Annotated in this window: 56 protein-coding genes, 2 tRNA genes and 1 other RNA gene (1 of these 59 only partly in view); 33 read left to right on the forward strand and 26 right to left on the reverse strand. The window is 39.7% G+C overall.

Going from position 1 to position 57,671, the window contains the following annotated elements; all coding sequences use genetic code 11:
• From rsmH to pheA, 17 genes are all read left to right on the forward strand, one after another.
• Nucleotides 1–910, forward strand: the 3' portion of a protein-coding gene (gene rsmH / locus INP95_RS05680; protein ID WP_197560280.1) for a 16S rRNA (cytosine(1402)-N(4))-methyltransferase RsmH. It extends 59 nt beyond the left edge of the window; 910 of the gene's 969 nt are visible here — the last part of the coding sequence; its start codon lies beyond the left edge, outside the window; it ends in the stop codon at nt 908–910.
• A gap of 1 nt (nt 911) precedes the next feature.
• Entirely contained in the window at nt 912–1,232 is a 321-nt protein-coding gene (gene ftsL / locus INP95_RS05685; protein ID WP_005696538.1) for a cell division protein FtsL, read from the forward strand.
• A gap of 14 nt (nt 1,233–1,246) precedes the next feature.
• The gene (locus tag INP95_RS05690) at nt 1,247–3,067 is read left to right on the forward strand and encodes a penicillin-binding transpeptidase domain-containing protein (protein ID WP_197560281.1); all 1,821 of its coding nucleotides are present in this window, start codon (nt 1,247–1,249) and stop codon (nt 3,065–3,067) included.
• Nucleotides 3,068–3,081: 14 nt separating this feature from the next.
• The gene (gene murE / locus INP95_RS05695) at nt 3,082–4,551 is read left to right on the forward strand and encodes a UDP-N-acetylmuramoyl-L-alanyl-D-glutamate--2,6-diaminopimelate ligase (protein WP_197560282.1); all 1,470 of its coding nucleotides are present in this window, start codon (nt 3,082–3,084) and stop codon (nt 4,549–4,551) included.
• Between the two features lie 5 nt (nt 4,552–4,556).
• Nucleotides 4,557–5,927, forward strand: a complete 1,371-nt coding sequence (gene murF / locus INP95_RS05700) for a UDP-N-acetylmuramoyl-tripeptide--D-alanyl-D-alanine ligase (RefSeq protein WP_197560283.1) — start codon at nt 4,557–4,559, stop codon at nt 5,925–5,927.
• Nucleotides 5,921–7,003 carry a phospho-N-acetylmuramoyl-pentapeptide-transferase gene (gene mraY, locus INP95_RS05705; RefSeq protein WP_005696533.1) on the forward strand — a complete coding sequence of 361 codons (1,083 nt, stop codon included), beginning with the start codon at nt 5,921–5,923 and terminating at the stop codon, nt 7,001–7,003. Before murF ends, mraY begins: the two co-directional genes overlap by 7 nt.
• Before the next feature lie 62 nt (nt 7,004–7,065).
• Nucleotides 7,066–8,379, forward strand: a complete 1,314-nt coding sequence (gene murD / locus INP95_RS05710) for a UDP-N-acetylmuramoyl-L-alanine--D-glutamate ligase (protein WP_197560284.1) — start codon at nt 7,066–7,068, stop codon at nt 8,377–8,379.
• A gap of 15 nt (nt 8,380–8,394) precedes the next feature.
• Complete coding sequence (ftsW, locus tag INP95_RS05715) at nt 8,395–9,579, forward strand: putative lipid II flippase FtsW (protein ID WP_049366214.1); 1,185 nt, start codon at nt 8,395–8,397, stop codon at nt 9,577–9,579.
• 8 nt (nt 9,580–9,587) lie between these two features.
• The gene (gene murG, locus INP95_RS05720; RefSeq protein WP_197560285.1) at nt 9,588–10,640 is read left to right on the forward strand and encodes an undecaprenyldiphospho-muramoylpentapeptide beta-N-acetylglucosaminyltransferase; all 1,053 of its coding nucleotides are present in this window, start codon (nt 9,588–9,590) and stop codon (nt 10,638–10,640) included.
• A gap of 72 nt (nt 10,641–10,712) precedes the next feature.
• Nucleotides 10,713–12,140, forward strand: a complete 1,428-nt coding sequence (murC, locus tag INP95_RS05725; protein ID WP_197560286.1) for a UDP-N-acetylmuramate--L-alanine ligase — start codon at nt 10,713–10,715, stop codon at nt 12,138–12,140.
• Between the two features lie 60 nt (nt 12,141–12,200).
• Nucleotides 12,201–13,121 carry a D-alanine--D-alanine ligase gene (locus INP95_RS05730; protein WP_032822683.1) on the forward strand — a complete coding sequence of 307 codons (921 nt, stop codon included), beginning with the start codon at nt 12,201–12,203 and terminating at the stop codon, nt 13,119–13,121.
• Entirely contained in the window at nt 13,121–13,906 is a 786-nt protein-coding gene (locus INP95_RS05735) for a cell division protein FtsQ/DivIB (protein ID WP_049384411.1), read from the forward strand. Before INP95_RS05730 ends, INP95_RS05735 begins: the two co-directional genes overlap by 1 nt.
• Before the next feature lie 28 nt (nt 13,907–13,934).
• Nucleotides 13,935–15,209, forward strand: a complete 1,275-nt coding sequence (gene ftsA, locus INP95_RS05740) for a cell division protein FtsA (protein ID WP_197560287.1) — start codon at nt 13,935–13,937, stop codon at nt 15,207–15,209.
• An 86-nt stretch (nt 15,210–15,295) separates the two neighbouring features.
• A complete protein-coding gene (gene ftsZ / locus INP95_RS05745) occupies nt 15,296–16,603 on the forward strand; it encodes a cell division protein FtsZ (protein WP_049384410.1) in 1,308 nt (435 codons plus the stop codon).
• 41 nt (nt 16,604–16,644) lie between these two features.
• Nucleotides 16,645–17,562: a UDP-3-O-acyl-N-acetylglucosamine deacetylase gene (gene lpxC, locus INP95_RS05750; RefSeq protein ID WP_049384409.1), complete on the forward strand. Its 918-nt coding sequence runs from the start codon at nt 16,645–16,647 to the stop codon at nt 17,560–17,562.
• A 121-nt stretch (nt 17,563–17,683) separates the two neighbouring features.
• Nucleotides 17,684–19,324: a bifunctional UDP-sugar hydrolase/5'-nucleotidase UshA gene (gene ushA, locus INP95_RS05755; RefSeq protein ID WP_197559247.1), complete on the forward strand. Its 1,641-nt coding sequence runs from the start codon at nt 17,684–17,686 to the stop codon at nt 19,322–19,324.
• 8 nt (nt 19,325–19,332) lie between these two features.
• Nucleotides 19,333–20,490: a prephenate dehydratase gene (gene pheA / locus INP95_RS05760; protein ID WP_197560288.1), complete on the forward strand. Its 1,158-nt coding sequence runs from the start codon at nt 19,333–19,335 to the stop codon at nt 20,488–20,490.
• Nucleotides 20,491–20,558: 68 nt separating this feature from the next.
• Here the strand turns inward: pheA and INP95_RS05765 are convergent, their stop codons facing one another.
• Nucleotides 20,559–20,885 (reverse strand): zinc ribbon domain-containing protein YjdM, encoded by a 327-nt coding sequence (locus tag INP95_RS05765; RefSeq protein WP_049371882.1) that lies wholly within the window; start codon nt 20,883–20,885, stop codon nt 20,559–20,561.
• 110 nt (nt 20,886–20,995) lie between these two features.
• Here INP95_RS05765 and INP95_RS05770 point away from each other — a divergent pair, with 110 nt between their 5' ends.
• The gene (locus INP95_RS05770) at nt 20,996–21,556 is read left to right on the forward strand and encodes a YtfJ family protein (protein WP_049366223.1); all 561 of its coding nucleotides are present in this window, start codon (nt 20,996–20,998) and stop codon (nt 21,554–21,556) included.
• A 33-nt stretch (nt 21,557–21,589) separates the two neighbouring features.
• Here INP95_RS05770 and INP95_RS05775 read toward each other — a convergent pair whose 3' ends face one another.
• Both INP95_RS05775 and INP95_RS05780 read right to left on the reverse strand, forming a co-directional pair.
• Complete coding sequence (locus INP95_RS05775) at nt 21,590–21,757, reverse strand: zf-HC2 domain-containing protein (protein ID WP_049366225.1); 168 nt, start codon at nt 21,755–21,757, stop codon at nt 21,590–21,592.
• An 11-nt stretch (nt 21,758–21,768) separates the two neighbouring features.
• The gene (locus INP95_RS05780; protein ID WP_197560289.1) at nt 21,769–22,317 is read right to left on the reverse strand and encodes a sigma-70 family RNA polymerase sigma factor; all 549 of its coding nucleotides are present in this window, start codon (nt 22,315–22,317) and stop codon (nt 21,769–21,771) included.
• A 114-nt stretch (nt 22,318–22,431) separates the two neighbouring features.
• Between INP95_RS05780 and INP95_RS05785 the strand changes: the two genes are divergently transcribed.
• Nucleotides 22,432–22,752, forward strand: coding sequence for a hypothetical protein (locus INP95_RS05785; RefSeq protein ID WP_197560290.1), 321 nt, complete (start codon nt 22,432–22,434; stop codon nt 22,750–22,752).
• 62 nt (nt 22,753–22,814) lie between these two features.
• Here the strand turns inward: INP95_RS05785 and cysS are convergent, their stop codons facing one another.
• Complete coding sequence (cysS, locus tag INP95_RS05790; RefSeq protein WP_197560291.1) at nt 22,815–24,194, reverse strand: cysteine--tRNA ligase; 1,380 nt, start codon at nt 24,192–24,194, stop codon at nt 22,815–22,817.
• Nucleotides 24,195–24,305: 111 nt separating this feature from the next.
• On the opposite strand from cysS, the gene INP95_RS05795 reads away from it, so the two are divergent.
• Both INP95_RS05795 and INP95_RS05800 read left to right on the forward strand, forming a co-directional pair.
• Nucleotides 24,306–24,815: a peptidylprolyl isomerase gene (locus INP95_RS05795; RefSeq protein ID WP_197560292.1), complete on the forward strand. Its 510-nt coding sequence runs from the start codon at nt 24,306–24,308 to the stop codon at nt 24,813–24,815.
• Nucleotides 24,816–24,872: 57 nt separating this feature from the next.
• The gene (locus INP95_RS05800) at nt 24,873–25,661 is read left to right on the forward strand and encodes a TatD family hydrolase (protein ID WP_197560293.1); all 789 of its coding nucleotides are present in this window, start codon (nt 24,873–24,875) and stop codon (nt 25,659–25,661) included.
• On the opposite strand, the gene nrdG is transcribed toward INP95_RS05800, so the two are convergent.
• Nucleotides 25,658–26,125 carry an anaerobic ribonucleoside-triphosphate reductase-activating protein gene (nrdG, locus tag INP95_RS05805; RefSeq protein ID WP_197560294.1) on the reverse strand — a complete coding sequence of 156 codons (468 nt, stop codon included), beginning with the start codon at nt 26,123–26,125 and terminating at the stop codon, nt 25,658–25,660. The two genes, INP95_RS05800 and nrdG, sit on opposite strands and share 4 nt — an antisense overlap.
• 128 nt (nt 26,126–26,253) lie before the next feature.
• Between nrdG and ffs the strand changes: the two genes are divergently transcribed.
• Nucleotides 26,254–26,352, forward strand: an RNA gene (gene ffs / locus INP95_RS05810) — signal recognition particle sRNA small type.
• 26 nt (nt 26,353–26,378) lie between these two features.
• Here the strand turns inward: ffs and cydC are convergent.
• The 9 genes from cydC to grpE form a co-directional block, all read right to left on the reverse strand.
• Nucleotides 26,379–28,109: a heme ABC transporter ATP-binding protein/permease CydC gene (gene cydC, locus INP95_RS05815; RefSeq protein WP_197560295.1), complete on the reverse strand. Its 1,731-nt coding sequence runs from the start codon at nt 28,107–28,109 to the stop codon at nt 26,379–26,381.
• Entirely contained in the window at nt 28,109–29,869 is a 1,761-nt protein-coding gene (gene cydD, locus INP95_RS05820; protein WP_197560296.1) for a heme ABC transporter permease/ATP-binding protein CydD, read from the reverse strand. The genes cydC and cydD overlap by 1 nt, the downstream gene beginning before the upstream one ends.
• Before the next feature lie 117 nt (nt 29,870–29,986).
• Nucleotides 29,987–30,940: a thioredoxin-disulfide reductase gene (trxB, locus tag INP95_RS05825; protein ID WP_049367778.1), complete on the reverse strand. Its 954-nt coding sequence runs from the start codon at nt 30,938–30,940 to the stop codon at nt 29,987–29,989.
• Nucleotides 30,941–31,029: 89 nt separating this feature from the next.
• Complete coding sequence (locus tag INP95_RS05830; RefSeq protein ID WP_197560297.1) at nt 31,030–31,887, reverse strand: co-chaperone YbbN; 858 nt, start codon at nt 31,885–31,887, stop codon at nt 31,030–31,032.
• A 113-nt stretch (nt 31,888–32,000) separates the two neighbouring features.
• Nucleotides 32,001–33,317, reverse strand: a complete 1,317-nt coding sequence (locus INP95_RS05835) for a nucleobase:cation symporter-2 family protein (RefSeq protein WP_111328547.1) — start codon at nt 33,315–33,317, stop codon at nt 32,001–32,003.
• A 135-nt stretch (nt 33,318–33,452) separates the two neighbouring features.
• Nucleotides 33,453–34,850, reverse strand: a complete 1,398-nt coding sequence (locus INP95_RS05840) for a DASS family sodium-coupled anion symporter (RefSeq protein ID WP_197560298.1) — start codon at nt 34,848–34,850, stop codon at nt 33,453–33,455.
• 166 nt (nt 34,851–35,016) lie between these two features.
• Nucleotides 35,017–35,598 (reverse strand): uracil-DNA glycosylase family protein, encoded by a 582-nt coding sequence (locus tag INP95_RS05845; protein WP_197560299.1) that lies wholly within the window; start codon nt 35,596–35,598, stop codon nt 35,017–35,019.
• 74 nt (nt 35,599–35,672) lie between these two features.
• Entirely contained in the window at nt 35,673–37,799 is a 2,127-nt protein-coding gene (nrdD, locus tag INP95_RS05850; protein WP_197560300.1) for an anaerobic ribonucleoside-triphosphate reductase, read from the reverse strand.
• Between the two features lie 268 nt (nt 37,800–38,067).
• The gene (gene grpE, locus INP95_RS05855; RefSeq protein ID WP_143422665.1) at nt 38,068–38,643 is read right to left on the reverse strand and encodes a nucleotide exchange factor GrpE; all 576 of its coding nucleotides are present in this window, start codon (nt 38,641–38,643) and stop codon (nt 38,068–38,070) included.
• A 130-nt stretch (nt 38,644–38,773) separates the two neighbouring features.
• Here grpE and INP95_RS05860 point away from each other — a divergent pair, with 130 nt between their 5' ends.
• The 8 genes from INP95_RS05860 to INP95_RS05895 all read left to right on the forward strand — a co-directional run bounded on the left by INP95_RS05860 (nt 38,774) and on the right by INP95_RS05895 (nt 46,236).
• Entirely contained in the window at nt 38,774–39,664 is an 891-nt protein-coding gene (locus tag INP95_RS05860) for an NAD(+) kinase (protein ID WP_005696488.1), read from the forward strand.
• A gap of 78 nt (nt 39,665–39,742) precedes the next feature.
• Nucleotides 39,743–41,419 (forward strand): DNA repair protein RecN, encoded by a 1,677-nt coding sequence (recN, locus tag INP95_RS05865; RefSeq protein ID WP_197560301.1) that lies wholly within the window; start codon nt 39,743–39,745, stop codon nt 41,417–41,419.
• 179 nt (nt 41,420–41,598) lie between these two features.
• Complete coding sequence (gene metK / locus INP95_RS05870) at nt 41,599–42,753, forward strand: methionine adenosyltransferase (RefSeq protein WP_197560302.1); 1,155 nt, start codon at nt 41,599–41,601, stop codon at nt 42,751–42,753.
• Between the two features lie 56 nt (nt 42,754–42,809).
• Nucleotides 42,810–43,325, forward strand: a complete 516-nt coding sequence (locus INP95_RS05875; protein ID WP_197560303.1) for a SprT family zinc-dependent metalloprotease — start codon at nt 42,810–42,812, stop codon at nt 43,323–43,325.
• A 50-nt stretch (nt 43,326–43,375) separates the two neighbouring features.
• On the forward strand, nt 43,376–43,894 hold the full coding sequence (locus INP95_RS05880) for an opacity family porin (protein WP_197560304.1): 519 nt from the start codon (nt 43,376–43,378) through the stop codon (nt 43,892–43,894).
• 155 nt (nt 43,895–44,049) lie between these two features.
• Complete coding sequence (locus INP95_RS05885) at nt 44,050–44,394, forward strand: ArsC family reductase (RefSeq protein ID WP_197544397.1); 345 nt, start codon at nt 44,050–44,052, stop codon at nt 44,392–44,394.
• A 26-nt stretch (nt 44,395–44,420) separates the two neighbouring features.
• Complete coding sequence (gene dapE, locus INP95_RS05890; protein WP_197560305.1) at nt 44,421–45,554, forward strand: succinyl-diaminopimelate desuccinylase; 1,134 nt, start codon at nt 44,421–44,423, stop codon at nt 45,552–45,554.
• Nucleotide 45,555: 1 nt separating this feature from the next.
• Entirely contained in the window at nt 45,556–46,236 is a 681-nt protein-coding gene (locus INP95_RS05895; RefSeq protein ID WP_197560306.1) for a M15 family metallopeptidase, read from the forward strand.
• Nucleotides 46,237–46,276: 40 nt separating this feature from the next.
• Here the strand turns inward: INP95_RS05895 and rapZ are convergent, their stop codons facing one another.
• The 6 genes from rapZ to yjgA form a co-directional block, all read right to left on the reverse strand.
• Nucleotides 46,277–47,134 carry an RNase adapter RapZ gene (gene rapZ / locus INP95_RS05900; RefSeq protein ID WP_197560307.1) on the reverse strand — a complete coding sequence of 286 codons (858 nt, stop codon included), beginning with the start codon at nt 47,132–47,134 and terminating at the stop codon, nt 46,277–46,279.
• A 31-nt stretch (nt 47,135–47,165) separates the two neighbouring features.
• Entirely contained in the window at nt 47,166–47,684 is a 519-nt protein-coding gene (ptsN, locus tag INP95_RS05905) for a PTS IIA-like nitrogen regulatory protein PtsN (protein WP_197560308.1), read from the reverse strand.
• A 3-nt stretch (nt 47,685–47,687) separates the two neighbouring features.
• Complete coding sequence (gene lptB, locus INP95_RS05910; RefSeq protein ID WP_197560309.1) at nt 47,688–48,413, reverse strand: LPS export ABC transporter ATP-binding protein; 726 nt, start codon at nt 48,411–48,413, stop codon at nt 47,688–47,690.
• 3 nt (nt 48,414–48,416) lie between these two features.
• Complete coding sequence (gene lptA, locus INP95_RS05915) at nt 48,417–48,935, reverse strand: lipopolysaccharide transport periplasmic protein LptA (protein ID WP_049367753.1); 519 nt, start codon at nt 48,933–48,935, stop codon at nt 48,417–48,419.
• Nucleotides 48,916–49,524 carry an LPS export ABC transporter periplasmic protein LptC gene (gene lptC, locus INP95_RS05920; RefSeq protein ID WP_197560310.1) on the reverse strand — a complete coding sequence of 203 codons (609 nt, stop codon included), beginning with the start codon at nt 49,522–49,524 and terminating at the stop codon, nt 48,916–48,918. The genes lptA and lptC overlap by 20 nt, the downstream gene beginning before the upstream one ends.
• Before the next feature lie 81 nt (nt 49,525–49,605).
• Entirely contained in the window at nt 49,606–50,142 is a 537-nt protein-coding gene (gene yjgA / locus INP95_RS05925) for a ribosome biogenesis factor YjgA (RefSeq protein WP_197560311.1), read from the reverse strand.
• Nucleotides 50,143–50,230: 88 nt separating this feature from the next.
• On the opposite strand from yjgA, the gene pmbA reads away from it, so the two are divergent.
• Together pmbA and hpt are read left to right on the forward strand one after the other, a co-directional pair.
• Nucleotides 50,231–51,586, forward strand: a complete 1,356-nt coding sequence (pmbA, locus tag INP95_RS05930) for a metalloprotease PmbA (protein ID WP_197560312.1) — start codon at nt 50,231–50,233, stop codon at nt 51,584–51,586.
• Nucleotides 51,587–51,788: 202 nt separating this feature from the next.
• The gene (hpt, locus tag INP95_RS05935; protein WP_197560313.1) at nt 51,789–52,328 is read left to right on the forward strand and encodes a hypoxanthine phosphoribosyltransferase; all 540 of its coding nucleotides are present in this window, start codon (nt 51,789–51,791) and stop codon (nt 52,326–52,328) included.
• Nucleotides 52,329–52,395: 67 nt separating this feature from the next.
• On the opposite strand, the gene der is transcribed toward hpt, so the two are convergent.
• The 4 genes from der to dnaQ all read right to left on the reverse strand — a co-directional run bounded on the left by der (nt 52,396) and on the right by dnaQ (nt 55,058).
• Nucleotides 52,396–53,916, reverse strand: coding sequence for a ribosome biogenesis GTPase Der (gene der, locus INP95_RS05940; RefSeq protein ID WP_197560314.1), 1,521 nt, complete (start codon nt 53,914–53,916; stop codon nt 52,396–52,398).
• A gap of 112 nt (nt 53,917–54,028) precedes the next feature.
• Nucleotides 54,029–54,105 (reverse strand) — tRNA-Asp (locus INP95_RS05945).
• Between the two features lie 27 nt (nt 54,106–54,132).
• A tRNA-Asp gene (locus INP95_RS05950) sits at nt 54,133–54,209 on the reverse strand.
• 87 nt (nt 54,210–54,296) lie between these two features.
• Nucleotides 54,297–55,058: a DNA polymerase III subunit epsilon gene (gene dnaQ, locus INP95_RS05955; protein WP_054418076.1), complete on the reverse strand. Its 762-nt coding sequence runs from the start codon at nt 55,056–55,058 to the stop codon at nt 54,297–54,299.
• A gap of 59 nt (nt 55,059–55,117) precedes the next feature.
• On the opposite strand from dnaQ, the gene rnhA reads away from it, so the two are divergent.
• The gene (gene rnhA / locus INP95_RS05960) at nt 55,118–55,579 is read left to right on the forward strand and encodes a ribonuclease HI (protein ID WP_197560315.1); all 462 of its coding nucleotides are present in this window, start codon (nt 55,118–55,120) and stop codon (nt 55,577–55,579) included.
• Nucleotides 55,580–55,603: 24 nt separating this feature from the next.
• On the opposite strand, the gene tesB is transcribed toward rnhA, so the two are convergent.
• On the reverse strand, nt 55,604–56,464 hold the full coding sequence (gene tesB, locus INP95_RS05965; RefSeq protein WP_197546296.1) for an acyl-CoA thioesterase II: 861 nt from the start codon (nt 56,462–56,464) through the stop codon (nt 55,604–55,606).
• Between the two features lie 57 nt (nt 56,465–56,521).
• Nucleotides 56,522–57,613 carry a redox-regulated ATPase YchF gene (ychF, locus tag INP95_RS05970; protein WP_197546297.1) on the reverse strand — a complete coding sequence of 364 codons (1,092 nt, stop codon included), beginning with the start codon at nt 57,611–57,613 and terminating at the stop codon, nt 56,522–56,524.
• Between the last annotated feature and the right edge of the window lie 58 nt (nt 57,614–57,671).

Here is a 57,671-nt window from a genome sequence, read left to right on the forward strand (position 1 = left end):
GGTGAATGGTTTGGCGTTGAAAGAAAACGGAATTTATATTGATGGTACCTTTGGTCGTGGTGGTCATTCTCGTTTAATTCTTTCCCAACTTTCTGAACATGGTCGTTTAATTGCCGTTGATCGTGATCCACGCGCGATTGCTGAAGCTGAAAAAATTCAAGACCCTCGTTTTCATATTGAACATAATAGCTTTTCACACATTCCAGATATCTGTCAAAAACTCGATTTAGTTGGTAAAATTGACGGTATTTTGCTGGACTTAGGCGTATCATCTCCACAGCTTGATGAAGCCGAACGAGGTTTCAGTTTTATGAAAGATGGCCCATTAGATATGCGCATGGATACCACACAAGGTTTATCTGCGGCAGAGTGGCTAAAACAAGTATCTGTTGATGATTTAACTTGGGTGTTAAAAACCTTCGGTGAAGAGCGTTTTGCAAAACGAATTGCGACTGCCATCGTAGAGTTCAACAAAAGTGCGGTCAAAAATGGCACAGAATGTTTAAGTCGTACTTCTCAACTCGCTGAATTAATTGCTCAAGCCGTACCGTTTAAAGATAAACATAAGCATCCAGCGACGCGTAGTTTCCAAGCCATTCGAATTTATATTAATGCGGAATTAGATGAATTAGAAAGTGTATTAAATTCTGCATTAGATATGTTGGCACCAGAAGGGCGTTTATCGATTATCAGTTTCCATTCACTTGAAGACAGAATGGTAAAACATTTCATGCGTAAGCAAAGCAAAGGTGAGGATATTCCAAGAGGTTTACCATTACGTGAAGATCAAATCCAACGTAATCAAAAATTAAAAATCATTGGTAAGGCAATCCAGCCAAGTGAGGCAGAAATTTCAGCGAATCCACGTTCAAGAAGCGCGGTATTACGTATTGCGGAAAGGGTGAAATAAGATGTTAGAAAATAGCGAACGTTATCCTTTACAACATATTCTCGTTGAAGATATTTTTTCTTCTAATAAATTAATTGTCGTCTTACTTTTATTAATTTTAGCTTCTGCAATGGGCACAATTTGGATGACCCACCAAACAAGAGGCTTGATTTCTGAAAACGGGCAGTTGGTATTACAACACCAAGCCCTTGAAAACGAATATCGCAATTTGCAATTACAAGAAGCAACCGAAAGTGATAATACAAGAGTTGAATCCATTGCAATCGGTACATTAAAAATGCAACGTGTTCAAAGTGAACAAGAAGTGGTTATTTTTGAATAGGGATTTTGAATAAAATGGTTAGATTTAATTCCTCTAAGAAACCAGGAAAGCCAAAGAAAACAATTAGAAAATTGGCTCAACCTGCGTCAGTAAAACCAAACAAACCGAAGATGGTGTTTGAGAAATGCTTCCTTCGTGGTCGTTATCTTATTGCGACAAGTTTTATTTTCTTAGGATTAGGCGCATTAGTGGCTCGTGCTGCTTATGTGCAATCAGTTAATTCTGAAACCCTTTCTGGTGAAGCGGACAAACGTTCATTACGGAAAGATGACGTCCTTTCTGTTCGTGGTTCAATTTTAGATCGTAACGGCCAATTGTTATCGGTGAGTGTACCGATGAGTGCAATTGTGGCTGAACCTCGTTTAATGTTAAAAGAAAATGCATTAGATGATAAAGAACGTATTAAAGCTCTCGCAAATGAATTAAATATGACGCCAGCAGAGTTGGTGAAAAAAGTTGAGAAAAATGCAAAATCAGGTTTCTTGTATTTAGCGCGCCAAGTAGAAGCGAGCAAAGCGAATTATATTCGTGATCTCAAAATTAAAGGTATTTCATTAGAAACTGAACCACGTCGTTTTTATCCTCGTGTAGAAGAGGCGGCCCAATTAATCGGTTTTACTAACATCGATGGTAAAGGGATTGAAGGGGTTGAGGCAAGCTTTAACTCAATGTTAGTGGGCAAAGACGGTGCTCGTGTTGTTCGTAAAGACAAACGTGGTAACGTGGTTGAACATATTGCCGATGAGAAAAAATACGATGCACAAGATGTCACCTTAAGTATTGATGAAAAATTACAATCCATGGTGTATCGTGAAATCAAAAAAGCGGTAACTGAGAACAAAGCTGAATCTGGTACTGCGGTATTGGTAGATGTGCGTACGGGTGAAGTGTTAGCAATGGCAACCGCGCCTTCTTACAACCCAAACAACTTGGCTAATGTTAAAGATGAATTAAAACGTAACCGTGCGATTACGGATACTTTCGAACCAGGTTCAACAGTAAAACCTTTCGTTGTTTTGACCGCACTTCAACGTGGTGCAGCGAGACGTGATGAAGTGATTAATACAGGTTCATTTACCGTAAGTGGTAAAGAAATTGTGGACGTGGCACCTCGCCCACAACAAACCTTAGATGAAATTTTGATTAACTCCAGTAACCGTGGTGTAAGCCGTCTTGCGTTACGTATGCCACCTTCAGCATTAATGGAAACTTACCAAAATGCAGGTTTAGGTAAAGATACTGAGTTAGGCTTAATCGGTGAGCAACGTGGGGTATTAAATGCAAACCGTAAACGTTGGGCAGATATCGAACGTGCAACAGTGGCTTATGGTTATGGTATTACTTCAACACCATTACAAATTGCGCGTGCCTATGCTACTTTAGGTAGCTTTGGGATTTATCGTCCACTTTCTATCACTAAAGTTGATCCGCCGGTTATTGGTCAACGTGTTTTCTCTGAAAAAATCACGAAAGACGTCGTGGGTATGTTAGAGAAAGTGGCAATCAAAAATAAACGTGCGATGGTTGAAGGTTATCGTGTTGGTGCGAAAACAGGTACAGCGCGTAAAATTGAAAATGGTCACTATGTTAAGAAATATGTGGCATTTACAGCGGGTATTGCACCAATTAGCGATCCACGTTATGCACTCGTTATTTTGATCAACGATCCGAAAGCAGGACAGTACTATGGTGGTGCGGTATCTGCGCCAGTATTCTCAAGCATAATGGGCTATGCATTACGTGCGAATGGTATTGCGCCAGATGCAGAACCAACAGAAAAAACAGCAAGACGTACCGTTCGCTTAAGCGATCAAAAACTTGAAAAAATGAATTAAAAAAAGGCAAAACAATGAAAAAATTGACCGCACTTTTTGATCTTCCGGTGCTTTCAGACATTAATGTGAAGGCGATGGTGTTAGATAGCCGCAAAGTGACTCAAGGAGATCTATTTGTGGCAGTAAAAGGGCATCGTTTTGATGCGAGTCAATTTGTTCTTCAAGCTATTTCTTCTGGTGCAAGTGCGGTCGTTTTAGAGACAGATTTAGAAAACGAGCATTTAAACATCGAATGGCAAAATAATGTGCCAGTGATTCACTTCTATCATTTATCTGCCAATCTTTCTGCATTGGCAGGTAAATTCTATGAACATCCTTCGGAAAAACTGACGTTAGTTGGTGTAACTGGAACAAACGGTAAAACCACCGTTTCTCAATTATTAGCCCAATGGGCAACGCTATTCGGCCATAAAGCAGCCGTCATGGGCACCATTGGCAATGGTTTATTAGGTCAAGTCAAAGAAGCCAAAAATACCACAGGTTCAGCCGTTGAAGTTCAAGAAAACCTCGCTGATTTTGTAGAGAATGGGGCAGATTTTGCTTCTATTGAAGTGTCTTCACATGGTTTAGTTCAACACCGTGTTGAAGCCCTTAAATTTAAAGCCGCCATTTTTACCAATTTAAGTCGTGATCATTTGGATTATCACGAGACAATGGAAAAGTATGCAGAAGCTAAAAAACGCTTTTTCATTGATTTAGCCCCCGAATTACAAATTCTCAATGCTGACGATCCAATTGGGGCTGCATGGTTAGGTGAATTACCAAATGGTATTGCAGTCAGCTGTCACCCAGATTTCCATCCAACATCTAAACAATGGCTTTATGCTACGCAAATTCGTTTTACTCATGAAGGTGCAGTCATTGATGTTGCATCAAGTTGGGGAAATGGCACATTACATAGCCCATTAATTGGCGCTTTTAACGTGAGTAATCTGTTGTTAGCCACGGCTGTTTTATTGGCTTTAGGTTATTCTTTCGATGATCTTATCCGTACGGTTTCACAGTTAAAGGGAGTAAATGGAAGAATGGAATTAATTAAAAAAGCAGGAAAACCGACCGTTATCGTTGATTATGCTCATACTCCGGATGCATTAGAAAAAGCCTTAAATGCAGCCCGTGAACATTGCAAAGGTAACCTTTGGTGTATCTTTGGTTGTGGCGGTGATCGTGATGCAGGTAAACGTCCACTCATGGCAAAAGCGGCAGAGCAATTTGCTGATTTAGTCATTGTGACTCAAGATAATCCACGCACAGAAGATCCAAATAAAATTGAAGCGGATATTCTCACTGGTTTTAGCCGAATGGAAGATGTTGGTGTAATTCCAGATCGTAAAGAAGCCATTAAATTTACCATTGAGAACGCCGTTGAAGATGACGTGATCGTGATTGCCGGTAAAGGCCATGAAAACTATCAGATCATTGGGGATAAAACACTTCATTTCTCCGATCAAGAAGTGGCTGAAGCCTATTTAACGAAAAAATAAACATAATGATTAAACTTACTACCCAACAGCTTGCCCAAATTTTAAATGCCAATCTTATTGGTGATGGGCAGGCCGTTGTTGAAAATATCAATACAGATACGCGCAAAGCGGTATTTAACTCGCTTTTCTTTGCATTAAAAGGTGAACATTTTGACGCGCATCAATACTTAGATAAAGCCGTTGAGCAAGGTGCGACAGCCTTAGTTGTGCAAAAAGCTAACACTAACATTTCAACACCACAATTAGTTGTTTCAGATACGCGCTTAGTCCTTGGTCAATTAGCAAAATGGTTACGTGAAAAAATTAATCCTCGTACCGTAGCGATGACGGGATCTTCAGGTAAAACCACAGTAAAAGAGATGACGGCATCGATTTTGCAACAAACAGCAGGCAATCCTGAAGCTGTGTTATTCACTAATGGTAATTTCAACAACGATATTGGTGTACCACTCACATTATTACGTTTAACAGAACAACATAAATTTGCCGTTATTGAATTAGGCGCAAACCATCAAGGTGAAATTGATTACACCACGCATCTTGCGCAGCCAGAAGCTGCATTAGTGAATAACGTGGCAGCCGCACATTTAGAAGGCTTTGGCTCAATTGAGGGTGTAGCGCGTGCGAAAGGTGAAATCTATCGCGGTTTAACCCCAAATGGTATGGCCATTATTAACAGCGAACATAATTATATTGAATTGTGGCAAAAAGAAATTGGCTCTCATGCCATTCAATATTTTAATGGTGGCGATTACAACGCTGAAAACGTAGAACATTCACCTAATGGCTCAACGTTTACGCTAGTTTCACCCAAAGGCAGCATTGAAATTAATTTACCTTATTTAGGTGAGCATAATGTAAAAAATGCCTTGGCAGCGACCGCACTTGCTATGAATGTCGGCGCAAGTCTTGCTGATGTTAAAGAAGGACTTGAACACCGTTCTCAAGTAAAAGGACGCTTATTCCCGATTCAAGTGAATGAAAATCTGCTGTTATTAGATGATACCTACAATGCGAATGTTGATTCTTTACAAGCCGCGATTGATGTTTTAAAAGGTTATGATGCTTTCCGTATTCTACTTGTGGGTGATATGAAAGAATTAGGTGAGGATAGCCTAAAATGTCATCAACAAGTGGGCGAGCACGCAAAACAAGCTAAATTAGATTTAGTGCTTTCTTATGGAACAGAAAGTGCGGTCATTTCTGAGGCTGTTTTAGGAAAACATTTTACAGATAAAGCTGAATTGACAGCTTATGCGTTAGATATCATTAAACAGAAATTACAAGAAAACCAAAAAGTCGTCGTATTAGCGAAAGGCTCGCGCTCAATGAAAATGGAAGAGACGATTTATTCATTAAAGGATAGCTTATGTTAGTTTGGCTTGCTGAATATTTAGTTCGCTATGAAACGGCATTTAATGCCATTTCTTATATTACTGTACGTGCGATTTTGGCATTATTAACCGCACTTTTCATTTCTTTATGGATTGGTCCGAAAGTGATCAAACGCCTTCAAATTTTAAAATTTGGTCAAGAAGTGCGTAATGACGGTCCTGAAAGTCACTTTGCTAAAAAAGGCACCCCAACCATGGGCGGAGTGATGATTTTATTCTCCATCGGTGTGAGTACGTTATTATGGGCTAACTTAACGAATCCTTACGTCTGGATTTGCTTATTTGTATTGTTTGGCTATGGTGCCATTGGCTTTGTGGATGATTTCCGTAAAATCACGCGTAAAAATACCGATGGTTTAATTGCGCGTTGGAAATATTTCTGGATGTCAGTAGTTGCATTAGTAGCAATCATTTGGTTGTATTGGTTAGGTCATGATACCGATGCAACCCGTTTAGTGATTCCATTCTTCAAAGATATCATGCCGCAATTGGGTCTATTCTATATTGTGTTGTCTTACTTTGTAATTGTGGGTACAGGCAATGCGGTAAACTTAACTGACGGTTTAGATGGTCTTGCGATCATGCCAACAGCGTTAGTTGCAGGTGCATTTGCTTTAATCGCATGGGCGACCGGTAACGTTAATTTTGCAGAATATTTACATATCCCTTATATCAAATATAGTTCTGAAGTGGTGGTGTTCTGTACCGCAATCGTAGGCGCAGGCTTAGGATTCTTATGGTTTAATACTTATCCAGCTCAAGTCTTTATGGGCGATGTCGGCTCCCTTGCCCTTGGTGGCGCACTGGGTGTTGTTGCCATCCTTGTTCGTCAAGAATTCTTATTAGTGATTATGGGCGGTGTATTTGTTGTTGAAGCCTTGTCTGTGATTTTGCAAGTGGGTTCTTACAAATTAAGAAAACAACGTATTTTTAGAATGGCGCCAATTCATCACCACTTTGAATTGAAAGGCTGGCCAGAACCAAGAGTGATTATTCGGTTTTGGATTATTTCCTTGATGTTGGTGTTGATGGGGCTTGTAACGCTCAAACTAAGATAATTTTTGTAGGGTGCACTTGTTGCACCCTGCGTGATCCCAGAATACGAGAGAAGAAAAACAACATGACAACTCTATATCAAAATAAAACTATCACCATTATAGGTCTCGGAAAAACAGGCCTTTCTTGCGTTGAATATCTTCAATCTCAACAAGCTAACATCCGAGTGATTGATACACGTCAACATCCAGCAGGTGCGGATAAATTACCTAAAAATGTTCCCTTACATACAGGTAGCCTAAATCAACAATGGTTACTTGAAAGCGATATTATTGTCATTAGCCCAGGACTCGCGGTAAAAACACCTGAAATTCAGGCCGCACTTTCAGCGGGTGTGGAAGTGATTGGGGATATCGAATTATTCTGTCGAGCTGCCACCAAGCCAATTGTCGGGATTACAGGCTCTAACGGTAAAAGCACTGTAACAACATTAGTCTATGAAATGGCGAAAGCTGCGGGAATAAAAGTGGGCATGGGTGGAAACATTGGCATCCCTGCGTTGTCATTATTAAATGAAGATTGCGATCTTTATGTATTAGAACTTTCCAGTTTCCAACTTGAAACCACTTATAGTTTGAAAGCGGCTGCAGCGACTGTGCTTAATGTGACTGAAGATCACATGGATCGCTATGTGGATTTAGAAGATTATCGACAAGCAAAATTACGCATTTACCACAATGCAGAAACACCAGTAGTGAATTTAGAAGATAAACTCACTTTTGGCGAAGGTGAAAATCAGGCTAAGAAGGTGGTGTCTTTTGCTGAAAATCAAGCGGATTACTGGTTGAAAACCGAAAATGGTAAACAGTACTTAATGGCAAAAGAGGAAGTCATTTTACCTTGTGATGAAGCAACCTTGGTTGGTCGTCATAATTACATGAATATTTTAGCAGCGACGGCATTAGCGCAAGCAGTAGGCATAAATTTAGAGGCAATTCGTACCGCACTTCGTCAATTTAAAGGCTTAGATCATCGTTTCCAATTAGCGCATCAAGCGAATGGTGTTCGTTGGATTAATGATTCCAAAGCCACTAATGTAGGCAGCACCGTTGCAGCATTAGCGGGTTTATATGTTGAGGGAACATTACACCTTTTATTAGGTGGTGATGGCAAAGGTGCAGATTTTTCTGAACTCGCTGATTTAATCAATCAACCTCATATTTCAACGTATTGTTTTGGTCGAGATGGCAAACAACTTGCGGCACTTTCAAGCCAAAGTCATTTGTTTGAAACCATGGAACAAGCCATTTCATTTTTACGTCCACATTTAAAATCAGGCGATATGGTGTTATTATCTCCTGCTTGTGCAAGTTTGGATCAGTTTGCCTCTTTTGAAAAACGTGGCGAAGAGTTTACTCGTTTAGCAAAATTAGCTTAAAAAATTAGGGTAGTAATGGAATTTATCAATAAAATTAAACAAAATTATGAACAATGGGCGAGAGTGACGCCGCAAGGGTTGCTCTATGATCGCGCATTGTTTTGGCTTTTTGTCGTGCTATTACTGATTGGTTTAGTAGCGGTAACTTCTGCCTCGATGCCTTACAGTGCACGCGTATTTAATGATACATTCTATTTTGCTAAACGTGATGCCGTGTATGTCTTACTTTCTTTAGCAACTTGTTATTTAACTCTCCAAATTTCTTCCTCTCAATGGGAAAAGTGGCACGCAAAAGTCTTCTTGTTAGCTATTGTTTTATTAATACTAGTTCTTGGTATCGGGACTTCTGTTAATGGTGCTAAACGTTGGATTTCTTTAGGAATTTTAAATTTCCAGCCTGCGGAATTTGCTAAGCTAGCTTTAACTTGTTTCCTGGCGAGCTATTTTACGCGTCGTTATGATGAAGTACGTGGTAAAAAATTCAGTGCGGCTAAGCCTTTCATTGTGATGGGCGTATTAGGGATATTCTTACTAGCTCAGCCTGACTTAGGGAGTACAGTTGTGCTTTTCGTTATTACCTTTGGCATGCTTTTTATTGTCGGTGCGAATTTTTGGCAATTTATTTTGCTAATTGGTACAGGCATACTTCTCTTTGTATGGCTGGTTCTCTCTGCCTCTTATCGTTTAAAACGTTTTACCGGTTTCTTAGAGCCGTTTAAAGATCCTTATGGAACAGGGTTCCAGCTGACTAACTCTTTGATGGCCTTTGGTCGTGGTGAAATTAGTGGGGAAGGACTTGGTAACTCCATTCAAAAACTTGATTATCTCCCTGAAGCACATACTGACTTTATCATGGCGATTATTGGTGAAGAGTTCGGTTTTATTGGTATTTTAGTGGTTGTGATTCTCTTAGGGTTACTGATTTTCCGAGCGATGAAAATCGGACGTGAATCACTCATGTTAGAACAACGTTTCCGTGGCTTTTTTGCTTTAGGTATTAGTTTCTGGATTTTCTTCCAAGGTTTTGTCAATCTAGGCATGGCCTTAGGGATGTTACCAACAAAAGGTTTAACTTTTCCATTAGTGAGTTACGGTGGTTCAAGTATCATTATTATGTCGGCGACCGTAGGGATTTTATTGCGTATTGACCATGAAAATAGATTACAACGAGGTGGTCAAGCGCGTTTGAGAGATGATTAGGAATATTTATGAGTAAAAAATTATTAGTTATGGCGGGTGGTACTGGTGGACATGTTTTCCCCGCCATCGCGGTTGCTCAAACTTTACAAAAAGAAGGTTGGGAAATTTGCTGGTTAGGCACAAAAGATCGAATGGAAGCACAACTTGTACCAAAACATGGTATTTCAATTCGTTTTATTCAAATTTCAGGGTTACGTGGTAAAGGCATTAAAGCCTTACTTGGTGCCCCTTTTGCTATTTTAAGAGCGGTATTGCAAGCTCGTAAAATTATCAAAGGATATCAACCTAATGCGGTATTAGGTATGGGTGGTTATGTATCTGGCCCAGGTGGCATCGCTGCAAAACTTTGTGGCGTGCCGGTTATTTTACATGAACAGAATGCCGTAGCGGGCTTAACCAATGAATGGTTAGCAAAAATTGCGACACGTGTATTACAAGCTTTTCCAACTGCATTCAAAGATGCCGAAGTGGTAGGAAACCCAGTTCGCCAAGATTTATTTGAAATGCCATCACCACAAGCGCGTTTTTCAGAAAGAAGTGGAAAATTGAGAGTGCTTGTCGTGGGGGGAAGTCAAGGTGCTCGCGTACTCAATCAAACGATTCCACAAGTAGTAGCACGTTTGGCAGATAAACTAGAAGTGCGTCATCAAGTGGGTAAAGGTTCAGTTGAGAGTGTGACCGCACTTTATGGTGAACACGCCGGTTCGGTCAAAATTACAGAATTTATTGATGATATGGCGGAAGCCTACGCATGGGCTGATGTGGTGATTTGTCGTTCTGGTGCTTTAACAGTATGTGAATTAGCTGCAGTAGGTACGCCAGCGATTTTCGTGCCATTCCAGCATAAAGATCAACAGCAATATTTAAACGCGAAATATCTTGCCGATGTTGGTGCAGCAAAAATCGTTCAGCAAAATGAATTAAATGCGGATGTGTTAGTTGATTTCTTAGAAAAAACAGATCGTGAAACCTTGTTAGCGATGGCGATTAAAGCAAAAGAAATGTCAGCACCATTAGCGGCTAAACGTGTAGCTGATGTCATTGTAGAGAACGCGAAGTAAGAACAGAGAAGTTAAGGGGAAGTAAATAGACCCTTAATCTAAAAGTGCGGTTAAAAATAAAGGTGAAATAATATGAAACATATTTCGGACGAAATTAGAAAGATTATCCCTGAGATGCGTCGAGTTCAACAAATTCATTTCATTGGTATCGGTGGTGCCGGTATGAGTGGAATTGCCGAAATTTTATTAAATGAAGGTTATGATATCTCTGGTTCCGATATTGCAGATGGTGTTGTGACTCAGCGTCTTGCTCAAGCGGGCGCAAAAATTTTCATTGGTCACCAAGCGGAAAATGTGCAAGGGGCAAGCGTGGTTGTGGTATCAAGCGCGATCCATGAAGATAACCCTGAATTAATCGCCGCAAAACAAAATCGTATTCCCGTGATTCAGCGAGCACAAATGTTGGCCGAAATTATGCGTTTCCGTCATGGCATTGCGGTAGCAGGTACCCATGGTAAAACCACTACTACAGCCATGATTTCGATGATTTATACTCAAGCGAAACTGGATCCAACTTTTGTTAATGGTGGTTTAGTTAAATCAGCTGGTAAAAATGCACATTTAGGTGCAAGCCGTTATTTAATCGCTGAAGCAGATGAAAGTGATGCTTCTTTCTTACACTTACAGCCAATGGTTTCTGTGGTGACGAATATTGAACCGGATCATATGGATACCTATGAAGGTGACTTTGAGAAAATGAAAGCCACCTATGTAAAATTCTTACATAACTTACCGTTCTACGGTTTAGCGGTGATGTGCGCAGATGATTCGGTATTAATGGAACTTGTTCCTCAAGTTGGACGTCAAGTGTTAACGTATGGTTTCAGTGAACATGCTGACTATCGTATCGAAGATTATGAACAAACGGGTTTCCAAGGTCATTACACCGTAGTTTGTCCAAGTGGTGAGCGTATTAATGTATTATTAAATGTACCGGGTAAACACAATGCGTTAAATGCAACCGCAGCACTTGCAGTCGCAAAAGAAGAAGGCATTGGCAATGAAGCAATTTTAGAAGCGCTTGCTGATTTCCAAGGGGCAGGCAGACGTTTCGATCAATTAGGCGAGTTTATTCGTCCAAATGGTAAAGTACGCTTAGTGGATGATTATGGTCATCACCCAACAGAAGTTGGCGTGACCATCAAAGCAGCACGTGAAGGCTGGGGAGATAAACGTATTGTGATGATTTTCCAACCTCACCGTTATTCACGTACTCGTGATTTATTTGATGATTTCGTGCAAGTCTTATCCCAAGTGGATGCATTGATTATGTTAGATGTTTATGCGGCAGGGGAAACGCCAATCGTTGGTGCAGATAGTAAAGCACTTTGTCGTTCTATTCGTAATCTAGGAAAAGTTGATCCAATTTTAGTTTCAGATACGGAACAACTCGGTGATGTGTTAGATCAAATTATTCAAGATGGCGATTTAATTCTTGCCCAAGGTGCGGGAAGTGTAAGCAAAATTTCTCGTGGTTTAGCAGAACGTTGGAAAGCATAAATACATCGAAAAAATAACCGCACTTTTCAATGAAGAATAAAAGGAAAACAGGATAAAACAATGAATTTAAAACAAGAAAAAATTGCCGTGTTGTTAGGCGGCACATCAGCTGAACGTGAAGTTTCTCTTAATTCTGGTGCAGCTGTGTTAAATGCATTAGTGAGTCAAGGCTATAATGCGCACGGTATCGATCCTAAAGAATATAATGTCGCGAATTTAAAAGCAGATGGTTTTGATCGCGTTTTTAACATTTTACATGGTCGCGGTGGTGAAGATGGCACCATGCAAGGTTTATTAGAACAAATCGGTTTACCTTACACCGGTTGTGGTGTGATGGCTTCAGCGTTAACCATGGATAAAATGCGCACTAAAATGTTATGGAAAGCCTTTGGTTTACCTGTTGCCGATATGGAGATTGTGACGAAAGAAAACGCTCACGAACTAAACCCACAAGCTGTGGTCGAAAAATTAGGTTTACCTTTGATGGTTAAGCCATCTCTTGAAGGTTCAAGTGTGGGTTTAACGAAAGTAAAAGCAGTCGAAGAATTAAAAAGTGCGGTCGATTATGCACTCAAATTTGATAACACCATTTTGATTGAAGAATGGTTAGCGGGTGATGAACTAACTGTGCCTGTTTTAGGTGGCGAAGTATTGCCGGCTGTTCGCATTGTGCCAGAAGGTGAGTTTTATGATTACGATGCGAAATATATTTCAGATAACACTCAATATTTTTGCCCTGCGGGCCTTTCAGCTGAACGTGAGCAAGAATTAGCGAAATTAGTTAAACGTGCTTATGACGTTGTGGGTTGTCGTGGCTGGAGCCGTATTGATGTAATGACCGATGCACAAGGCAATTTCCGTTTAGTCGAAGTAAACACAAATCCTGGCATGACAAGTCACAGTTTGTTCCCTAAATCTGCGTCAACAGTCGGCATTTCATTTGAACAACTCGTCGTGAAAATTTTGGAGTTGAGTGCGTAATGAATGTAATTAAGCGCAAAAATACACCGCCAACGCAATTTGGTCGCTCATCTAACGGAGAGGGTAAATTCCGTTTTATGCTGCAGATTAAACTTGCTTTGGTGTTACTTTGTGCGGGGCTAGGGTATTTCGTTTATTCAAACTGGCAAAGTTGGCTCGAAAGCTTAGACGGTGATAGAAAAATTACTGCCTATGCCTTAGTAGGTCAAAATGAATTTACCACTTATCCGGATGTGCAAGACGTATTACTCAAAATGGGTTCACTTAAGGGCTTCTGGGGACAGGACGTTAAGCAAATTCAAGAGCAGCTTGAAACGATTCCTTGGGTAAAAGGTGCGGTGGTTCGTAAAATTTGGCCAAATCGTTTAAGTATCTGGTTATCAGAATATCAGCCAGTCGCCATTTGGAACAAAACAGAGTTTGTTACAAAAGATGGAACAGTTTTCCAATTACCGATGGATAAGTTAAAAGAAAAGGCTTTACCTTATTTAGGTGGTCCGGATTATCAAAGTTTGAAGGTCTTAGAGGCTTGGAATCAAATTTTCGCTGATTTTAAAGCGAAAAATTTGGTGGTTAAAGGTGTGGCAATTGATGATCGTGGTGCGTGGCAAGTTACGCTAGATAATGATATAGTACTGAAACTTGGGCGCGGAGATTGGAAACCAAAATTAGATCGATTTGTAACGATTTATCCACAAATTGAAGTGCCTGAAGGTAAACGAATTGATTATGTAGATTTGCGCTATGCATCTGCATCAGCAGCGGTTGGATTGACAGAGAAATAAAAAATAATTCATTGGGTGTAATAAGAAAATGGCAAAAGAGTTGGAACCGAAAGTAATTGTAGGTCTTGAAGTTGGTACATCAAAAGTTGTTGCTGTCGTTGGGGAAGTCCTTCCTGATGGCGTAGTAAATGTACTTGGCGTGGGCAGTTGTCCATCAAAAGGGATTGATCGTGGCAGTATTACTGATTTAGATGCCGTTGTTAATTCTATCCAACGTGCCATTGAAGCAGCTGAATCAATGGCCGATTGTCAAATTATGAGCGTGACTCTTGCGATTACAGGTGAACATATTCAAAGCCTGAATGAGAGCGGCTTTGTTGCTATTTCTGAAAATGAAGTAACTCAAGATGAAATTGATGATGCTTTACATACAGCGAGCTCAGTAAAATTACCTGAGGGTCTTTCTTTATTACACATCATTCCACAAGAATATGCCGTAGATAAACAAGTTAATATTAAAAACCCATTAGGTTTGCAAGGTGTTCGTTTAAAAGCAAACGTACACTTAATTGCGTGTCATCAAGACTGGCAAAATAACTTGAAAAAAGCAGTAGAGCGTTGCGGATTACAAGTCGATAAAGTCGTGTTCTCCGGCTTTGCAGCAACACATTCTGTTTTAACTGAAGATGAAAAAGATCTTGGTGTTTGCTTAGTTGATTTTGGTGCAGGTACCATGAATATGATGGTTTACACCAATGGCTCGTTGCGTTTCAGCAAGGTTATTCCTTACGCAGGGAACATTGTAACCAATGATATTGCCCATGCATGTACCGTTTCTCGTGCAGAAGCTGAACGCATTAAAGTGAATTATGCGAGTGCATTATATCCGGCACGTTTACATGGCGATAAGAAAATTGAAGTAGCAAGTATTGGTGGTCGAGCGCCACGTGCTTTAACAAAAAGTGATTTATCTTTAATCACTTCAGCAAGATATATTGAACTATTAGGCGTTGTTAAGGACGAATTAGATAAGCTCAAAGCAGATTTAGAAAGCAAACATATTAAATTTGAATTAATTGCTGGTGTCGTTATTACCGGTGGTGGCGCACAAATTGAAGATTTAAAAAATTGTGCTTCAAATGTATTTGGTTGCCAAGTGCGTATTGGTAGTCCATTGAATATTACGGGTTTAACGGATTATGTAAACCGTCCACAATATTCAACTGTAGTTGGATTATTACAATACCATCATCAAAATAGTGATAATGATCCTGTAGATAGTAACTATGGTGATGAAGGTGTTGGCAGAAAATTCTGGAAAGGCCTTAAAAATATTTTCAATAAAGTGAAATCAGAATTTTGATCATTTTGACTTTTTCATTTACAATAAGAAAGATTTAACTTTTATTAATATGCTAGCAGAGTATTAGCAGTAACGGAGAACAGCAAATGTTATACCCAGAGTATGGTGATTTTGAAGAGCAAACAGGTGCACTGATTAAGGTTGTCGGTGTCGGTGGAGGCGGCGGTAACGCAGTTAACCACATGGTTGCTAACATGGTGCAACAAGAATTCAATGGTAATTTCTTGGGCGAAAGTGCAATTGATAGCGAAGAACACGGTAAAATCGTATTCTATGCGGTGAATACCGATGCGCAAGCATTACGCAAAAGCCAAGTTCAACAAACTGTACAAATCGGTGGAGCAACAACGAAAGGTCTTGGAGCGGGGGCAAACCCAAATGTAGGTCGTAAAGCGGCTGAAGATGACCAAGAAGAAATCCGTAAAATGCTTGAAGGTGCAGACATGGTCTTTATCGCTGCCGGTATGGGCGGTGGTACAGGTACTGGTGCCGCACCAATCGTCGCTAAAGTTGCGAAAGAATTAGGTATTTTAACTGTTGCTGTTGTTACTAAGCCATTTAGCTTTGAAGGCAAAAAACGTATGCAATTTGCTGAATTAGGGATTAAAGATCTTTCACAATACGTGGATTCAATGATCATTATTCCTAACCAACAAATCCAAAAAGTTCTCCCGAAAAATGCAACGTTAATTGATGCTTTTGCTGCTGCAAATGACGTATTACGTAACTCTGTTATGGGCATCTCCGATATGATTACCTCTCCTGGTTTAATCAACGTGGACTTTGCAGACGTAAGAACCGTTATGTCGGAAATGGGCCAAGCAATGATTGGTTTCGGTTCAGCTCAAAGTGAACCAGGTGCGGGCCGTGCAGAAGAAGCAGCACGTCTTGCAATTAAAAATGATTTATTAGAGAAAGTCGATCTTTCTAACGCTAAGGGTATCCTTGTTAACATTACATCTGGTATGGATCTCGGCTTTGACGAATTTAACGTGGTGGGTGACACAGTAGGTAGCTTTGCATCAGAAGACGCGACTATCGTTGTGGGTACCAGTTTAGTCCCTGAAATGAGCAATGAAATTCGTGTAACGATCGTTGCAACAGGTTTAGGTGATGTTGTTGCGGCTGAGCCAGTAGTGATTGCTCGTCCTCAAGCAGCAGTACAACAAACGCCAGTTCAACAACCTGTAGCACAAGAAACGATTCAGCCACAACCGCCAGTTGGTTTACATGGTTTAGATGCATTAAGACATAATCCACAGCCAGAACCAGCACAGGAACAAAATCCGCAATACGGTAACTTAAATAAACCGCTTGATCCAAGCCGTTTAGAACAGTTAAGAAATAATCCTAATTTCTTTAATCCGGCATCATTTGGTCGTGATGAGAAATAAGAGTAGAAGTAATCTTGTTGTGAAGCAATAAGGTAAAAGAGATGATTAAACAAAGAACATTAAAACAAAGCATTAAAGTCACAGGTGTAGGCTTACATAGCGGCAAAAAAGTAACGTTAACGTTGCGTCCGGCTATGCCAAATACTGGCGTGATTTACTGCCGTACTGATCTTAATCCGCCGGTGACTTTCCCTGCAAATGCGGATTCAGTACGCGATACAATGCTTTGTACTGCACTTGTGAATGAACAAGGTGTGCGTGTTTCAACCGTAGAACACTTAAACGCAGCATTAGCAGGTTTAGGTATCGATAATATTATTATTGAAGTTGATGCACCTGAAATTCCAATCATGGACGGTAGTGCAAGCCCATTTATTTACCTGCTTTTAGATGCAGGTATTGAAGAACAAAATGCACCGAAGAAATTTATTCGTATTAAGAAAAATGTACGAGTAGAAGACGGTGATAAATGGGCAGAATTTAAACCTTACAATGGTTTCCGTTTAGATTTCACAATCGACTTTAATCATCCTGCGATTAGTAAAAATGTACGTAATTATGTGATGGATTTCTCTGCACAAGCATTCGTACATCAAATTAGTCGTGCAAGAACCTTTGGTTTCATGAAAGATATTGAGTATCTTCAATCTCAAGGTCTTGCGTTGGGTGGTAGCCTAGATAATGCTATCGTATTAGATGATTACCGTATCTTAAATGAAGACGGATTACGCTTCAGAGATGAATTAGTTCGTCACAAGATGCTTGATGCGATTGGCGATCTGTATATGTGTGGCTATAACATCATCGGTGATTTCAAAGCTTATAAATCTGGTCACGGTTTAAATAATAAGTTACTCCGTGCTGTACTTGCCGATCAAGAAGCGTGGGAATTTGTTACCTTTGAAGATAAGAAACAAGTTCCACAAGGTTATGTTGCACCTGCCCAGGTACTCATCTAACAATGTTTTGTTGAAAAGCTATACTTCTTTCGGGAGTATAGCTTTTTTATTTCCCATCTTGCTCTATTATTTTTGTTTTCGGCGAAGGTAAAGAGCGGTCAAAAATAGAGGTATTTTTATTATGAAAAAATTATTTACCGTGCTTCCTCTTGTGCTAGCAACTTCTGCTGCAATGGCATATGAACAGGACAAAACCTATCAATTTACCATATTGCACACAAATGATACGCACGGACATTTTTGGCCGAATGCAAAAGGCGAATATGGCTTTCCAGCACACAAAACAATTGTTAATCGTGTGAAAGCGGAAGTGGAGAAAAAAGGTGGCTCACTCGTTTTATTAAATGCAGGTGATTTTAATACTGGTGTACCTGAGTCAGATATGCAAACGGCAGAACCTGACATTAAAGCAATGAATGCGATGGGATATGAAGCAACTGTATTAGGTAACCACGAGTTTGATAATCCATTACAAATCCTTGACATGCAAGAAAAATGGGCGAACTTCCCATTCTTATCTGCAAACGTGATTAATATGAAAACAGGTAAAACCTTAGTTAAGCCCTATACCATTTTAAATAAACAAGATCTTAAAATTGCCGTGGTGGGTTTAACCACAGAAGATACTGCAAAATTAGGTAACCCAGAATATCTTCACAATGTGAAGTTTGAAGATCCAACAACAGTAGCAAAAGCCACATTAAAAGAGCTAAATGAAAAAGTTAAGCCCGATGTAAAAATCGCTTTAACACATATGGGCTATTACTATGATGCGAAACATGGTTCAAATGCACCAGGCGATGTAAGTCTTGCGCGTAATTTAGATAAAGGCGCATTCGATATGATTATCGGTGGCCACAGCCATGATCCGATTTGTGTGGATGACAAAGGTGTATGGATTAAAGATTATCAACCAACTCAGCCATGTAAACCAGATTTCCAAAATGGTACTTGGATTATGCAGGCGTTTGAATGGGGTAAATATGTTGGTCGTGCAGACTTTGAGTTCAAAAATGGTGAATTAAAATTAGTGAATTATCAATTAATTCCAGTGAACTTGAAGAAAAAAGTGAAAAAAGAAGATGGCAAAACAGAATATGTGAATTATGCCGAAGAGATTCCACAAGATCCAGAAATGGAAAAACTTTTAAAGTCTTACCAAGATAAAGGTGATGCTTTATTAAGCCAAAAAGTGGGTAAACTAAATGGTAAGTTAGAAGGTGATCGTACCATTATTCGTTTTGAACAAACTAACCTTGGTCACTTAATTGCAGAAGCACAACGCCAAAAAGCGAAAGCAGACATTGGTATCATGAACTCAGGTGGTATTCGTGATTCTATCCAAGAAGGTGATGTGACTTATAAAGACATTTTAAAAATCCATCCATTTGGTAACATTGTGAGCTATTTTGAATTAACCGGTAAAGAATTATTGGATTATTTAAATGTGGTGGCATTGAAAGAAGTAGATTCTGGTGCCTATGCACAATATTCAGGTATCAGCATGACAGTGAATCGTGCGGATAAGAAAGTTGAAAATGTGAAAATTCAAGGCAAACCATTGGATTTAAATAAAATTTACCGTATTTCTGTACCAAGTTATAATGCTGCAGGTGGAGATGGTTATCCGGTTATGACCAAAAATCCAACTTTTGTTAATACTGGTTTTATTGATGCGGATGTTTTAAAAGAATTTTTTGAGAAAAATTCACCTATTAATGCGGAGAAATACATCCCTCACAATGAAGTAACCTTTAAATAAGGAATGAAATGGCATTAGATTTATCAGAAATTCGTCAGCAAATTACGCAAATTGATCGCAGCTTGTTAAAGCTGCTTTCAGAGCGTCATCGTCTGGCATATGATGTAGTGAGAAGCAAAGAAGTTACGCAAAAAGCATTGCGCGATTTAGAGCGTGAGCAACAACTCTTACAAGAGCTTGTGCAATTTTCTGAAAGCCAAAATTATCAGCTTGAACCACAGTATATTACGTCAGTCTTCCAAAAGATTATTGAAGATTCTGTGCTAACGCAACAAGTGTATTTGCAGAAAAAGCTCAATGAGCAACGAGAAGAAACGTTACATATTGCTTTCTTAGGTAAGAGAGGTTCTTACTCTAATTTGGCTGCCCGTAACTATGCGGCTCGTTACCATCAACAATTTGCTGAAATCAGTTGCGATTCCTTTGCTCAAATTTTTGAAAAAGTTGAGATCGGAGAAGCTGATTATGGTGTACTTCCTTTAGAAAACACCACATCTGGTGCAATTAATGAAGTTTATGATTTGCTTCAACATACAACCTTATCTTTGGTGGGCGAGTTGGCTTATCCTATCAAGCACTGTGTTTTAGTGAATGAGCAGGATGATTTAAGCAAAATTGATACACTTTATAGCCATCCACAGGTGATCCAGCAGTGTAGTCAATTTATTCAAAGCCTTGAGCGTGTTCATATTGAGTTTTGCGAAAGTAGCTCTCATGCAATGCAGCTTGTATCAAGCTTGAATAAACCGAATATTGCGGCACTGGGCAATGAAGATGGCGGCAAGCTTTACGGCTTACATGTGTTAAAACATAATATTGCGAATCAAGAAAACAATATTACTCGTTTTATTGTAGTGGCAAAACAAGCTCGAGAAGTTTCACCGCAAATTCACACGAAAACTTTATTGTTGATGACAACATCGCAACAAGCGGGTTCTTTGGTGGATGCTTTACTTGTGTTTAAAAAGCACGGTATTAATATGACGAAGCTTGAATCTCGTCCTATTTATGGCAAGCCTTGGGAGGAAATGTTTTATTTGGAGATTGAAGGAAATATTCATCATCCAGATACCCAAATTGCCTTGGAAGAGCTTAAGCAATTCAGTAATTATCTGAAAGTGCTTGGTTGTTATCCAAGTGAAATAGTGAAGCCTGCGAAGGTATAACGAAAATAAAAAAAGAGCGGTCGATTTAAAACAACGTTAAAATCGACCGCTCTTTTTATTGAGAATTCTTAAGCTTTTTTCAAGAACTCTGATTTCAACATGATTTTGCCACAATCGACATTGTGATCTCCGTTAACTAAACGGATATTTTTGAATTTCGTGCCTTTCTTCAACACTTCAGATGAACCTTTTAATTTCAAATCTTTAATCAAAAGTACATCATCACCATCGGCTAATAAATTACCGTTGCTGTCTTTAACAATCAGTTGATCTTCATCGGCTTCAACTGCTTCGTTACCATTCCATTCATTACCGCAATCAGGGCAAACAAAATTCACAGAATCGTGATAAACATATTCACCTTTACATTTTGGGCAAGCTGGCATTTGATCCATTTCTTTTTCCTTCTTTATCTGATTTAAGCAAAGTATAATGCGCACGGAGTATAACAAAAAAGTGACTATTCGCCAAAAAATGGGCATTTCACGGAATTTATGAGGTATTTATGAAAAAAATCATGCTTTTGAGCGCTGTGATGGGGAGTTTAATCTCAGCCAATACATTCGCTCACAATATTCAACCTAATCAACTTTTAGCCAATGTAACGGTTTCGGATAAAGGCGAAATCACTTTAAATGGCAATGATGTAGCGTATAAATCGTGGAGCTCAACGGCATTACCTGGCAAAGTCCGTGTGATTCAGCATATTGCAGGCAGAAGTGCGGCAAAAGAGAAAAATCAAGCGATGATCGAAGCCATCAAAGCAGCTCATTTTAACCAAGCCAAATATCAAACCACGACCATTATTAATGCTGATGATGCCGTTGTGGGCACGGGTATGTTTGTGAAAAGTAGCGCAGAAAAAGGCAAAAAAGAAAATGCCCATAGCCAAGTGATTTTAGATGATAAAAGTGCGGTTAAAAATGCGTGGGGATTACGTGAAAAAGACAGCGTGATTATTTTGCTTGATAAAACCGGCAAGGTGCAATTTGTGAAAGAAGGTAAATTGACGGATGATGAAGTCAAAGAAGTGATTTCACGTGCAACAGCATTAATGGCGAAGTAATAGAGTAATAAGCGGAAGTTCTCTTCCGCTTTTTTATCCTTTGAAATCCTTCATTAATTTTCTCAATGTGCCACAATTTCGTTGAAATTTACGGCAATGTGTACAGATGGCAAGATGCAAATTGAGCCCAATTTTTTCTTTAGTCATTAATGAGCGTTCTTGCGCATCTGAAATGAGTCGAGTCGCTTGGCGACATTTCATAAAATCACTCCTTAAAGTTTATGAGATAAGCAGTTTTGAAGTTGTAAGCGAGCACGATAGAGTGTCGTGTGCAAGTTACTTATGCTTAGTTGATTTTCTTGGCAAATTTCTTCGGAAGATAATTCCAAAAACTCTCTCATCATAAAAATCTTGGCTTGTTTGGCTGGCAGGCAAGTTAAGCAAGTTTCAAAAATCAGCCAGAATTCTTCAGAATAGACCGCACTTTCGCTCAGTTCGAGATCGAGTGGAGAATGTTCAGCTTTCCAGTGGCCCCCTTCATCAAAGAAATGATTAGTTTGTTCTTCATCTTCAATTTCGGTTTCTAGCACTAATTTGCCTTTCTGGCGAAGAAAATCAATGATTTTATTTTTTAAGATAGCAAAGACCCAGGTCTTAAATGCCGATTGTCGTTTAAATTGCTCAAGATGGTTAAATGCACTTAAAAAACTCTCTTGCACTAAATCTTCAGCTAATACAGCATTGCCCACCTGTAATGTGGCAAATTTCAGCATTTGCTCTCTAATTTGTACCAGTTCTTTATCGGAAATTCCGGTTTCCATATTTTTTCCTTGGAAAATGTGTAAGAAATAGGTTTCTCATTCGTCTAATGATAATGAAAGGAAAAGACCTTTCTAAATCACGTTAATTATTCACAAATTTAAGGAAGATTCAAAATGAAAAATATTACTGTAAAAACAACCTTTACTGCTATTGCTGCACTTTTCTTTGCAACCAGTCTTTATGCGACTGATATGAAATCTAATGAAATGTCGATGGCAAAAGATCCCATGCCGATGACAAAAGACGCTATGCCAATGCAAAACGATAAAATGGCATCTGATGGGATGATGAAATCTCATGATATGAAATCTCACGACATGAAAATGGATAATATGAAATCAGAAGGAATGAAATCTGATGATATGAAAACAAAAGAAATGAAAGCAAAAGAAATGAAGAAAAAAGCAAAAACAATGGAAAAACCGAAAATGTAATGCTTTCTTCTTAAAAGAAAAACTGCGGTCAATTTGACCGCAGTTTTTGTATCAAAGTGAGATTATTGTTTACGCCATGTCGTGCCGTTAGGGCCGTCTTCTAACACAATTCCCATTGCAGTGAGTTCATTACGAGCCGCATCTGCAGCAGCCCAATCTTTAGCAGCACGCGCTTCGTTGCGTTGTTTGATGAGCGCTTCAATTTTTGCTACTTCATCATCGTCAGAGCCAGCTTGTAAGAATTTTTCTGGATCTTGTTGAAGTAAACCTAAGATACCCGCTAATTCACGTAAACGCGCAGCAAGACCATTGGCTTTTTCAGTATCTTCAGTTTTCAATTTATTGATTTCACGCGCCATTTCAAATAAGACAGAAAGAGCGTTCGGCGTATTGAAATCATCGTCCATTGCTTCACGGAAGGCTTCCACAAAATTTTCACCGCCAAAAGCAACCGCACTTTGGTTTGTGCCACGTAGAGCGGTGTACAAACGTTCTAATGCACCTTGTGCTAAATTTAGATTTTCTTCACTGTAATTGAGTTGGCTGCGATAGTGTGCCGTTAGTAAGAAATAACGCACCGCTTCTGCATTGTAGTGGTTTAATACATCACGAATAGTGAAGAAATTGCCGAGGGATTTCGACATTTTTTCTTTATCTACCATGATCATGCCTGAATGGATCCAATAATTCACATATTGACCGCCATGAGCACAGCAAGATTGCGCAATTTCATTTTCGTGATGCGGGAACATTAAGTCAGAACCGCCACCGTGAATATCAAAATGTTCGCCAAGTTGTTTGCAGTTCATTGCCGAACATTCAATGTGCCAACCTGGACGACCTGCACCCCATGGGGACGGCCAGCTTGGTTCGTTTTCTTTTGACATTTTCCAAAGCACGAAATCCATTGGATTTTTCTTGATTTCATTAATTTCAATGCGTGCACCCGCTTGTAATTGGTCGAGATCTTGACGTGATAATTTGCCGTATTCCTTAAAGCTTTCTACATCAAACATCACATCGCCATTGTCTGCAACATAAGCATGACCACGTGCAATCAGTTTTTCCACAATTTCAATAATTTCTGGAATATGATGAGTCGCACGAGGTTCGAAATCTGGACGTAATACGTTTAATGCATCAAAATCTTTATACATTTCTTGCACCATACGATCTACAAGTTGATCGCAGGTTTCTTTGTTTTCTAATGCACGTTTAATGATTTTATCGTCCACATCCGTAATATTACGCACATAAGTTAAATCGTAGCCTAGAGAGCGTAAATAGCGGGCAATCACATCAAAACATACAAAGGTACGGCCGTGGCCAATATGGCATAAATCGTAAACGGTCACGCCACACACATACATACCCACTTTTCCTTCATGGATAGGTTTGAACACTTCTTTTTCACGAGTGAGGGTATTAAAAATCTTTAACATATTTTTTCTCTTAAAACTAGTTGGAAAACGACCGCACTTTTTCTGCTCCTTGTGGCACTTTCTCGCCATTTGTGGAATAATGAATGCCTTAATTTTCAAGAGGAAAACAACATGGTTACATTACACACAAATTTTGGCGATATTAAAATTAAACTTGATTTTGATAAAGCGCCAATCACTGCAGAAAACTTTTTAAACTATTGTAAAAACGGTTTCTATGATAACACAATTTTTCATCGTGTTATTGATGGATTTATGATTCAGGGCGGTGGTATGGAAAGCGGAATGCGTGAAAAAGCAACAAACGCACCGATCCAAAATGAAGCTAACAATCGTTTAAGTAACAAACGTGGCACAATCGCCATGGCGCGTACCTCTGATCCACATTCTGCAACGGCACAATTCTTCATTAACGTGGCAGATAATGACTTCTTAAACTACCGTTCAAAAGAGATGTTTGGCCGTGAAGTGGTACAAGAATGGGGCTATGCCGTATTCGGTGAAGTGGTTGAAGGCATGGATGTGGTTGATAAAATCAAAAAAGTAAAAACCAGTAATAAAGGCTTCCACCAAGATGTTCCGACCGAAGATGTGGTGATTACATCCGTTTCTGTTGAATAATTAATTTGGTGTGTGGATGCGCAATCTACACACTTTTTTCTTAAGTGAAATAACGCGATGCCTTTCTTCGATACTCATACCCACCTCGATTATCTTCATCATGACACGGGAGAGCCATTAGCTCAGCTGGTGGATAACGCTAAGCAAGCTGATGTGCAAAAAATTTTGATTGTGGCGGTAAAAGAGTCAGATTTTAAAACGATCCAAAATATGACCGCACTTTTCCCTGAGCATCTTTATTGTGGGCTTGGGTTGCATCCTCTTTATATCAAAGAACACCAAGAGCATGATTTAGAAATTTTGGATACGGCGTTATCTGTACGTGATCAAAATTGTACAGCTGTAGCAGAAATAGGCTTAGAATGTGCGATTCCAGATTTATTAACGGATGAATTATGGCAAAAGCAGCAGCACTTTTTGGAAAGTCAGCTTTATTTAGCGAAGAAATACAATCTGTCGATCAATTTACATAGTCGTAAATCCCACGAGCAATTATTCCGCTTTTTGAAACAGGCTAATTTGACAAAATGTGGTGTGGTGCATGGTTTTTCAGGAAGTTACGATCAAGCAAAACGATTTGTGGATTTAGGCTATAAAATTGGTGTAGGTGGTACCATTACTTATGAACGCGCGAATAAAACGCGCCAAGCGATTGCGAAGTTACCATTAGAGGCGTTGGTGTTAGAAACGGATACGCCTGATATGCCCGTGTTTGGCTTTCAAGGACAACCTAATCGACCAGAGCGGATAGTTCACACCTTTGAGGCATTATGCCGTTTAAGAAGTGAAAATGCTGAAGTCATTAAAGAAACGGCTTGGCAAAATAGCTTAACCTTATTCGGTTAAACCTTAAAACGATAAATCACTTGATTGACTGAACCACGCCAAACTAAGCTTGGGTCAGCCTGTTCTTGTATAAATTTTCCATCAATAAGCACGTCAATATAAGGCAACATTTGACGTTGATAATCATCCAGTTCATCCAGTTTATAACCCGTCCACACCCAAATATCCTTATCGGGACATTCTTTTTTTACACGTTGTACAAAAGGAAGTAAGGCTTCGACATTACGTGGATGCATCGGATCCCCACCAGAAAGTGTGAGCCCTTGACGTTTAATGCGCGTATCTTTTAAATCATTGATGATTTGTTGTTCCATCGTCTGATCAAATAATACGCCATTATCAAAAGACCAGCTCTTTTGATTGTAGCAACCACGGCAACCATGCGTACAACCGCTCACGAAAAGGGTACAACGGGTGCCTTCGCCATTTACAACATCAGTAGGGTAGTATTGGAGATAGTTCATGGTTTTTGCCTTAAAAGTGCGGTTGATTTTCTCGTCAAATTCACCGAATTGATAAATTAACCTTTGCAATACCGAGCCAATTCTTGCATAATAGCCCACCTAATCGCATTGCGATATCAATGGAAATCTTCTCGGTCTCTCGCAACGGTGTCCGGTTTACTCGGTCAGGTTCGGAAGAAAGCAGCCAAAGTCGGAATTTCTGTGTGCCGAGAATAAGCTGGGAAGGTTTCCACCCAACTTATCCTTTCTTATTTTACACTCGCTCTACTAATTGTTTGAAGAACCCTTTTTCTAATTGCAATAATTCTGCATAAGTACCTTTTTCAATTAGCTTCGCTTCATCAATCACACAAAGTTCATCAAATTGCTCAATCGCCGTTAAGCGGTGAGTCACCATAATTAAGGTTTTATTCTCAGCATGGGCAAGAATCAAACGCAGAATTTGGCGTTCCGTTTCGCGATCTAAACCTTCCGTTGGCTCATCTAATAATAAAATTGGTGCATCATTAAGCAAAATACGCGCTAAGCCCAAGCGACGTTGTTCTCCACCTGATAGTGGACGGCCGCCATCACCTAACCAAATATCTAAGCCTTGTTCTTGTTCCAACAATTTGCCTAAACCAACTTGATTTAACACCTCGATCATTTTTTCATCAGGAATATTGACCGCACTTGCGAATTGCAGATTTTGATGAAGTGTATCGCTAAATACATGAACACGTTGCGTTAAAAAGCAGAATTGGCTGCGTAATGTATTTTCTGCATAATCAGCAATTGGCTTGCCAGCAAGGAATAATTCTCCTTGATTGGCATCATAATTACGTACTAAAAGTTGTAATAGCGTAGATTTTCCGCTACCTGTTTTACCTAAAATTGCGACTTTTTTACCTTTTTGAATGGTTAAATTCAAATTTTCTAAAGCACGATTTTGACGTTCAGGATAAGTAAAAGAAAGATCTTTTGCTTCAATTAATGTAGTAGCGTTTTGATCGAACTCCGCTTTGCCATTAAAAGCTACTAATGGTTGTTGTTCGATAATATCTGTCACGCGTTCAGCTGACGCAATTACTTGCCCGATATGTAAGAATGCCGAGCCTAATGGCATTAAGATTTCAAATGAGGCTAAGGCCGCAAAAGTGAATAGCGCAATAAATGCCATACGGTATTCATCGTTACCAAACTCCGCTTGTGAGCTAAACCACAACATTGCGGCAATAATCAAGCCATTTAAGAAGAGTGAAAGTGCGGTTGAAAATCCGCTTAAATTGGCTTCTTTTTGTTGGTCTGCTTGCCAGTTAGTTTCAGTTTTAGCCATGTTATCTTTCAATTTATCTTCAGCATTAAAGAGCAATAATTCCGCTTGCGCTTGGATAAATTCTAGGAATTGTGTGCGATAAAGTGCGCGTGAATACACGAGTTTATCACCGAATTTTTTACCCAGTTGGTAGAAAACGGTTGGAATAACCAATACCAATAAAAGCAGACTCACACCTAGACCTAAGGCTAAAGGTACATTGACGAAACTTAGGCCAATACACATAGCTAGAATCACAAAAATAGCCGTAATAAAAGGCGCAATTAAGCGGAGATAAAGACTATCGAGGGTATCCACATCAGACACTAAGCGGTTTAATAAATCGCTGTTACGGTAGCGATTTAACACCGCAGGGCTTAATGGAATAATCTTCTCAAAAACTTGTACCCGTAATTTAGCCAAGATGCGGAAAGTCGCATCGTGAGTGACCAACTTTTCGAAATAGCGGAAAAGGGTGCGACTGATGGCAAGTCCACGCACAGAGGCAGAAGGGTAGAAGAAATTAAATAACGTGCCAAGACCTGCAATAGCCGTTGCGGCTAAAAACCAACCAGATGTGGTCAGCAAGCCTATGCTAGATGCAAGGCCTGTAATCATCAAAACTAAGCCTAAAAATAAAGGCAACTTGGCGAATTTAAATAAACGTAAAAAGGGAAGTAAAGCATGCATTATTGAATATCCTCTTTTCGTTGAGCCAATAATTCGGCAAAGAAGCCTTGATCTTTTAATTGGTTGAAATGGCCTTGTTGAACAATTTCACCTTCTTGCATCACTAAAATGTTGTCGCATTGTTTTAGATCTTCAATGCGGTGTGTGATCATTAAGGTGGTTTGGTTATGGCTCATTTCTGCAAGGGCAGCAAGTACCAGATTTTCAGACTGAGCATCAAGGCTAGCCGTTGGCTCATCAAGTAATAATAAATTGCCTTTGCGTAGTAAAGCGCGAGCGATAGCTAAGCGTTGCGCTTGGCCTACGGATACCCCTATCCCACCATCTTTAATTTCACTATCTAAGCCTAATTTGTCGGTAAACTCTTTCGCTTGCGCAGAAATCAAGGCTTGTTCAATTTGCTCATCAGTTGCTTGAATATCACCTAAAAGTAGATTTTCTTTGATGCTACCTTGTAGTAGTAATGGGTTTTGACCTACCCACGCAATTTGTTTGCGCCAGTCGCTTAAACGGCTTTGATTAAGTTCTACACCGTTAATTTTTAAGCTACCTTCATAAGGCAAGAAACCGAGTAATACATTGATTAAAGAGGTTTTTCCTGCGCCACTTTGGCCCACAAGTGCAATATGGCTTTCTTTCGGAATATGGAATGAAAGAGGCTTAGTTAATGGTTGACCTTGTGGAGAAAGCGCCACTAAATTTTCAGCCTGAATCTCGACCGCACTTTGTGCTGGAATTTGTTCATTTCCTTGATGTGCAATTAAATAATCCGCTTCTAAGAAATCGACAATGGCATCAGCTGCACCAATACCAGCTGCACGATCGTGATAGTAAGTTCCGAGATCACGCAATGGTTGATAAAACTCTGGTGCAAGAATTAAGCAGAAAAAGCCGGTAAATAAGGTCAGCGTGGTGCCATAAGTACCAAATTCGACTTGACCTAAATAGCTAAAACCAAAATACACCGCCATTAAAGCAATGGAAATGGAGGTGAAAAACTCTAACACGGCAGAAGAGAGAAACGCCATTTTAAGTACTGTCATGGTCGTTTCACGGAAGTCTTCCGTTGTGTTTTCAATATGTTGAGTTTGTTCTGAAGTGCGGTTGAAAAGACGCAAGGTTTCTAAACCGCGTAAGCGATCCAAGAATTGTGCACTCAAGCGAGAAAGGGTAGCCATATTTTTTTGGCTGCTATCTGCTGCGGCAATCCCTACCAGAATCATAAAAATTGGTACAAGCGGTGCAGTGACCATCAAAATCAGTCCAGCCGCCCAGTTGAGCGGGAATACGGCAATTAAAATCACCATTGGTACAATAGCCGATAAACTTTGTTGTGGTAAGAAACGCGCATAGAAGTTATGCAGATTTTCCACTTGTTCAAGCATGATACTTGCCCAGCTTCCGGCTGGTTTGTTATTGATGGTTGCGGGACCAACTTGATGGATTTTATCTAAAATCTTTTGACGCATGTGATTTCGTAGTAATCGACCTGCTTTAAAACCAATTTTTTCGCGTAGCCATAAAATGATCGCACGTAAAGCAAAAGTGATGATTAATGCAATAAAATAGGGAACCAGTTCAGCGTGATCGACATGTTGCATAATGAGCTTGTCGAGCAATGTCGCAAGAAAATAGGTTTGAACCACCAGAATTAAGGAGGAAAGTGTGGCAAGGGCAATATTGGTGCGCATTAATTTTTTAACAGGTTGTTGCTGCGCACGAAGCCATTTTTGTAAATATTTTTGGCGAAGTTTGTCCATTGTTTTTATTTATCCTAGGATAGGATGAGTTGGATGGAGGATTAAAAAATCTACCTTTGAAAAATAATAGGTGCGTGAAACCTTGTTTTACGCACCTTACATGAGAATTTAGCGCACTTATTCTTGTGCATCTAAATAACGTTCAGCATCTAATGCCGCCATACAGCCTGTTCCTGCTGAAGTAATGGCTTGGCGATAGTTATGATCCATTACATCACCCGCAGCAAATACACCTTTTACAGAGGTCGCTGTTGCATTGCCTTCAAGGCCTGATTTAACGACGATATAACCGTTGTTAAGTTCAAGCTGACCTTGGAAAATTTCAGTGTTTGGCGCATGACCGATGGCAATAAATAAACCGTCTAATTTCACGTCTTCTTTTTCGCCAGTTTTCACGTTTTCTAAACGAACACCTGTTACACCCATGTTATCACCTAACACTTCATTTAAAGTGCGGTCAGTATGAAGCACAATTTTGCCTTCTTCGACTTTTTTGTATAAGCGATCGATTAAGATTTTTTCTGCGCGGAAACTATCGCGACGGTGGATTAAATGTACTTCAGAAGCAATATTAGCTAAGTAAAGAGCTTCTTCAACGGCGGTATTTCCGCCACCGACAACCGCAACGGGTTTATTGCGATAGAAGAAACCATCACAGGTTGCACAAGCAGAAACACCACGGCCTTTATAAGCGGTTTCAGATTCTAATCCGATATAACGTGCTGATGCGCCTGTTGCGATGATTAATGCATCACATGTGAAGGTTTGCATATCGCCATAAAGTTTGAATGGACGAGAAGATAAATCGACTTTATTAATGTGATCAAACACGATTTCCGTTTCAAATTTTTCGGCGTGTTGCAACATACGTTGCATTAAACCAGGGCCAGTGGTCATTTCAAAATCACCCGGCCAGTTTTCAATTTCATCTGTAGTGGTAAGTTGACCGCCTTGTTGAAGACCGGTCACTAGAACAGGTTTTAGGTTTGCACGTGCGGCGTAAATAGCGGCGGTATAACCTGCCGGGCCTGAACCTAAAATTAATAATTTGCTGTGTTTAACGTCTGACATAAAGAATCCTTTGTTTATAAAATAAAGCATGAGGCTTTTGGAATCCGTCCATTATAAAGCCTTCATGCATAAAAAAATAGTTGATCGTATTAGTAAAGCAATGAATACAGCAATCGGCGATATTTATTGGTGATAGGATCTGCATTGCCAATGGCTGATAAAATAGATAAAAACTGTTGTTTTACTTCACCATTTTCCGCAGAAAGATCTTGTTTAAGAATGCTAAATGATAAGTCCAATGCTTCTTCGTTTCGATTGGCTTGATGTAGCTGAACTGCCAATTTCAACGCAATCTCAGGCGTTGGATTTTTCGCATAATCCGCTTGTAATTGCTGAATTTCTGGCGTATCAGCTGCTTTAATTAAAAGCTCAATCTGCGCCTGTAATCCATGCCAACGGCTGTCGCGATCCTGAATAGGAATTTGAGCTAAAATATCTGCTGCAGGCTCTGTTTTTTTCATGGCGATATAGGTTTCTGCATAAAGTAATGCCACATCGCTGTTTTTCTTATCTGAAAGCTCCCAGGCATCTTTCAGTAGTGGAAGGGCTGAGTCGTAATCTTCCACTTGTAAAAAATCTAAAGCTTTTTGGAATTTTAAATCTTCTTCTTTTGGCAAAATCGCACTCAAACGTTGCAATAAACTGGCTTCATCTAATGCACCAGGGAATGCATCTATTGCTTGAGCCTCTTTGAAAAGATAGGTCGTAGGCAATGCTTGAATACGAAATTGAGCAGCAATCATTTGCTCTGTTTCACAATTGACTAAGCCGAGGATAAATTGCCCTTGGTGTTGTTCTGCGACACGTTGTAAGACTTTTGCAAAATCTGCCGATTCTTGATGGCTTGGTGCATAAAAGTTAATGACAAGTGGCGTTTCAACAGAACGTTGCAACGTTTCAGTAAGATTTTGTTCGTTGAGCTCAACGAAGAAAGGTAAATCTGCCATTTTTATTCCTTCATAAATGGAAAATGATGCCTGATTTTAACAAAGTGCGGTCAGTTTTAGAAATGTTTTACAGGAAAAGAAAAGGGCAGTGTTAATCTGCCCTTATTCGCTATCTATTTTGATTCTTTTGTTTCTTCCACTTTATCTTCAGGAAGTACGAGGTTAAGAATTAAGGCAAGTAATGAACCTACGGTAATGCCTGAACCGAGCACTTCTTTGAAAAAGTGCGGTAATTTATCAAGCAATTCTGGACGAGTCGTCACGGCTAAGCCACAGCCAATAGAAATGGCAATGATTAAACCATTGCGTTTACTACGTGCGACTTTATCCAACATTTGAATACCCGCAGCGATAATCATCGCGAACATCATTAAGCCTGCACCACCTAATACTGGTAATGGAATTGATACAATTAATGCACCGAATACAGGGAATAAGCCCGCTAGTGCTAGAAGCACACCGGTTAGCGCAACCACGTGACGACTTGCCACGCCAGTTAGAGAAATGACTCCAATGTTTTGTGAGAATGAAGAGAATGGTGTGGTGGACATAATGGCGGCTAAAGCAGAGCCTAAACCATCGGCTAAAACCCCGCCGCGTAAATGTCTGCCGGTGATTTCGGTTTTGGTAGCATTACCTAGGGCTAAGAAGTTACCACTTGATTCAACGATCGTCACTAAATAGGCAATAGACATACCGATAATGCCTGAAATTGGGAAGGCTAAACCAAAGTGTAGTGGTTGTGGAATCGCGAAAGTTTGTGCTTGTTTTACGCCTTCAAAGCTTACCCAGCCCATAGCTAAACAAACGATATAACCAGTCATCATCCCAATAACGATGGCGGCAGCAGAGAAAATCCCTTTACCCCATTGCACGAGAGCGACCACGATCACTAAGACAAAGCTTGCCATCATTAAATTTTCTGGCGTCGCATAATTCGCATCACCACGTTGACCACCTGCAAACCAGTCAACGGCAACTGGAATCAGGCTTAAGCCGATCATCATAACGACAGTTCCCGTCACAAGTGGTGGGAATAATTTACGAATATAGGGCATGAAAAAGCTGCCGATAATCATCACTAATGAACCAATGAGAGAAGAGCCTAATATACCAGCGATGCCATATTCACTGAAACCAATGGCAAGTGCAGCAGCAACGAAAGTAAAACTGGTCCCCATTACACTTGGTAAACGAATACCAATAGGCCCCAAGCCTTTACATTGGATAACGGTCACTACGCCGGAAATGAGCAGGGCCGCATTCACTAGCGTAATGGTATCTTCAGTCGGTAATTTTAAGACGTTACCAATGACTAATGGTACGGCAATAATTCCCCCTAGTGCGGCAAGTAAATGCTGTGCGGCAAGAAGTAAACTCAATCCGAAAGGTGGTTTGTCTTCCACCGTATAAAGCAAGTTGTTATTCATTTGGTTTCCCTAAGTAAAAAAATTGTGCGAATTATACGTTAATTTTTATTTCAGGCAAACGTTTGCGTAAACAAAATAAAAAAAGTGCGGTTAAAAATCATCTTATTTTTAACCGCACTTATTAGGTTTTAAAGGTTACATCCAGAAGAGATAAGCGATTGTCCCGATAATTAGCATACAGGTTAAATCAATAAATTTACCCACGCGGATCATTTCGGATTGTTTAACAAAACCTGTCGAGTACACAATCGCATTTGGTGGTGTCCCGACCGGCATCATAAAGGCACAAGACGCTCCTAGGCCGATAATCATCGCAAAACCAAGCGGTGGCATATTCAGTGCTTGTGCGATGGAAATAAAGATAGGGACAAGTAAGGCCGCACTTGCAGTGTTTGACGTAAACTCAGTTAAGCAGACAATAAAGGCTGCAACAATTAATGCCATCACATAGTAGTGACCGCCTTCAATGATGAAGACAATACCATCTGCCATGATTTTACTTGCACCAGACTGAGTTAATACCGAGCTTAAGGTTAAACCGCCACCGAAGAGGAACAGCACGCCCCATTCTGTATTTTCTTGTACTTGTTTCCAACTTGTGATCCCAGTTACACAAATGACAATTGCTGCGGAGAGTGCAACCATACTGTCAAAACTACCAATTGGTTTTGGTAAGCCTAATAATTGAGAAATAATAGGGTTAAGGTATCCACCAAAAATCCAAAGAATCGCTACGGTGATAAAAATGACCAAGGTTAAAACACGTTGTTTAGTCATGTGAATTTTTTCAAATTCAGCAGCAAAATGAAGGCCTAATTTGGGTTTAAATACAAGATATAACCAACCAATAATAAGCGGGAATAAAATTAACATGACTGGCGTGCCATACATTAACCAGTCAGCAAAGTCTAAATGGAGCTGTGAAGCGGCAATGGCATTAGGCGGGCTTCCCACAAGTGTTCCCATTCCACCGATGGTCGCACTATAAGCGATCCCTAAAAGTACGAAGACATAAGTATTATGTTCTTCTTTTTGATCTAATTGACTCAGAATGGTCATTGAAAGCGGAATCATCATCGCGGCAGTTGCTGTATTACTCATCCACATAGATAAAAATGCTGTAGCTAAGAAAAGGTAAAGCACCGCAACAAAGAGACGACCTTTTGCTAATTGCATGATTTTATTAGAAATCATTTTGTCGATCTTTTGCACATTTAATGCGGTAGCAATCGCAAAACCACCAAAGAATAAGAAAATGGTAGGATCAGCAAAGGCAACAAGCGCCTCACGACTATTTACCAATCCGAGTAATACCGACAAAATAGGAACAAATAGCGCCGTGATAGTCACGTTTACCGCTTCTGTTAACCATAAAATCGCCACGAATGCCAATAATGCTAAGCCTTTATTGGCAGCAGGCTCAAAAGGAAGAATGTTTAATAAAACAAAAAAGAGAATCACATCAGCAAGGAATACCACTGCATTTTTATTCCAAGCTTTAGATTGCGAGTCGGTAATGGGAGTTTGTTGCATATATTTTTTCCTATATATTTTTTTCTATATATTTTAAGAAGTTGGCGATTCTAGCATAAGTGTGTTTAATCAGAAAATAGGGAGGTACTAAAAATTGATTAGTATTAAAGCAAAGAGCGGTCAAAATCAGATATTTTTGACCGCTTTTTATTCGTGGAATATTTGTTTAACGGGATAAAATCGCTTTCACTTGTTTTTGTAATGTTGGTACTATTTCTTGTTCAAACCACGGATTCTTCTTGAGCCAAATTTGGTTGCGTGGAGAAGGGTGAACGAGCGGAAGAAATTGAGGGAGAAAATCACGGAAATGGTGAACAGTCTCAGTGACATTAAGGTTATTTTCTGGCAAATAGTATTTTTGTGCATATTGTCCAATGAGAATCGTCAGCTCAATATTGGGTAAATTAGCAAGAATTGCTGGATGCCATTTTTCCGCGAAACCTTTGCGCGGTGGTAAATCACCCGATTTTCCTTTCCCTGGGTAATAAAAATCCATTGGGATAACTGCAAACATACCTGAATGATAAAAGGTATCGCGATCCACATCTAGCCATTCACGTAGGCGATCACCGCTTTTATCATTCCAATATAAACGACTTTCTTGGGCTTTAATTCCGGGGGCTTGTCCGACAATATTAATACGAGCCGTGGTTGGTGCAGCAAAAAGCGGTTCAATGCCTTGTGACGTAAAAGATTGATTGTCAGGATCTTGCATGATGGATTGAGTGATTTGTGTAAGTGTTGGCATGATTCTTCCTTATTTATTGAAATAAAAATAGCTCATTTTTGATGAGCTATTTTATCATAATAACGAAACGACCATTATAGATGTTTTACACGGCGTTTTACTTCTTCCTGTTTACCCGCATTGAATGGGCGAGCATCAGGACTGCCGAGATAACCGCAAACTCGTCGGGTTACAGACACTTTTGCACTGTCATGGTTGCCACATTTCGGACAAACAAAGCCTTTACTTGTGCAATTAAATTCTCCTGTGAAACCACATTCGTAACATTCATCAATTGGCGTATTAGTGCCATAATAAGGCACGCGATCGTAGCTATAATCCCACACATCTTCGAGTGCCTTCAGATTATGTTGAATATTTGGGTATTCGCCATAACAAATAAAGCCCCCGCTTGCTAATTCAGGATAAGGCATTTCAAAGTCTAATTTATCGTATGGATTCACTTTTTTCTCTACATCTAAGTGATAGCTATTAGTGTAGTAGCCTTTATCGGTAACGCCTTCAATGACTCCAAATTGTTTGGTATCTAAACGACAGAAGCGATCGCACAAGTTTTCACTTGGTGTGGAATAAAGGCTAAATGCATAGCCAGTTTCTTTCTGCCATTGTTTGACTGCTTCACTTAAACGACGCACAATCGCGATGCCTTTTTCGCGTAGTTGTTCATCGTCAAAAATATGCCCTTGTTTATACAGTGCATTGATGGTTTCGTGAATGCCAATATAGCCTAAAGAAATTGATGCTCGGCCATTTTTGAAAATATCCGCAACCTTATCATCAGCTTTTAAGCGAACGCCACAAGCGCCTTCCATGTAGAGAATTGGTGCGACACGGGCTTTGGTATTTTCTAAGCGAGCGATACGTGTAAGCAAGGCTTTTTTCGCAAGGGCTAAGCGTTCATCTAAAGTGCGGTAGAATTTTTCTTCGTTTCCTTGTGCTTCAAGAGCAATACGAGGAAGGTTCAAACTCACCACGCCTAGATTATTGCGACCATCATGCACTTCATGACCGTTTTCTTCATAAGCACCCAAGAAACTACGGCAACCCATTGGGGCTTTGAATGAGCCTGTGACTTTAACCACTTGATCATAGTTTAAAATATCTGGATACATGCGTTTTGAGGCGCATTCTAATGCTAGTTTTTTAATGTCATAGTTTGGATCTTGTTCGTTTTGGTTCACACCTTTTTTAATCGTAAAGACCAGTTTTGGGAAGACTGGCGTTTTGTGATTTTTACCCAAGCCACGAATACGGTTTTTCAAGATTGATTGCTGAATTAAACGTTCTTGCCAACTTGTACCTAAGCCAAAACCAAAGGTGACAAACGGCGTTTGGCCATTGGACGTATGGAGCGTATTAACTTCATATTCAAGGGATTGAAACGCATCAAAACATTCTTTTTCAATTAGCGCTTTGGCATAACCTTCAGCATCCTGAATTTGCCATTGGGCGGCATTTTTCAAATGTTTTTCAAAACTGAGTTGAACATAAGGCGCAAGCACTTCATCAATGCGATTGATGGTTGTACCGCCATAAATATGGCTGGCTACTTGAGCAATAATTTGTGCGGTAACTGCTGTTGCTGTGCCGATAGATTTAGGCGGTTCAATTTCGGCATTACCCATTTTAAAACCATGTGAAAGCATGCCTTTGAGATCAACCAGCATACAGTTAAACATCGGGAAAAATGGCGCGTAATCTAAGTCGTGATAGTGGATTTCGCCTTTTTCGTGAGCTTCCACGACATCTCTTGGCAGAATGTGACGCTTGGCATGATGTTTTGCCACAATACCTGCTAGTAAATCACGTTGGGTAGGGATCACTTTCGCATCTTTATTTGCGTTTTCATTGAGTAATTCCACGTTGCTTTGTTCAATCAGCCCTTCAATTTCTTTGGTTAATTGGCTGCGTTTTTCACGAGCAAGATCACGATCGTGACGATATTCAATATAAGCACGTGCAATTTGTGGATACTTGCTTGTCATTAAGTGATCTTCAACGATTTTTTGAATCTGGTTGATATCAATTTCATGCTGATAGTGACTAAAAATCTCGGTATTAATTCGCTGGCTCAGATCATGGATATAAATTTCATCAACAATATTGACCGCACTTGCCGCTTTTCTGATTGCATTAGTAATACGTTGTAGGTCAAACCCAATTCGTGAACCATCACGCTTAATCACGAAGAAAGCATTCATTTTATGACTCCTATATAGGCTAACTTTAAAAAAACGAAAGCACTATATATAGTTTTATTTAATAGATCAACACACAATATGTAGTGTTATTTTATGTTTTTTGATGCTTAAAATTGTGGAGGAACCTTGCTAAATCTGGAAATCAAGAGAGTTTTTTATTGAGAATTATTCTCAAATTATTTTTTAATAAATTTGATCTATGTCAAGATTTTTGACAATAAAAAAAACGGACGAAGAATCGTCCGCTCTTTAAGTCATAGAAAAGAAATTAAGCTGCAACCATTACCATGGCTGGGCGAATCACTCGACCATTTAAGGTATAACCTTTTTGTAAAACGGTAGTGATTTGATTCGTTGCAAAGCCTTCTGCTGGTTGCATAGAGATAGCTTGGTGAAGATCCGGATTAAAGGTATCACCTACTGCACCAACAGGCTCGATACCAAAGCGAGAAACCGTTGAGAGTAACTCTTTTAAAGTCAGCTCGACACCATCGAATAGTGCTTTGATGTTTTCATCTTCCTTATTGGCTGGTGTAGCAAGCGCACGCTCTAAGTTATCAATGGTATTTAAAATGTCTTTTGAGAATTTTTCGAGCGCAAATTTATGTGCTTTTTCGATGTCTTGTTCACTGCGACGACGCATATTGTCAATTTCAGCACGCGTACGAAGCAATAAATCTTGCTCTTTTTTAGAGGTTTCTTCTACTTGTGCTTTTAATTGTTCTTCAAGTTCTTGTACACGGGCAATCGCTTCTTCTAACGGATCTTCCGTTGAGGTGGTTTCTTGCTGAACTTCTTCAACAAGTTCTTCATTTTCATTTAAGTTTTGTGCTTGTTCTGACATCTTTTTCTCCATTTATCAAAAATTAGTGCTATTTTAGCAAAACTGAATTGCTATGTAATATAATGGCTAAAATTTTAAATTCAAGTGCGGTCAAAAATCAGTAAGTCTGTACTTGGGAGCAATCATAGTTATGGATGAATTAGTCAAATCATTTAAAACCATCGCCTTGATGGGAAAACCACGTCGCGATATTAATTTGCAAATGCATAAAAACTTGTATCAATGGCTGAAAGAGCGAGGATATCAAGTTTTAGTTGAAAAAGAAGTGGGGGAAAAATTCGGTTTACCGGAAGAGGTGTTAGCAACGGTTGAAGAAATTGGAGAGCAAGCTCAACTCGTGATTGTAATCGGTGGTGATGGCAATATGCTAGGGCGTGCTCGCATTTTGGCTAAATATAATATTCCAATGATTGGTATTAACCGAGGCAACTTAGGCTTTTTGACCGATATTGACCCGAAAAATGCTTATGCACAGCTCGAAGCGTGTTTAGAACATGGTGAATTTTTTGTAGAAGAGCGTTTTTTATTGGAAGCTAAAATTGAACGAAACGGAGAAATTATCTCCAGTAGTAATGCCGTAAATGAGGCGGTGATTCACCCAGCTAAAATTGCGCACATGATTGATTTCCATGTTTACATCAATGATAAATTCGCGTTTTCTCAGCGTTCAGATGGCTTGATTGTTTCCACTCCCACAGGTTCAACCGCTTATTCGCTTTCCGCAGGCGGCCCAATTTTAACGCCAAATTTAAATGCGATTGCCCTTGTGCCGATGTTCCCACATACACTTTCTTCTCGACCATTAGTAATTGATGGCGATAGCAAAATTTCAATTCGTTTTGCGGAACATAATACTTCACAGTTGGAATTAGGCTGTGATAGTCAAATTGCGCTAGATTTTTCTCCTGATGATATCGTTCACATTGAAAAAAGCCCGCATAAACTGCGCCTATTACACCTAAAAAATTATAATTATTACAATGTATTAAGCACAAAATTAGGCTGGCTTAAAAATTTCTAATCCCAAAAGTTTAAAAATCTCTTTACTGTATATTGTAACAGTTATAATATATGGATATACAGTTAAGGAGATTTTTTTATGCTAACCCAACTTACCATCAATAATTTTGCAATTGTTCGTCAATTAGAGATTGAATTGGCGAAAGGAATGTCTGTGATCACGGGGGAAACTGGCGCAGGAAAATCCATTGCTATTGATGCATTGGGGTTATGCTTAGGGCAACGTATTGAAACGTCTATGGTTCGAGAAGGGCAGGAAAGAGCCGAAATCTGCGCCACCTTTTTTATTGAACCAACGAACCCCGCTTATCAATGGTTGCAAGAGCAAGAATTGCAAGATCCTGATAATCCCTCTGATTGTATTTTACGCCGTGTCATTAATGCAGATGGGCGTTCTAAAGCCTTTATTAATAGCACGCCTGTATCAGCTTCTCAATTAAAAGAAATTGGTCAATATCTTATTCATATTAATGGGCAGCACGCTTCACAGTTATTATTGAAAAATGATTATCAGCTTCAGTTGATGGATACATTTGCACATCACCATGATTTGCTCGCACAAATGCGAGAAGATTATCGTGCGTGGAAAAATCTTCAAACGCAAGTTAAAACCTTCCAACAAAAAGTTGCTGAAAATGAAGCGAAGAAACAACTTTTACAATATCAGGTAGAAGAGTTGGATGAGTTTGCGCTTCGTCCAAATGAATATTTGGAATTGGAAGAGGATCAACGTCGTCTATCAAATAGCGAACAGCTGACACAGTTATCACAATCAGCCTTACAGCTACTCAGTGAAAATGAGACTGTGAGTATCGATTCTATGCTTTATCGTGCGATGCAGTACATTGATGAATTAAGCGAATTAGATCCTCGCTATGCTTCCGTTCAAACAATGTTGAATGATGCACTTATCCAAGTGCAAGAGGCGACAAGTGAAGTCCAACATCTTGCATCTCATATTGAGCAAGATCCAATCTTGTTACAAGAGATTGAGAAGCGTTTAGGTCAAGCTTTACAACTCGCTCGCAAGCACAATGTGAAACCTGAAGAGTTGGTGGAATGGCATCAAAAATTAAAAGCAGAATTGACCGCACTTTTAGATTTTTCAGAAAGTGAAGAGCGTCTTCTTCTAGAAGAAAAAGCAGCCTTTGAGAAAATGCAACATACGGCAAAACAATTGCATGAAAGCCGTTGCCAAGCTGCAGGAAAATTAGCACAGCAGGTTACACATTCTATCAAAGGGCTTGCAATGGAGAATGCCGAGTTTTTCATTGAAGTGGATTCAGATTTAACTAAAGTGACGGCAAATGGGGCAGATAATATCGTCTTTACTTTACGCAGTAATCTAGGACAGCAGGCACAACCGCTAGCAAAAGTGGCATCTGGTGGTGAGCTTTCTCGTATTTCATTAGCGATTCAAGTCTTAACGTCCGATCAATCGGCGATTCCGACGTTAATTTTTGATGAAGTTGATGTTGGCATTAGCGGAAAAACGGCGAGTGTAGTGGGTAAATTATTACGTCAATTAGGCGATAAATGCCAAGTACTTTGTGTGACCCATTTACCACAAGTCGCATGTCATGGACATCATCAATTTAATGTAGAGAAATTTACCGTTGGTGATAAAACTGAAACCAAAATGACTGCACTTTCTCAAGAAGAGAGAGTTCCAGCTCTTGCAAGATTACTGGGTGGCAGTGAAATTACAGAACTAGCCTTGGCGAATGCGCAAGAAATGTTGGATTTAGTGAAGTAAAATCAGGTAAATAAATGGGCGCTTGTCGCCCATTTAATGCATTAATGAGCTGAATTTTGTCGTAAAGCTTAGATTCTTCTTGTCACATTTTAAAAATACTTGATAGGAATGCTTGCTTATTAGTCAAAAAAGCGTATTATAGACGTCTATACGTCAATACATCCAAAAGAAGAGAACTTATGTCTAGCTATTTATTTACTTCTGAATCGGTTTCAGAAGGACATCCAGATAAGATTGCCGATCAAATTTCTGATGCGGTACTTGATGAAATTTTAAAACAAGATCCTAAAGCACGTGTGGCTTGCGAAACCTATGTAAAAACAGGGATGGCGTTAGTCGGTGGTGAAATTACTACATCAGCATGGGTTGATATTGAAAATCTCACTCGCCAAGTCATCTGTGATATTGGTTACAAACACTCAGAAATGGGGTTTGATGGCAATTCTTGTGCGGTATTAAATGCGATTGGTAAACAATCATCTGATATTAACCAAGGTGTGGATCGTGAGAATCCATTAGATCAAGGTGCGGGTGACCAAGGGATCATGTTTGGTTATGCGACAAATGAAACGGAAGTCTTGATGCCTGCGGCGATTACTTATGCGCATCGTTTAATGGAAAAACAAGCTGAAGTGCGTAAAAGTGGCAAATTAGCATGGTTACGCCCTGATGCGAAAAGCCAAGTGACCTTAAAATACGAAGATAACAAAATCGTGGGTGTAGATGCAGTCGTCCTTTCTACACAACATAGTGAAGAAGTGTCACAAAAAGAAATTTATGAAGGCGTGATGGAAGAAATCATCAAGCCAATTTTGCCAAGTGAATGGTTATCTCAACAAACAAAATATTTCATCAACCCAACTGGTCGTTTTGTGATTGGTGGCCCAATGGGAGACTGTGGCTTAACAGGTCGTAAAATCATTGTCGATACATACGGTGGCGCAGCTCGTCATGGTGGTGGTGCATTTTCTGGTAAAGATCCATCAAAAGTAGACCGTTCAGCGGCTTATGCAGCACGTTATGTGGCAAAAAATATCGTTGCGGCTGGCCTTGCAGATCGTTGTGAAATTCAACTTTCTTATGCAATTGGTGTGGCAGAGCCAACTTCTATCATGGTAGAAACCTTTGGTACAGGAAAAGTATCAAACGAAGTATTGGTTAAGTTAGTGCGTGAATTCTTTGATTTACGCCCTTATGGTTTAATTAAAATGTTAAATTTAATTCAACCAATCTATCGCCAAACTGCGGCGTATGGACACTTTGGTCGTGAACAGTTCCCATGGGAAAAAGTAGATCGCGCTGAAGAATTACGTGCGGTAGCAGGTCTAAAATAAGTAAATTAAATGTATATGATAAAAACCGCTAATTTAGCGGTTTTTGTTTACTTAGCATGATGATGTCATCTCAAACTCAGTTTCGGCATTTAAAAATGCAGGTGCAACGCAAGCTTGCAGAAACATTACAACTGGCTGAACGTCACTTTCAACAGAAATTTCCTATTCCGACAATCAGTTATGACTTGCGAGGTGTAAAGGCCGGCGTTGCATACTTGCAGAAAAATGAGATTAAATTTAACCGCACTTTGCTACTCGAGAACTCAGATGAATTTATTCATCAGGTTGTTCCCCATGAATTAGCCCATCTTATTGTGTATCAAGTATTTGGTCGAGTGAAATCGCATGGACAGGAATGGCAAGCGGTGATGACACAGTTATTTAATCTTCCAGCTGATACTTGCCATCAATTCGATGTGGAAAGTGTACAGGGTAAAATGTTTGCTTATCAATGCGAATGTCAGACCCATTATTTAACGATTCGTCGGCATAATCGCATTCAACGAGATAAAATTGCCTATTTATGTCGAAAATGTCAGGGAAAATTGGTTTTTCATAGTGAAAATTCATAAGCAGTGTGGTATATTTCTAGTGTTTTCAATCAAATAACAGGGGTTATCCAATGAAAAAATCATTATTAGCTATCGTTGTCGGTGCATTAGCGGTTGCTTCAACTGCAAATGCAGGTTTATATGCAGAAGGTGATCTTGGTCTTTCAAGAACTAAATTAACCAATGGTGGTTCAAGCAAAACTAAAATTGAGCCTCGTGTTGCAGTAGGTTACAAATTAGGTAATGTGCGTGTAGCAGGTGATTATACTCATCACGGTAACTTCCAAGGAACTAAAGTTCAAGGTTTAGGTGCGACAGTATTCTATGACTTCGATACCAACTCTCAAATTGAACCTTATGTTGGTGCTCGTCTTGCGGCAAACCGTTTCAAATTTGAAGAACGTGCGGATCAACGCTATAAAAGCTCTTCTGAAACCAAAGTGGGTTATGGTGTGGTCGCGGGTGCTAAATATAAATTAGCAGACAAAGTGTATGCAAATGGCGGTTTAGAATATAACCGTTTAGGTAGCTTTGACGATACTAAAGTGAATAACTATGGCGCTAAAGTGGGCGTAGGTTACGAATTCTAATTTCCCTTTTGAAAAGTGCGGTTGATTTTCACCGCACTTTTTTTGTGGGATGTAAAAGTTTGTATCGTGTTAATCTATTTGTGATTAATTCATGTAGTAGTTAAAATCCTCGTTCTAAATGAAATCGAGGATTTTTTATTTTTAGAGGTGAGAATATGATTATCGTTTATGGCATTAAAAACTGCGATACGGTGAAAAAAGCATTGAAGTGGCTAGCTGAACATAATATTGAACATAAATTGCATGATTACCGTGTAGATGGATTAGATACTCAATTCTTACAACAAGCAGAAGCCCAATTTGGTTGGGAAAATTTAGTCAATAAACGTAGTACGACTTGGCGTAATCTTGATGAAAATGTGAAAAATACACTCTCGAAATCTACCGCACTTTCCGTATTAGCTGAAAATCCAACGTTAATCAAACGCCCGATTATTTTGCAAGATGGTAAGGCATTGATTGGCTTCGACGAAAAAGAATATATTGCAGCATTTGCTTAAAAGAACAGTATTTCTTAGGAGTTTTTATGAAAGAAAAAGTGATTTCTTTAGCACAAGACCTCATTCGTCGCCCCTCTATTAGCCCAAATGATGAGGGCTGCCAGCAAATGATTGCTGAGCGTTTGGAAAAACTTGGCTTTCAAATTGAATGGATGCCTTTCAACGATACGTTAAATTTATGGGCGAAGCATGGTAGTGGTGAGCCTGTTATCGCCTTTGCAGGGCATACTGATGTAGTACCAACGGGCGATGAAACGCAGTGGACTTATCCGCCATTTTCTGCCGAAATTGTAGATGATGTGCTTTATGGTCGTGGTGCGGCAGATATGAAAGGCTCATTAGCAGCAATGATTGTGGCGGCGGAAGAATATGTGAAAGCCAATCCGAATCATAAGGGTACGATTGCTTTGTTGATTACTTCTGACGAAGAGGCTGCCGCGAAAGATGGCACCGTGCGTGTTGTTGAAACCTTAATGGCGCGCGGTGAGAAAATTACTTATTGTATGGTAGGTGAGCCGTCTAGTTCGAAAATATTAGGCGATGTAGTCAAAAATGGTCGTCGAGGTTCGATTACAGGTAACCTCTATATTCAAGGTATTCAAGGTCATGTAGCTTATCCCCATTTAGCGGAAAATCCCATTCACAAAGCAGCGCCGTTCTTACAGGAATTAACCACATATCAATGGGATAACGGTAACGAATTTTTCCCGCCGACCAGTTTGCAAATTGCGAATATTCATGCAGGTACAGGGAGTAATAATGTCATCCCTGGTGAGCTTTATGTGCAATTCAATTTACGTTATTGTACAGAAGTGACTGATGAAAGCATTAAGCAGAAAGTGGCAGAAATGCTCGAAAAGCATGGTTTGAAATACCGTATTGATTGGAATTTATCAGGTAAACCATTTTTAACGAAACCGGGTAAATTATTAGATGCATTAACGACGGCAATTGAGCAAACAACCGGTATTACACCACAAGCAGAAACAGGTGGTGGCACCTCTGATGGGCGTTTTATTGCGTTAATGGGGGCTGAAGTTGTGGAATTTGGGCCACTTAATGCGACGATTCATAAAGTGAATGAATGTGTAAACGTTGATGATCTTGCTAAGTGCGGTCAGATTTATCATCAAATGTTAGTGAATTTATTGGATAAGTAAGATGAAATTAACGCCCGAAATGTTAACCGGCAAATCTCGTGAACATTTGATCAATTTGCCTACACCTCATTCTCCAAATCATTTTTTGCAAGCTGAGACAATGAAAGCGTTTCAAGGATTGCAACAAAGTGCGGTCAAAAATGGCTTTAATTTACAACCCGCGAGTAGCTTTCGTGATTTTGAACGTCAACAACTCATTTGGAACGGTAAATTTAACGGTGAACGCAAGGTTCATGATGATGAGGGAAATCCATTAGATTTAGCGTTATTAGATGATTGGCAAAAAGCACAAGCTATTTTACGTTGGTCAGCGCTTCCGGGGGGTAGTCGTCATCATTGGGGAACAGAAATCGATATTTTTGATCCTGATCTTTTGCCTCAAGGTCAATCTTTACAACTTGAACCTTGGGAATATGAAAAGGGTGGTTATTTCTTTGAACTTAGTGAATTTCTTACTGAAAATCTATCGCACTTTGATTTTGTTTTGCCATTTATCAGTCAGCCAGAAGGTAAAAAAATCGGTCGAGAGCCTTGGCATATTAGCTATTTACCGTTGGCAGAGCTAGCTTCACGATTATTTACGCCAGATGTGCTATTACAAGTTTGGCAGCATGAAACCGTAGCTGGAAAAGAAACGTTAATTACACACTTGCCTGAGATTTTTGAGCAATATGTGGTTTAACAAAAAACGCAGCAAGTCGCTGCGTTTTTTTATGGTTTGGTTAATTCTTTTTATTCTTTTCCAAGGATTTGTGCTGAATTTTCACATCCTTACCTTTAGCTTGGAAATATTCACCAATTTGTTGAGCGATATAAACAGAACGATGTTTACCGCCCGTACAACCAATGGCAATGGTTAAATAGCTTCGATTATTTTTCTCTAACATCGGTAACCACGTTTCAATGTAATTCCGCGTTTGATAGATAAAATTATTTACTTCATCATGCGCAAGTAAAAATTGCGCAACAGGTTCATCAAGCCCCGTCATTGGGCGCAGTTCTGGATTCCAGTGCGGGTTAGGCAGAAAACGCACATCAAAAACATAATCGGCATCAAGCGGAATGCCATATTTAAAGCCAAACGACTCAACCACGATCTTAAGTTCTTTATCTGTATTACCGCGTAAAACATCTCTTAAACGTTCAGATAACGCATGAGTGGAAAGTGGCGCAGTATCAATAATAAAATTAGCATGTTGAATTAAAGGCTCAAGTTGCTGATATTCTAAATCAATCGCTGATTCAAGCGGGAGATCTTGTGCTGAAAGTGGATGAAGACGACGTGAATCGCTGTAACGACGAATAAGTGTACTACGATCGCTGTCCAGAAAGATGATTTTGACGGAATAAGTAGCTTGAATATCTGTCAGGATTTTGTCTAAGTCAGCACTTGAATGAGGAAGATTTCGAATATCGAGGCTAATGGCGACAGCCGTTTGAGTTTTGGCGAGAATATTGGTGAGTTGAGGAAGTAAATCGAGAGGAAGATTATCCACGCAATAATAGCCCATATCTTCCAAAGCTCGTAATGCGACAGATTTTCCTGCGCCTGAGCGACCGCTGATAATAATAATTTCCATCTGCGTGATTCCTTATGGTTGGTAGGTTAGGTTATACCTCTTGAGGTTCAATATTATCTAAATTTGTGTCATCCTCAGATTCCTCTGAATGATCGGCACATTCAAAAATTTGCCAAATTTCATCCGCACTTTGTGCTGAACGAAGTTGTTTAATTAAGTTTTTATCAGTTAATTTTTCGTTGAGTTCTGCCAGAACAGGAATATATTCTTGGCGGTGATTTTCGGGTACGAGCACTGCAAAAACGATATCCACGGGTTTATTATCAGCCGCATCATATTCGATAGGCGTTTCTAATTGCATAAATACCGTTAGGATCTTATCTGAGACCGTAGCAGATAACTTGGCTTTAGGCATAGCAACACCATTGCCTAATCCTGAATTACCTAATTTTTCTCGTTCAAATAAACATTCAAAACAAGCCTGTTCACCATTTTCGCAGTGAAGTTTTTCCACAACGAACGCGGCAATAGATTCAAATAATCGTTTCTTGCTAGAAAAAGCAACCCCCTGACGAATATCATCAGGGGAGAGTAATGTCGTAAATTTCATAGGTTATAGTTTAAATTGTTCGCCTAAATAGACACGTTTAACGTGCTCATCATTCATGACTTCTTCCGGTGTGCCGGTCGCGATAATTTTCCCTTCACCAACAATGTAAGCGCGTTCACAAACATCAAGGGTTTCGCGTACGTTATGGTCAGTAATTAACACGCCTAAGCCACGATTACGGAGATCCGTGATGATTTTCTTAATATCTGTGACCGAAATAGGATCCACACCCGCAAAAGGTTCATCTAATAAAATAAATTTTGGATTTGCAGCTAAGGCGCGCGCAATTTCTACTCGACGACGTTCACCACCAGAAAGAGATTGTCCCAGGCTATCACGAATATGACTAATATTGAACTCATCAATTAACTCATCCGCTCTCTCTCTGCGTTGTTCTGCTGTGAGATCTTTACGAATTTCTAATACTGCCATAAGATTTTCATATACGGTTAAACGACGGAAAATAGAGGCTTCTTGTGGTAAATAGCCAATTCCTCGACGTGCACGTTCATGCATAGGTAATACGCTAATATCATCGCCATCAATGGTGATTTTTCCCTGATCGTGACGCACTAAACCGACGACCATGTAGAAAGTAGTGGTTTTACCTGCACCATTTGGACCAAGTAAGCCAACAATTTCATTGGAGTTTACGGTTAAACTCACATCAGAAACCACTTTTCGGTTTTTATAGCTTTTTGCGAGGAATTCAGCTTGTAATACAGACATCTGTTATTTTTTACCTTTTTGTTGTAATTGGGTTGGAATTAAGACGGTTTGTACTCGTGATTTTCCATTACCATTGGCTTTTAACTGTTGTTTTTTCACATCATAAGTGATGCGTTCACCGTTAATTTTGCTATCTAATTGTTTTAATTCAGCATTACCGGTTAATGTTAAGAATTCTGTGCCTAAATCGTAGTGAACTTTATTGGCTTTACCATCAACAGGCTTACCATCATCAAGTTGTTGGTGGAAAGTAACAGGGCTACCAAATGCTTCAACAGTTTCTTTTTTACCTGAATTTTCTGGTGGACGAGTAATAACCACTTTATTGGCTTTAATCAAAATGGAGCCTTGTGTAATCACAACGTTATCCGTAAAGGTTACCACGCTGTTTTCCATATCTAGAGATTGATTATCTGAGACAATATTAATCGGTTTATTGGTATCGTCTTTTAACGCAAAAGCAGATAAGGAAGTCATCATTAACGCTGTTAAAAGCAGAATTTTATTGTTTGTTGATTTCATAATATGTTTTTACCTGTTCCTTTAGAGTTGCAACTTGCTGACGTAAATTTCCGACGAGCTTCAATCCACTTGAGTTAAAGTTTAATCCGTTAATTTTTACTTGTGTATCGGAAGTAATGTCTTGTGTTTTTAAATTAATCACTGCCGCTTCGGTCTCAACACGTTGCAGGCGAGATAAAGGGTCAAGGCTCTCGGCAACCACGCCGCCTTCAAGATAGAGCATTTGATCTTTTGTTAATTTTGCCTTTTGTGCGCTAAGTTTCCAATTTTGTTTTTCTAATTGAATTTTATCGGTTTTATCTTCTTTCTCTTTATTATCTAAAGAGACATCAAAAAGATAGACTAACGGCGAAATAAAATCCGTATGACCGTCTTGTGTGTAATATTCCACTTTATCGGAAATCGCGAGATATTGCTTTTTACCTTCTGGCGAGAATACGGTAGTTTCCATTTTATTGCCGACGTATTCTGGGCTATCAGGCTTTTTAATGAGGCTTTGTAAATCGCTATGATCTTGATTAAGCGAATAATACCAGCCTAATAAAGCCAGGGCGATGAGACCTAAAATAATATTCCAACGAATATTCATAAATAACGTTCTTTCCTTCTTAAAAGGGTAACCAATCATAGCACTTTTTTGACACAAAGTGCGGTCAAAAATAGCCGTATTTTAGTCTTCTAAAATGAGAGTTTTTAAGATCTGATAAATCTCGCGATAAGCTTTTGACGGCTTATTTTGTTCCTTTTCTTTTTGTGCTGCACGAATCAAATTACGTAATTGTTGGCGATCTGCAGAAGGATGCTCATTTAACAAATCAGTCAGTGCCACATCACCTTTCGCAACCAACTCATCACGTAAGATTTCCAATTTATGTAACATCGCTTGCTGCTGATTATGTTTGTTTTCAATTTTTTCTAACGCTTCACGAATAGGCTCTGCATCAATTGAGCGTAAGAGCTTACCAATATATTGCAATTGGCGACGACGCGCCTCTTTTTGCAGGCGTTGTGCTAATTTAATGGCATCTTTCAAGCTATCGTCTAGTGGAACCTTAGTCAGATTTGCTTTGGTTAAGTTCACCAATTTCTCGCCGAGCTGTTTTAAATCCTCAGCGTCGCGTTTGATTTCACTTTTACTTACCCAAATAATCTCTTCTTGGTCTTCATCTTCCCAATCAAAGGCTTCTTTTTTCTTACGTTTTGCCATTCTATTACCTTATGAAAAATTTGGTGCATTTTAGCATAAACTTTCAAAATAAGATAAAATGGCGCAAATTTTTAATAGGATTGTCATCATGAAAACAGCAGAAAATTTAACCGCACTTTTAAAATCTCAAGAGCAAACATTGCGTGATGCAGTCAGTTTTGCGATTGAAACTGCACAGAAAGCGGGGGCAACCGCTGAAGTCGGTGTGACAAAAGTGAGTGGTTTATCGGTTTCAACCCGTCTGCAAGAGATTGAAAATGTTGAATTTACTAATGATGGGGCATTAGGTATTTCTGTTTATTTAGGCCAACAAAAAGGCAATGCGTCTACCTCAGACTTAAGCGAAGAAGCCATTAAAAATACCGTTGAAGCAGCGCTTGCTATTGCAAAATATACCTCGCCAGATGATTGTACAGGGCTAGCGGATAAAGAACTAATGGCTTTTGAAGCACCTGACTTAGCGCTTTATCATGGGGCAAGTGTTGATGTCGAACAGGCTACGAAATTAGCTTTAGAAGCTGAAAAAGCGGCTTTGGAATACGATGATAAAATTGTGAATAGTAACGGTGCTAGTTTTAATTCGCATACCGGTGTGCGTGTTTATGGTAATACACATGGCATGTTACAAAGTTACTTATCTAGCCGCTATTCTTTATCTTGTTCGGTGATTGGTGGTGAACTAGATCAACTTGAAAATGACTACGAATATACAGTTTCACGTGAGTTTGATGCCCTTTCTTCAGCGGATTGGGTAGGGCAGAATTGTGCGAAAAAAGTGATTGCGCGTTTAAATCCACAAAAATTAACGACACGTGAAGTGCCGGTGATTTTCTTAAATGATGTAGCAACTGGATTAATTTCTCATTTAACGGGCGCGATTAGTGGTGGCAGCTTATATCGTAAATCCAGTTTCTTGCTCGATCATCTTGGAAAACAAGTGTTGCCAGATTGGTTCCAAATTAGCGAGCGTCCGCATTTGTTAAAACGTTTAGCCTCCACGCCTTTTGATAGCGAAGGGGTACGAACACAGGATCTTGAAATTATTCAAGATGGCATATTGCAAACCTATTTGCTCACCAGTTACAGCGGTCGAAAAATGGGCATGCAGAGTACTGGGCATGCTGGCGGTATTCACAACTGGCTCGTGAAACCAAATTTAACGGGTGGATTGACCGCACTTTTGCGCCAAATGGGCACCGGTTTATTGGTGACAGATGTCATGGGGCAAGGCGTAAATATTGTGACGGGGGATTATTCCCGTGGCGCAGCAGGCTTCTGGGTGGAGAATGGCGAGATCCAATATCCAGTTGCTGAAATTACCATTGCTGGTCAATTGCAGGATATGTTAAAAAATATTGTGGCAGTAGCAGATGATGTTGAACATCGTTCCAATATTCAAACAGGTTCAATCTTGTTAGATAAGATGAAAATTTCAGGAAATTAATAAATTTCTTAAAAATGATAATAATTCTTATTGACATGTAATTTCTTTCTGCTACTATACGCACATCTGTTTAGCAGCGATTGCAGATTGCTCCAACAGGTAGAGTAGAAAGTAAATTCGTTAGGGTTAAAAAGGCTGAAGGTTTAAACTTCAGCCTTTTTTATTGTAGAATACGCAAACGATTAAATTAAAAGGAAAGACCATGAAAAAACACCACGTCGATATTTTAATTTCAGAAGTGGACGTTCGTCGCCGCATTACTGAACTTGGCGCAGAAATTACGCATTTTTATCAACAACAAGCCATTGATAAACTGATTGTTGTTGGGCTTTTACGTGGTTCATTTATGTTCATGGCCGATCTCGTGCGTGAATTAAAATTACCGGTAGAAGTGGAGTTTATGACCACATCAAGTTATGGCGCTGGGATGACAAGTAATCACGATGTTAAAATTTCGAAAGATCTCGAGGGCGATATTCGTAATGAACATGTGCTGATTGTTGAGGACATCATTGATACAGGTTATACCCTCGAAAAAGTACGTGGCATTTTAAATTTACGCGATCCTGCAAGCTTGGCGATTTGTACCTTGTTAGATAAACCTTCTCGCCGAGAAGTTGAAGTGCCTGTTGAATGGATTGGTTTTTCTATTCCGGATGAATTTGTTGTCGGCTATGGTATTGATTATGCTCAACGTTATCGTAATCTAGGCTATATTGGTAAAGTTGTTATAGACGAATAATTTATTTTTCAATAAAAAGAGCGGTCAAAATTCACAGTGATTTTTGACCGCTCTTTGTTTGTTAAGATTAGCGTTTTGCTTTTTTGATAAACTTCATCAAGCGTTTACGTTTACGTAATTGGTTTGGTGTGAGTTTATTTTTCCTACCTGCGAATGGGTTTGAACCTTCTTGGAATAGCAAACGAATTGGCGAACCAATAATTTTCAAACTCTTACGATAATAATTAGATAAATAACGTTTGTATGAATCCGGTAATTTATCCATTTGGTTTCCATGCACCACGATAATTGGTGGATTATAGCCACCTGGGTGAGCATATTTTAATTTAATGCGACGTCCGCCAATCATTGGTGGTTGATGCTCATCCGTTGCCATTTGTAAAATACGGGTGAGAAGAGACGTCGTCATTTTTTGTGTCGCGCAAGCATAAGCTTCTTTAATCGAATCAAAAAGATTACCCACGCCACTGCCGTGTAAAGCAGAAATAAAATGCACACGAGCAAAATCAATGAAATCTAAACGGCGATCTAATTCGGATTTGACGCGATCTTTCACATCTTGATCTAAGCCATCCCATTTATTCACGACGATCACGAGCGAGCGACCTGCATTTAAGATAAAGCCAAGTAGAGAGAGATCTTGATCTGAAATGTTTTCACGCGCATCAATTGTGAGCAATACCACGTTTGCATCTTGAATTGCTTGTAATGTTTTGATGACAGAGAATTTCTCAACGGCTAAATGCACTTTACCACGTTTACGCACACCTGCTGTATCAATCAAGGTGTATTGCTGACCATCACGTTCCATTGGAATGTAGATACTGTCACGTGTTGTGCCTGGCATGTCGTAAACGACCACGCGATCTTCACCTAAAATACGATTGGTTAATGTCGATTTACCAACGTTTGGACGGCCTACAATCGCAATTTTGATATTTTTATCTTGTTCTTCTTCAAGCTCTTCGTCTAATGCTTCATCAATTAATGAAGTATCTTCTTCTGAATCGAAGTCAAATTCGTTATCCCATTCATCTTTTTCTTCTTCATCAGAAGTGCGGTCATTTTCTGCTTCGTTTTCTTGTAATTTTTCCGCTAAAGGCGCAAGTACTTGCTCCATTAATTGCGTCACGCCACGGCCTTGTGATGCGGCGATTTGTTCAATTTCACCTAAGCCTAATTGATAAAATTCCGCACAGTGTGAGTCTGCATCAATACCGTCAGTTTTATTTGCTACAACCACGGTTGTTTTATTAGTACGTTGGCGTAAGTAATTGGCAATGCCGATGTCTGCAGCCGTTAAACCTGCGCGCGCATCCACTAAGAAAAGCACTACATCGGCTTCTTCAATCGCTAATAGGGATTGTTCTGCCATTTTTTCTTCAACGCCTTCTTCAGTGCCATCAATACCGCCGGTATCAATCACAATGAAATTATAGCCAGAAATATTGGCATGACCGTATTTACGATCTCGGGTTAAACCAGGGAAGTCAGCGACAAGCGCATCGCGGGTACGGGTTAAACGGTTGAATAGGGTGGATTTACCTACGTTTGGGCGACCCACTAAGGCAACGACAGGAGTTGTCATAAAAATATCTCTGTAAAGTGTAAATTTGGTTAATTATAGCGAATGTTGGCTGGTAGGTAAAATTCGGGCATAAAAAAAAGCACCTTCTGGTGCTTCATTATCTCGGCTTAATTGGCGGAATGGACGGGACTCGAACCCGCGACCCCCTGCGTGACAGGCAGGTATTCTAACCAGCTGAACTACCACTCCGTGAGTATATTAAGACAAGTTTTAAATTGGCGGAATGGACGGGACTCGAACCCGCGACCCCCTGCGTGACAGGCAGGTATTCTAACCAGCTGAACTACCACTCCGCTAAGTGCTGGGTATAATAATGATGAACGTTAAAAGCGTCAATCTTTTTTTTCTTTTTTATGTTTATCTGATTAATAGATAACCGATTAATGTGAGGTTTCGTCACCCGCACGAATAGACCAAAAACATTTGCCATCGCTTTTTTTATTGACCAATTTAATGAAATCTAAATGGGCTTGGAGTTCATCATCAGTGGGTTGTAACACTTTTAAATTTTGCGAAAAATTGACCGCACTTTGAAGATCTTGCATATTGGCACCAGCCTGGATAATTGAACTATCCGCATGATCTTCATCAAATAGACTAGTTTGCCCGCCCGTCATGGACAAATAAACGTCGGCTAAAATCTCCGCATCCAGTAACGCGCCGTGGAGTGTTCGTTTGCTGTTATCAATACCTAAACGATCACACAACGCATCTAAGCTATTACGTTTGCCGGGATACATTTGGCGCGCCATTTGCAATGTATCGGTAACCAGACAAATGTCGGTCGTTTTGATATCTAACCCAAGTTTACGGAATTCATAGTCCATAAAGCCCACGTCGAAGGGTGCGTTGTGAATAAGTAGTTCCGCACCACGAATGTATTCAATAAAGTCTTGTGCAATCGTTTTGAAATCCGGTTTATCCGCTAGCATTTCATCTGTAATACCGTGAACTTTAATGGCATCGGGATCAACCAAACGATCCGGCTTAATATAAATGTGAAAATTATTGCCCGTATATTTACGGTTGATCATTTCCACGGCACCAATTTCAATAATGCAATGTCCTTCGTAATGCGCACCAATTTGGTTCATACCGGTGGTTTCAGTATCCAGTACAATCTGGCGATCCGGATTTATCATTGTTCTACCTATTTGTTTCCTTTAAAATACCGTCTATTTTACACAAGCTCGAATTAGTTATGCAAAAACAGATTGAAATTTTTACGGATGGATCTTGCCTCGGCAATCCGGGAGCCGGTGGCATAGGGATTGTCCTGCGCTATAAACAGCATGAAAAACATATTTCAAAAGGGTATTTCAAAACCACCAATAATCGCATGGAATTACGAGCAGTGATTGAGGCTTTAAATAGCTTAAAAGAGCCTTGCCATGTGAAGCTTTATAGCGATAGCCAATATATGAAAAATGGCATCACACAATGGATTTACAATTGGAAGAAAAACAATTGGAAAGCCAGCACGGGCAAAGCAGTAAAAAATCAAGATTTATGGATTGCGTTAGATCAGGCGATTCAAACCCATAACATTGATTGGCAGTGGGTGAAAGGCCATTCTGGCCATCGTGAAAATGAAATTTGTGATGAATTAGCCAAACAAGGCGCAGAAAACCCAACTTTAGAAGATATTGGTTACGAAGGCTAGTCTGCACCTGGTTTTAAAGTGCCGTTATTCTTGATAACGAATTAAACCTTCCTGCTGTGTGGTGGCAATTAGTGTGCCATCTGCAGCAAAAATTTGTCCTCTCGCTAAACCACGTCCTGCAAAAGCATTGTTACTTTCAATGGCATGTAAGTGCCAATTATTTAAATTGAAAGGGCGGTGGAACCAAATACTGTGGTCGATCGTGGCTACTTTCATCCCTTTCTGTAAAAAGCCTTTCCCATGTGGGTGAAGTGCGGTCAAAATACAGTGGAAATCAGAAAAATAGGCCAAGAGACATTGTTGAGTTTGCAAATCTAATGGTGCCTCTCCATTGGTTTTAAACCAAGCATATTGTTCGGGGGGGAGTTCTCGACCATCAAATGGATTGTTCAAATATCGGCTATGAATTTGAAATGGTCGTTCTTGGGCAAATTTTTCACTCAAGCTTTCAGGCAAAGTTTGCGCCACTTTTAACATCATTTCGTGCTCATCAATACATTGCTCAGGGCCTGGTACTTGTGGCATGGCGGATTGATGATCGAAACCTTCTTCAGGTACTTGAAATGAGGCGGTGACGTGGCAAATCACATTTTTATGCTGAATCGCTTTTACGCGTAATGCAGAGAAGTTGCGACCTTCACGTAAGGTTTCCACATCGTAAATAATCGGGTATTGGCTGTCGCCTGGTGCTAAAAAGTAAGCATGGCAAGAATGGAGTACGCGCTCAGGCGGGGCAACTTGCATCGCGGCAGAAAGCGATTGTGCCACGACTTGACCGCCAAACACTTGACGAAAACCTAAGTCTTCACAGGCTCCGCGAAAGATAAGATCATCAATTTTTTCTAATTTTAACAATTCGATAAGTTGATTTAATTTATCCGACATTATTTTTTCCTTTTATAAATACAAAAAGACCGCATAGTTATGCGGTCTGAAGTGTTTTTATACGTTAAAGCGGAAGTGCATAACATCACCATCTTGGACGATGTAGTCTTTACCTTCTAAGCGCCATTTACCCGCTTCTTTTGCACCGTTTTCACCTTTGAATTGGATGAAGTCATCGTAAGCAATCACTTCTGCACGGATGAAGCCTTTTTCAAAGTCAGTATGGATTACAGCGGCTGCTCTAGGGGCGGTTGCACCAACTGAAACCGTCCATGCGCGCACTTCTTTCACGCCCGCAGTGAAGTAGGTTTGAAGATTTAATAAAGCATAACCTGCACGAATTACACGGTTTAAGCCAGGTTCTTCAATGCCAAGATCTTGTAAGAATTCGATTTTTTCGTCGTCATCAAGTTCCGCAATTTCAGCTTCAATCGCTGCACATACAGGCACCACAACAGAGCCTTCTTTTTCTGCAAACTCACGTACTTTGTCTAAATACGGGTTATTTTCAAAACCGTCTTCATTTACGTTCGCAATGTACATGGTTGGTTTTAATGTGAGGAAGTTATAGCTTTTAATCGCCAATAATTCATCTTTATCTAAAGGAACAGAACGAATCATGCCTGCTTCAGAAAGTACAGGAAGGATTTTCTCCATTACAGAAAGCTCAAATTTTGCGTCTTTATCGCCGCCTTTTGCACGTTTTTGTAAACGTTGGATTGCACGTTCGCAGCTGTCTAAGTCAGCAAGGGCTAATTCGGTATTGATGGTTTCGATATCGCTTAATGGGTCGATTTTACCCGCAACGTGCACGATGTCATCATTTTCAAAACAACGAACAACATGACCAATTGCATCAGTTTCACGGATGTTAGCTAAGAATTTATTACCTAAGCCTTCACCTTTACTTGCACCCGCAACCAAACCTGCGATATCCACAAACTCCATGGTGGTGGGTAATACTCGTTCAGGTTTAACAATTTCCGCTAACGCATCTAAACGCGGATCCGGCATTGGTACCACGCCAGTATTGGGTTCGATGGTACAGAACGGATAGTTTGCCGCTTCGATACCTGCTTTGGTTAATGCATTAAAAAGGGTAGATTTACCGACGTTTGGCAAACCAACGATACCACATTTAAATCCCATGATGTTTTCCTTATTGTGAGCGTAAGTGCGGTTAAAATTTATGGTGTTTTTTCACCGC

The organism is Haemophilus parainfluenzae (genome assembly GCF_014931375.1).
Lineage (GTDB): Bacteria > Pseudomonadota > Gammaproteobacteria > Enterobacterales > Pasteurellaceae > Haemophilus_D.

What these genes read in the sequence shown, in the direction of transcription:
- ftsL (WP_005696538.1), top strand. Translation starts at nt 912, where the DNA reads ATGTTAGAAAATAGCGAACGTTATCCTTTACAACATATTCTCGTTGAA.
- INP95_RS05690 (WP_197560281.1), top strand. Translation starts at nt 1,247, where the DNA reads ATGGTTAGATTTAATTCCTCTAAGAAACCAGGAAAGCCAAAGAAAACA.
- murE (WP_197560282.1), top strand. Translation starts at nt 3,082, where the DNA reads ATGAAAAAATTGACCGCACTTTTTGATCTTCCGGTGCTTTCAGACATT.
- murF (WP_197560283.1), top strand. Translation starts at nt 4,557, where the DNA reads ATGATTAAACTTACTACCCAACAGCTTGCCCAAATTTTAAATGCCAAT.
- mraY (WP_005696533.1), top strand. Translation starts at nt 5,921, where the DNA reads ATGTTAGTTTGGCTTGCTGAATATTTAGTTCGCTATGAAACGGCATTT.
- murD (WP_197560284.1), top strand. Translation starts at nt 7,066, where the DNA reads ATGACAACTCTATATCAAAATAAAACTATCACCATTATAGGTCTCGGA.
- ftsW (WP_049366214.1), top strand. Translation starts at nt 8,395, where the DNA reads ATGGAATTTATCAATAAAATTAAACAAAATTATGAACAATGGGCGAGA.
- murG (WP_197560285.1), top strand. Translation starts at nt 9,588, where the DNA reads ATGAGTAAAAAATTATTAGTTATGGCGGGTGGTACTGGTGGACATGTT.
- murC (WP_197560286.1), top strand. Translation starts at nt 10,713, where the DNA reads ATGAAACATATTTCGGACGAAATTAGAAAGATTATCCCTGAGATGCGT.
- INP95_RS05730 (WP_032822683.1), top strand. Translation starts at nt 12,201, where the DNA reads ATGAATTTAAAACAAGAAAAAATTGCCGTGTTGTTAGGCGGCACATCA.
- INP95_RS05735 (WP_049384411.1), top strand. Translation starts at nt 13,121, where the DNA reads ATGAATGTAATTAAGCGCAAAAATACACCGCCAACGCAATTTGGTCGC.
- ftsA (WP_197560287.1), top strand. Translation starts at nt 13,935, where the DNA reads ATGGCAAAAGAGTTGGAACCGAAAGTAATTGTAGGTCTTGAAGTTGGT.
- ftsZ (WP_049384410.1), top strand. Translation starts at nt 15,296, where the DNA reads ATGTTATACCCAGAGTATGGTGATTTTGAAGAGCAAACAGGTGCACTG.
- lpxC (WP_049384409.1), top strand. Translation starts at nt 16,645, where the DNA reads ATGATTAAACAAAGAACATTAAAACAAAGCATTAAAGTCACAGGTGTA.
- ushA (WP_197559247.1), top strand. Translation starts at nt 17,684, where the DNA reads ATGAAAAAATTATTTACCGTGCTTCCTCTTGTGCTAGCAACTTCTGCT.
- pheA (WP_197560288.1), top strand. Translation starts at nt 19,333, where the DNA reads ATGGCATTAGATTTATCAGAAATTCGTCAGCAAATTACGCAAATTGAT.
- INP95_RS05765 (WP_049371882.1), bottom strand. Translation starts at nt 20,885, where the DNA reads ATGGATCAAATGCCAGCTTGCCCAAAATGTAAAGGTGAATATGTTTAT.
- INP95_RS05770 (WP_049366223.1), top strand. Translation starts at nt 20,996, where the DNA reads ATGAAAAAAATCATGCTTTTGAGCGCTGTGATGGGGAGTTTAATCTCA.
- INP95_RS05775 (WP_049366225.1), bottom strand. Translation starts at nt 21,757, where the DNA reads ATGAAATGTCGCCAAGCGACTCGACTCATTTCAGATGCGCAAGAACGC.
- INP95_RS05780 (WP_197560289.1), bottom strand. Translation starts at nt 22,317, where the DNA reads ATGGAAACCGGAATTTCCGATAAAGAACTGGTACAAATTAGAGAGCAA.
- INP95_RS05785 (WP_197560290.1), top strand. Translation starts at nt 22,432, where the DNA reads ATGAAAAATATTACTGTAAAAACAACCTTTACTGCTATTGCTGCACTT.
- cysS (WP_197560291.1), bottom strand. Translation starts at nt 24,194, where the DNA reads ATGTTAAAGATTTTTAATACCCTCACTCGTGAAAAAGAAGTGTTCAAA.
- INP95_RS05795 (WP_197560292.1), top strand. Translation starts at nt 24,306, where the DNA reads ATGGTTACATTACACACAAATTTTGGCGATATTAAAATTAAACTTGAT.
- INP95_RS05800 (WP_197560293.1), top strand. Translation starts at nt 24,873, where the DNA reads ATGCCTTTCTTCGATACTCATACCCACCTCGATTATCTTCATCATGAC.
- nrdG (WP_197560294.1), bottom strand. Translation starts at nt 26,125, where the DNA reads ATGAACTATCTCCAATACTACCCTACTGATGTTGTAAATGGCGAAGGC.
- cydC (WP_197560295.1), bottom strand. Translation starts at nt 28,109, where the DNA reads ATGCATGCTTTACTTCCCTTTTTACGTTTATTTAAATTCGCCAAGTTG.
- cydD (WP_197560296.1), bottom strand. Translation starts at nt 29,869, where the DNA reads ATGGACAAACTTCGCCAAAAATATTTACAAAAATGGCTTCGTGCGCAG.
- trxB (WP_049367778.1), bottom strand. Translation starts at nt 30,940, where the DNA reads ATGTCAGACGTTAAACACAGCAAATTATTAATTTTAGGTTCAGGCCCG.
- INP95_RS05830 (WP_197560297.1), bottom strand. Translation starts at nt 31,887, where the DNA reads ATGGCAGATTTACCTTTCTTCGTTGAGCTCAACGAACAAAATCTTACT.
- INP95_RS05835 (WP_111328547.1), bottom strand. Translation starts at nt 33,317, where the DNA reads ATGAATAACAACTTGCTTTATACGGTGGAAGACAAACCACCTTTCGGA.
- INP95_RS05840 (WP_197560298.1), bottom strand. Translation starts at nt 34,850, where the DNA reads ATGCAACAAACTCCCATTACCGACTCGCAATCTAAAGCTTGGAATAAA.
- INP95_RS05845 (WP_197560299.1), bottom strand. Translation starts at nt 35,598, where the DNA reads ATGCCAACACTTACACAAATCACTCAATCCATCATGCAAGATCCTGAC.
- nrdD (WP_197560300.1), bottom strand. Translation starts at nt 37,799, where the DNA reads ATGAATGCTTTCTTCGTGATTAAGCGTGATGGTTCACGAATTGGGTTT.
- grpE (WP_143422665.1), bottom strand. Translation starts at nt 38,643, where the DNA reads ATGTCAGAACAAGCACAAAACTTAAATGAAAATGAAGAACTTGTTGAA.
- INP95_RS05860 (WP_005696488.1), top strand. Translation starts at nt 38,774, where the DNA reads ATGGATGAATTAGTCAAATCATTTAAAACCATCGCCTTGATGGGAAAA.
- recN (WP_197560301.1), top strand. Translation starts at nt 39,743, where the DNA reads ATGCTAACCCAACTTACCATCAATAATTTTGCAATTGTTCGTCAATTA.
- metK (WP_197560302.1), top strand. Translation starts at nt 41,599, where the DNA reads ATGTCTAGCTATTTATTTACTTCTGAATCGGTTTCAGAAGGACATCCA.
- INP95_RS05875 (WP_197560303.1), top strand. Translation starts at nt 42,810, where the DNA reads ATGATGATGTCATCTCAAACTCAGTTTCGGCATTTAAAAATGCAGGTG.
- INP95_RS05880 (WP_197560304.1), top strand. Translation starts at nt 43,376, where the DNA reads ATGAAAAAATCATTATTAGCTATCGTTGTCGGTGCATTAGCGGTTGCT.
- INP95_RS05885 (WP_197544397.1), top strand. Translation starts at nt 44,050, where the DNA reads ATGATTATCGTTTATGGCATTAAAAACTGCGATACGGTGAAAAAAGCA.
- dapE (WP_197560305.1), top strand. Translation starts at nt 44,421, where the DNA reads ATGAAAGAAAAAGTGATTTCTTTAGCACAAGACCTCATTCGTCGCCCC.
- INP95_RS05895 (WP_197560306.1), top strand. Translation starts at nt 45,556, where the DNA reads ATGAAATTAACGCCCGAAATGTTAACCGGCAAATCTCGTGAACATTTG.
- rapZ (WP_197560307.1), bottom strand. Translation starts at nt 47,134, where the DNA reads ATGGAAATTATTATTATCAGCGGTCGCTCAGGCGCAGGAAAATCTGTC.
- ptsN (WP_197560308.1), bottom strand. Translation starts at nt 47,684, where the DNA reads ATGAAATTTACGACATTACTCTCCCCTGATGATATTCGTCAGGGGGTT.
- lptB (WP_197560309.1), bottom strand. Translation starts at nt 48,413, where the DNA reads ATGTCTGTATTACAAGCTGAATTCCTCGCAAAAAGCTATAAAAACCGA.
- lptA (WP_049367753.1), bottom strand. Translation starts at nt 48,935, where the DNA reads ATGAAATCAACAAACAATAAAATTCTGCTTTTAACAGCGTTAATGATG.
- lptC (WP_197560310.1), bottom strand. Translation starts at nt 49,524, where the DNA reads ATGAATATTCGTTGGAATATTATTTTAGGTCTCATCGCCCTGGCTTTA.
- yjgA (WP_197560311.1), bottom strand. Translation starts at nt 50,142, where the DNA reads ATGGCAAAACGTAAGAAAAAAGAAGCCTTTGATTGGGAAGATGAAGAC.
- pmbA (WP_197560312.1), top strand. Translation starts at nt 50,231, where the DNA reads ATGAAAACAGCAGAAAATTTAACCGCACTTTTAAAATCTCAAGAGCAA.
- hpt (WP_197560313.1), top strand. Translation starts at nt 51,789, where the DNA reads ATGAAAAAACACCACGTCGATATTTTAATTTCAGAAGTGGACGTTCGT.
- der (WP_197560314.1), bottom strand. Translation starts at nt 53,916, where the DNA reads ATGACAACTCCTGTCGTTGCCTTAGTGGGTCGCCCAAACGTAGGTAAA.
- dnaQ (WP_054418076.1), bottom strand. Translation starts at nt 55,058, where the DNA reads ATGATAAATCCGGATCGCCAGATTGTACTGGATACTGAAACCACCGGT.
- rnhA (WP_197560315.1), top strand. Translation starts at nt 55,118, where the DNA reads ATGCAAAAACAGATTGAAATTTTTACGGATGGATCTTGCCTCGGCAAT.
- tesB (WP_197546296.1), bottom strand. Translation starts at nt 56,464, where the DNA reads ATGTCGGATAAATTAAATCAACTTATCGAATTGTTAAAATTAGAAAAA.
- ychF (WP_197546297.1), bottom strand. Translation starts at nt 57,613, where the DNA reads ATGGGATTTAAATGTGGTATCGTTGGTTTGCCAAACGTCGGTAAATCT.